At 65.5% G+C, this 56247-nt stretch carries 52 protein-coding genes and 1 tRNA gene (2 of these 53 running past the window's edge); 25 read left to right on the forward strand and 28 right to left on the reverse strand.

What is annotated here, in order from left to right; translation table 11 throughout:
- From EAE28_RS08360 to EAE28_RS08390, 7 genes are all read right to left on the reverse strand, one after another.
- Positions 1-382 carry the 5' end (the start) of a branched-chain amino acid ABC transporter permease gene (locus EAE28_RS08360; RefSeq protein ID WP_127105398.1) on the reverse strand. 623 nt of this gene lie to the left of the window's left edge, so 382 of the gene's 1005 nt are visible here — the first part of the coding sequence; the start codon lies at positions 380-382; its stop codon lies beyond the left edge, outside the window.
- A 10-nt stretch (positions 383-392) separates the two neighbouring features.
- On the reverse strand, positions 393-1253 hold the full coding sequence (locus EAE28_RS08365; protein ID WP_127105399.1) for a branched-chain amino acid ABC transporter permease: 861 nt from the start codon (positions 1251-1253) through the stop codon (positions 393-395).
- Positions 1240-1965 (reverse strand): ABC transporter ATP-binding protein, encoded by a 726-nt coding sequence (locus EAE28_RS08370; protein WP_127105400.1) that lies wholly within the window; start codon positions 1963-1965, stop codon positions 1240-1242. The genes EAE28_RS08365 and EAE28_RS08370 overlap by 14 nt, the downstream gene beginning before the upstream one ends.
- On the reverse strand, positions 1962-2699 hold the full coding sequence (locus tag EAE28_RS08375) for an ABC transporter ATP-binding protein (protein ID WP_127105401.1): 738 nt from the start codon (positions 2697-2699) through the stop codon (positions 1962-1964). Before EAE28_RS08375 ends, EAE28_RS08370 begins: the two co-directional genes overlap by 4 nt.
- 12 nt (positions 2700-2711) lie before the next feature.
- Complete coding sequence (locus tag EAE28_RS08380) at positions 2712-4001, reverse strand: ABC transporter substrate-binding protein (RefSeq protein ID WP_127105402.1); 1290 nt, start codon at positions 3999-4001, stop codon at positions 2712-2714.
- A 76-nt stretch (positions 4002-4077) separates the two neighbouring features.
- Positions 4078-4896, reverse strand: a complete 819-nt coding sequence (locus EAE28_RS08385; RefSeq protein WP_127105403.1) for an SDR family NAD(P)-dependent oxidoreductase — start codon at positions 4894-4896, stop codon at positions 4078-4080.
- 35 nt (positions 4897-4931) lie between these two features.
- Complete coding sequence (locus EAE28_RS08390) at positions 4932-5447, reverse strand: 2,4'-dihydroxyacetophenone dioxygenase family protein (protein WP_127105404.1); 516 nt, start codon at positions 5445-5447, stop codon at positions 4932-4934.
- Positions 5448-5697: 250 nt separating this feature from the next.
- Here EAE28_RS08390 and EAE28_RS08395 point away from each other — a divergent pair, with 250 nt between their 5' ends.
- On the forward strand, positions 5698-7302 hold the full coding sequence (locus EAE28_RS08395; RefSeq protein ID WP_246022313.1) for a XylR N-terminal domain-containing protein: 1605 nt from the start codon (positions 5698-5700) through the stop codon (positions 7300-7302).
- A gap of 358 nt (positions 7303-7660) precedes the next feature.
- On the opposite strand, the gene EAE28_RS08400 is transcribed toward EAE28_RS08395, so the two are convergent.
- The 8 genes from EAE28_RS08400 to EAE28_RS08435 form a co-directional block, all read right to left on the reverse strand.
- The gene (locus EAE28_RS08400) at positions 7661-8740 is read right to left on the reverse strand and encodes a PLP-dependent cysteine synthase family protein (protein WP_127105406.1); all 1080 of its coding nucleotides are present in this window, start codon (positions 8738-8740) and stop codon (positions 7661-7663) included.
- Positions 8741-8911: 171 nt separating this feature from the next.
- Complete coding sequence (locus EAE28_RS08405) at positions 8912-9583, reverse strand: aspartate/glutamate racemase family protein (RefSeq protein WP_127105407.1); 672 nt, start codon at positions 9581-9583, stop codon at positions 8912-8914.
- A gap of 1 nt (position 9584) precedes the next feature.
- The gene (locus tag EAE28_RS08410) at positions 9585-10886 is read right to left on the reverse strand and encodes a TRAP transporter large permease (protein ID WP_127105408.1); all 1302 of its coding nucleotides are present in this window, start codon (positions 10884-10886) and stop codon (positions 9585-9587) included.
- Positions 10883-11440 (reverse strand): TRAP transporter small permease subunit, encoded by a 558-nt coding sequence (locus EAE28_RS08415; RefSeq protein ID WP_127105409.1) that lies wholly within the window; start codon positions 11438-11440, stop codon positions 10883-10885. Before EAE28_RS08415 ends, EAE28_RS08410 begins: the two co-directional genes overlap by 4 nt.
- A 20-nt stretch (positions 11441-11460) precedes the next feature.
- Positions 11461-12489: a TRAP transporter substrate-binding protein gene (locus EAE28_RS08420; protein WP_127105410.1), complete on the reverse strand. Its 1029-nt coding sequence runs from the start codon at positions 12487-12489 to the stop codon at positions 11461-11463.
- Between the two features lie 186 nt (positions 12490-12675).
- Positions 12676-13509 (reverse strand): MurR/RpiR family transcriptional regulator, encoded by an 834-nt coding sequence (locus EAE28_RS08425; RefSeq protein WP_127105411.1) that lies wholly within the window; start codon positions 13507-13509, stop codon positions 12676-12678.
- A gap of 88 nt (positions 13510-13597) precedes the next feature.
- A complete protein-coding gene (locus EAE28_RS08430; protein ID WP_127105412.1) occupies positions 13598-13924 on the reverse strand; it encodes a hypothetical protein in 327 nt (108 codons plus the stop codon).
- Between the two features lie 68 nt (positions 13925-13992).
- On the reverse strand, positions 13993-14691 hold the full coding sequence (locus tag EAE28_RS08435; protein ID WP_127105413.1) for an SGNH/GDSL hydrolase family protein: 699 nt from the start codon (positions 14689-14691) through the stop codon (positions 13993-13995).
- 85 nt (positions 14692-14776) lie between these two features.
- Between EAE28_RS08435 and EAE28_RS08440 the strand changes: the two genes are divergently transcribed.
- Together EAE28_RS08440 and EAE28_RS08445 are read left to right on the forward strand one after the other, a co-directional pair.
- Positions 14777-15172, forward strand: a complete 396-nt coding sequence (locus EAE28_RS08440; RefSeq protein ID WP_127105414.1) for a rhodanese-like domain-containing protein — start codon at positions 14777-14779, stop codon at positions 15170-15172.
- Positions 15173-15424: 252 nt separating this feature from the next.
- A complete protein-coding gene (locus EAE28_RS08445) occupies positions 15425-16852 on the forward strand; it encodes an alanine/glycine:cation symporter family protein (RefSeq protein ID WP_127105415.1) in 1428 nt (475 codons plus the stop codon).
- Positions 16853-16953: 101 nt separating this feature from the next.
- Here the strand turns inward: EAE28_RS08445 and dapD are convergent, their stop codons facing one another.
- On the reverse strand, positions 16954-17781 hold the full coding sequence (gene dapD, locus EAE28_RS08450) for a 2,3,4,5-tetrahydropyridine-2,6-dicarboxylate N-succinyltransferase (RefSeq protein ID WP_127105416.1): 828 nt from the start codon (positions 17779-17781) through the stop codon (positions 16954-16956).
- A gap of 153 nt (positions 17782-17934) precedes the next feature.
- Between dapD and EAE28_RS08455 the strand changes: the two genes are divergently transcribed.
- Positions 17935-18330, forward strand: a complete 396-nt coding sequence (locus EAE28_RS08455) for a VOC family protein (protein WP_127105417.1) — start codon at positions 17935-17937, stop codon at positions 18328-18330.
- Here the strand turns inward: EAE28_RS08455 and EAE28_RS08460 are convergent.
- Entirely contained in the window at positions 18327-19238 is a 912-nt protein-coding gene (locus tag EAE28_RS08460; RefSeq protein WP_127105418.1) for a threonine/serine dehydratase, read from the reverse strand. The genes EAE28_RS08455 and EAE28_RS08460 overlap by 4 nt on opposite strands.
- Before the next feature lie 86 nt (positions 19239-19324).
- Here EAE28_RS08460 and EAE28_RS08465 point away from each other — a divergent pair, with 86 nt between their 5' ends.
- Positions 19325-20140, forward strand: a complete 816-nt coding sequence (locus tag EAE28_RS08465; RefSeq protein WP_127105419.1) for an LOG family protein — start codon at positions 19325-19327, stop codon at positions 20138-20140.
- A gap of 6 nt (positions 20141-20146) precedes the next feature.
- Here EAE28_RS08465 and EAE28_RS08470 read toward each other — a convergent pair whose 3' ends face one another.
- Positions 20147-22333: a GAF domain-containing hybrid sensor histidine kinase/response regulator gene (locus EAE28_RS08470; protein WP_127105420.1), complete on the reverse strand. Its 2187-nt coding sequence runs from the start codon at positions 22331-22333 to the stop codon at positions 20147-20149.
- A 266-nt stretch (positions 22334-22599) separates the two neighbouring features.
- Here EAE28_RS08470 and dapE point away from each other — a divergent pair, with 266 nt between their 5' ends.
- Positions 22600-23751 carry a succinyl-diaminopimelate desuccinylase gene (gene dapE, locus EAE28_RS08475; protein ID WP_127105421.1) on the forward strand — a complete coding sequence of 384 codons (1152 nt, stop codon included), beginning with the start codon at positions 22600-22602 and terminating at the stop codon, positions 23749-23751.
- 3 nt (positions 23752-23754) lie between these two features.
- Here the strand turns inward: dapE and selD are convergent, their stop codons facing one another.
- Positions 23755-25923, reverse strand: coding sequence for a selenide, water dikinase SelD (gene selD / locus EAE28_RS08480; RefSeq protein ID WP_127105422.1), 2169 nt, complete (start codon positions 25921-25923; stop codon positions 23755-23757).
- A gap of 149 nt (positions 25924-26072) precedes the next feature.
- On the opposite strand from selD, the gene EAE28_RS08485 reads away from it, so the two are divergent.
- Positions 26073-26149, forward strand: a tRNA-Met gene (locus EAE28_RS08485).
- 75 nt (positions 26150-26224) lie between these two features.
- Here EAE28_RS08485 and EAE28_RS08490 read toward each other — a convergent pair.
- Positions 26225-26521, reverse strand: a complete 297-nt coding sequence (locus EAE28_RS08490; RefSeq protein WP_127105423.1) for a glycosyltransferase family protein — start codon at positions 26519-26521, stop codon at positions 26225-26227.
- Between EAE28_RS08490 and EAE28_RS08495 the strand changes: the two genes are divergently transcribed.
- The 6 genes from EAE28_RS08495 (at position 26508) to EAE28_RS08520 (ending at position 32918) form a co-directional block, all read left to right on the forward strand.
- Positions 26508-27029, forward strand: coding sequence for a hypothetical protein (locus EAE28_RS08495; protein WP_127105424.1), 522 nt, complete (start codon positions 26508-26510; stop codon positions 27027-27029). The two genes, EAE28_RS08490 and EAE28_RS08495, sit on opposite strands and share 14 nt — an antisense overlap.
- Before the next feature lie 207 nt (positions 27030-27236).
- Positions 27237-29528, forward strand: coding sequence for a mechanosensitive ion channel family protein (locus EAE28_RS08500; protein ID WP_127105425.1), 2292 nt, complete (start codon positions 27237-27239; stop codon positions 29526-29528).
- Positions 29529-29644: 116 nt separating this feature from the next.
- The gene (locus tag EAE28_RS08505; protein WP_127105426.1) at positions 29645-29932 is read left to right on the forward strand and encodes an acyl carrier protein; all 288 of its coding nucleotides are present in this window, start codon (positions 29645-29647) and stop codon (positions 29930-29932) included.
- Between the two features lie 50 nt (positions 29933-29982).
- Positions 29983-31236, forward strand: coding sequence for a polysaccharide pyruvyl transferase family protein (locus EAE28_RS08510; RefSeq protein ID WP_164736584.1), 1254 nt, complete (start codon positions 29983-29985; stop codon positions 31234-31236).
- Positions 31237-31239: 3 nt separating this feature from the next.
- A complete protein-coding gene (locus EAE28_RS08515; protein ID WP_127105428.1) occupies positions 31240-32103 on the forward strand; it encodes a phytanoyl-CoA dioxygenase family protein in 864 nt (287 codons plus the stop codon).
- On the forward strand, positions 32100-32918 hold the full coding sequence (locus EAE28_RS08520) for a phytanoyl-CoA dioxygenase family protein (RefSeq protein WP_127105429.1): 819 nt from the start codon (positions 32100-32102) through the stop codon (positions 32916-32918). The genes EAE28_RS08515 and EAE28_RS08520 overlap by 4 nt, the downstream gene beginning before the upstream one ends.
- On the opposite strand, the gene EAE28_RS08525 is transcribed toward EAE28_RS08520, so the two are convergent.
- Entirely contained in the window at positions 32915-33775 is an 861-nt protein-coding gene (locus tag EAE28_RS08525; RefSeq protein WP_127105430.1) for a glycosyltransferase family 2 protein, read from the reverse strand. The genes EAE28_RS08520 and EAE28_RS08525 overlap by 4 nt on opposite strands.
- A gap of 69 nt (positions 33776-33844) precedes the next feature.
- Here EAE28_RS08525 and EAE28_RS08530 point away from each other — a divergent pair, with 69 nt between their 5' ends.
- A complete protein-coding gene (locus tag EAE28_RS08530; protein ID WP_164736585.1) occupies positions 33845-34987 on the forward strand; it encodes a cytochrome P450 in 1143 nt (380 codons plus the stop codon).
- A gap of 3 nt (positions 34988-34990) precedes the next feature.
- Here the strand turns inward: EAE28_RS08530 and EAE28_RS08535 are convergent, their stop codons facing one another.
- Positions 34991-38011, reverse strand: coding sequence for a glycosyltransferase (locus EAE28_RS08535; RefSeq protein ID WP_127105432.1), 3021 nt, complete (start codon positions 38009-38011; stop codon positions 34991-34993).
- Between the two features lie 192 nt (positions 38012-38203).
- Here EAE28_RS08535 and EAE28_RS08540 point away from each other — a divergent pair, with 192 nt between their 5' ends.
- The 4 genes from EAE28_RS08540 to EAE28_RS08555 all read left to right on the forward strand — a co-directional run bounded on the left by EAE28_RS08540 (position 38204) and on the right by EAE28_RS08555 (position 45482).
- Complete coding sequence (locus EAE28_RS08540) at positions 38204-39394, forward strand: polysaccharide pyruvyl transferase family protein (protein WP_127105433.1); 1191 nt, start codon at positions 38204-38206, stop codon at positions 39392-39394.
- A 67-nt stretch (positions 39395-39461) separates the two neighbouring features.
- The gene (locus tag EAE28_RS08545; RefSeq protein WP_127105434.1) at positions 39462-41123 is read left to right on the forward strand and encodes a tetratricopeptide repeat protein; all 1662 of its coding nucleotides are present in this window, start codon (positions 39462-39464) and stop codon (positions 41121-41123) included.
- A gap of 44 nt (positions 41124-41167) precedes the next feature.
- Entirely contained in the window at positions 41168-43477 is a 2310-nt protein-coding gene (locus EAE28_RS08550) for a class I SAM-dependent methyltransferase (protein WP_246022314.1), read from the forward strand.
- Between the two features lie 7 nt (positions 43478-43484).
- Complete coding sequence (locus EAE28_RS08555) at positions 43485-45482, forward strand: AMP-binding protein (RefSeq protein WP_164736586.1); 1998 nt, start codon at positions 43485-43487, stop codon at positions 45480-45482.
- Between the two features lie 65 nt (positions 45483-45547).
- Here EAE28_RS08555 and EAE28_RS08560 read toward each other — a convergent pair whose 3' ends face one another.
- Positions 45548-46135 (reverse strand): TetR/AcrR family transcriptional regulator, encoded by a 588-nt coding sequence (locus tag EAE28_RS08560; protein ID WP_127105436.1) that lies wholly within the window; start codon positions 46133-46135, stop codon positions 45548-45550.
- A 54-nt stretch (positions 46136-46189) separates the two neighbouring features.
- Between EAE28_RS08560 and EAE28_RS08565 the strand changes: the two genes are divergently transcribed.
- A complete protein-coding gene (locus EAE28_RS08565) occupies positions 46190-46630 on the forward strand; it encodes a VOC family protein (RefSeq protein ID WP_127105437.1) in 441 nt (146 codons plus the stop codon).
- A 2-nt stretch (positions 46631-46632) separates the two neighbouring features.
- Here the strand turns inward: EAE28_RS08565 and EAE28_RS08570 are convergent, their stop codons facing one another.
- Positions 46633-47430 carry a universal stress protein gene (locus EAE28_RS08570; RefSeq protein WP_127105438.1) on the reverse strand — a complete coding sequence of 266 codons (798 nt, stop codon included), beginning with the start codon at positions 47428-47430 and terminating at the stop codon, positions 46633-46635.
- A gap of 9 nt (positions 47431-47439) precedes the next feature.
- Positions 47440-48435, reverse strand: a complete 996-nt coding sequence (locus EAE28_RS08575) for a Hint domain-containing protein (RefSeq protein ID WP_127105439.1) — start codon at positions 48433-48435, stop codon at positions 47440-47442.
- A 152-nt stretch (positions 48436-48587) separates the two neighbouring features.
- Between EAE28_RS08575 and EAE28_RS08580 the strand changes: the two genes are divergently transcribed.
- The 5 genes from EAE28_RS08580 to EAE28_RS08600 all read left to right on the forward strand — a co-directional run bounded on the left by EAE28_RS08580 (position 48588) and on the right by EAE28_RS08600 (position 52209).
- On the forward strand, positions 48588-49367 hold the full coding sequence (locus tag EAE28_RS08580) for an SDR family oxidoreductase (RefSeq protein WP_127105440.1): 780 nt from the start codon (positions 48588-48590) through the stop codon (positions 49365-49367).
- Between the two features lie 176 nt (positions 49368-49543).
- On the forward strand, positions 49544-50143 hold the full coding sequence (locus tag EAE28_RS08585; protein ID WP_127105441.1) for an HAD family hydrolase: 600 nt from the start codon (positions 49544-49546) through the stop codon (positions 50141-50143).
- Between the two features lie 55 nt (positions 50144-50198).
- Positions 50199-51017 carry an alpha/beta fold hydrolase gene (locus tag EAE28_RS08590; protein ID WP_127105442.1) on the forward strand — a complete coding sequence of 273 codons (819 nt, stop codon included), beginning with the start codon at positions 50199-50201 and terminating at the stop codon, positions 51015-51017.
- Complete coding sequence (locus EAE28_RS08595) at positions 51014-51961, forward strand: threonine ammonia-lyase (RefSeq protein WP_127105443.1); 948 nt, start codon at positions 51014-51016, stop codon at positions 51959-51961. The genes EAE28_RS08590 and EAE28_RS08595 overlap by 4 nt, the downstream gene beginning before the upstream one ends.
- Positions 51958-52209: a DUF167 domain-containing protein gene (locus EAE28_RS08600; protein WP_127105444.1), complete on the forward strand. Its 252-nt coding sequence runs from the start codon at positions 51958-51960 to the stop codon at positions 52207-52209. The genes EAE28_RS08595 and EAE28_RS08600 overlap by 4 nt, the downstream gene beginning before the upstream one ends.
- On the opposite strand, the gene EAE28_RS08605 is transcribed toward EAE28_RS08600, so the two are convergent.
- The 3 genes from EAE28_RS08605 to metG all read right to left on the reverse strand — a co-directional run bounded on the left by EAE28_RS08605 (position 52197) and on the right by metG (position 55377).
- Positions 52197-52448, reverse strand: a complete 252-nt coding sequence (locus tag EAE28_RS08605; protein WP_127105445.1) for a hypothetical protein — start codon at positions 52446-52448, stop codon at positions 52197-52199. The genes EAE28_RS08600 and EAE28_RS08605 overlap by 13 nt on opposite strands.
- A gap of 150 nt (positions 52449-52598) precedes the next feature.
- The gene (locus EAE28_RS08610) at positions 52599-53549 is read right to left on the reverse strand and encodes a hypothetical protein (RefSeq protein WP_127105446.1); all 951 of its coding nucleotides are present in this window, start codon (positions 53547-53549) and stop codon (positions 52599-52601) included.
- A 97-nt stretch (positions 53550-53646) separates the two neighbouring features.
- The gene (metG, locus tag EAE28_RS08615) at positions 53647-55377 is read right to left on the reverse strand and encodes a methionine--tRNA ligase (protein ID WP_127105447.1); all 1731 of its coding nucleotides are present in this window, start codon (positions 55375-55377) and stop codon (positions 53647-53649) included.
- Between the two features lie 207 nt (positions 55378-55584).
- On the opposite strand from metG, the gene EAE28_RS08620 reads away from it, so the two are divergent.
- Positions 55585-56247: the beginning of a hypothetical protein gene (locus tag EAE28_RS08620; protein ID WP_127105448.1), read on the forward strand. Its footprint extends 1104 nt past the window's final position; 663 of the gene's 1767 nt are visible here — the first part of the coding sequence; its start codon is at positions 55585-55587; the stop codon falls past the right edge of the window.

A 56247-nucleotide genomic window follows, 5' to 3' on the forward strand; every position in this document is an offset into this window, starting at 1 on the left:
CGACCCAGGTGCCGATGGCGAAATAGGCCCCCTCGAGCCGGTGCAGCAGGCCATAGATCGGCACAGCCAGGATCGCCGGGGCGATCAGGCTGAGGAACACAGCGAGGAACGGGTTCACGCCAAAGGTCTGGGCCAGGACGAACATCGCATAGGCGGCAACGCCGACGAAGGCCTGCTGCCCGACCGAGACGACCCCGCCGTAGCCCGCCAGCATGTTCCACATCTGCGCCACCGCGATATAGCAGGCGAGCGTCACAACATCGCGGATCAGACCTTGCGAGGCCCACCACGGCATGGCGCAGATCCCCACAAGCGCGGCGGTGAACAGGACCAGCGCAAGCTGTCCCGAAAGGGTCATGCGCGCGACACGATACTTGGACATGGGGGCCCCCTCAGGATTTGCGCTGGAAGATGCCTTGCGGGCGGATCGCCAGCACGGCCAGGAAAACGAGGTGCCCGGCAAGGATGCCGAAGCCCGGAGAGATGCGAAAGCCGATGGCCTGGCTGATGCCGAGGATCATCGCCCCGGCGAATGCGCCCCAGATCGAACCCAGACCGCCGATGATCACCGCCTCGAAGGCATAGATCAGCTGGAACGGCCCGTCGGCAGGCGCCACGGTCGACCGCATTGCCTGGAACGTCGCGGCGAAACCCAGAATGCCCACGGCAATCGCGGTCGCGGCGGCATAGACGTTGCGGGGGTTCACGCCCACCATCGCTGCCGCCTCGACATCCGCAGACGCTGCGCGCAGCGACCGGCCGAAGCGGGTGCGGCGCATGGTCAGATCGAGGCCCCCGGTCAGCAGCGTGGCGCAGATCAGCACGATCAGCGGCAGCACGCCGATGAAGATCGGCCCCAGCGAGATCGAGGCTTGCTGGATCCCACCGCCCGACAGCGACCGCGTGTCAGCCGACCAGATCACCAGCATCGCGTTTTGCAGCGCGATGGACAGCCCGAACGTGGCGATCAGCGACGGTAGCGGGTCATTGCCCACCACCCGGTTCAAGAGCGCACGCTGCAGCAGCCAGCCGAGCGCCGCGCCGATGGGCACCAGCGTCGCCAGCACCGCCCACGGCCCCAGCCCGGCGAAATTGGCCAGCGAGATGCCGATCAGCGCCAGCAGCACGACCAGGTCGCCGTGTGTCACGTTGACGATCTTCATCACGCCGAACATCAGCGCCATGCCGAGGGCGTATTGCGCATAAAGGCCGCCCAAAAGGACGCCTTGGACGATACCGTCAATCCAGTGCATGGCTGGCTCCGAAATAGGCGGCCGAGATCGCGTCGCGGCTGATCTCGCCAGAGGTGCCGTGCAGGGTCACGCGCCCTTCCAGCAGACAATAAAGACGATGCGACGCGCGCTGCGCGAGGCCGACATCCTGTTCGACTAGGATCAGCGCCGTGCCGTTCGCGGTGATTTCCGGCAGGGCGGCATAGATCTCGCGCACCACCTTAGGCGCAAGGCCGAGGCTGATCTCGTCGCACAGCAGAATGCGCGGCTGGGCCAGAAGCCCGCGTCCGATGGAGACCATCTGCTGCTGTCCGCCCGACAGGTTCTCGACCGGCGTGCGGGCTTTTTCCTGCAGGATCGGGAACAGGGTAAAGACCCGCTCCAGCGTCCAGGGCTCGGCCACAGGCTTTGCGGCATGTTCGCTGGCGACGCGCAGGTTCTCCTCGACGCTCATGCCGGTGAAGAGGCGACGGCCCTCGGGAACAATGGCCAGCCCCTCGCGCACCATGTGATGCGGAGCCCGGCCGCCGACCGGCTTGCCATCGAGGCGGATCATCTCGGGCGCGACGGGCAGAAGACCCATGATCGCGCGCAGGAGGGTGGATTTTCCGGCCCCGTTCGCCCCGATCAGCGCCACGGTCTCGCCGGGGTTAACGGTCAGGTCGATGCCGTGCAGGGCGCGCATGTCGCCGTAACCGGCGATCAGGCCGTGGGTGGACAGAAGGGGGGTCATGCCTCGACTCCCATGTAGACACGCTTCACGTCCGGGTCCTCGATCACGGCGGCGGGCAGACCCTCGGCGATCTTCTCGCCGAAGTTCAGTACCATCAGCCGGTCGGCCACGGCGAAGAGCGCGTGCAGGACGTGCTCGATCCAGACAATCGTGGTGCCGCCGTCACGGATGCGGCGGATGAGGGCGACGAGCGCCTTGCCCTCGTCATCGGTGAGGCCGCCCGCGATTTCATCCAGCAGCAGCAGGTCCGGCTTCGAGGCCAGCGCCCGCGCCAGTTCCAGCCGCTTGCGATCCAGAAGCGTGAGCGAGCCTGCCTCGGTATTGGCGCGCGGCGACAGCTCGCACTCCTCGAGGATCTGCGCGCAATGGTCGTAGGCCTGCGCCTCGGTCATGCCGCCGCCGAAGGTCGCGGCGACGAGCAGGTTTTCAAAGGTGGTCATGCCAGCATAGGGAAGCGGGATCTGATAGGTACGCCCGATCCCGGCCCGCGCGCGGCGGAACGGGGGGCCGGCCAAGGGCCGGCCCCGGAAACGGATCTCTCCGGCATGATCGCGGATGTCGCCACTGACGAGGTTGAACAGCGTGGTCTTGCCTGCCCCGTTGGGGCCCAGAATGCCCAGCACCTCGCCCTGCCGGACCTCAAAATCGAGATCATGCAAAACCCGCACCGCCCCGAAGGACTTGCCCAGCCCGCGTGCCACCAGAAGGGGCGCGCTGTCTCCGTTTCGTTCCATCGTTCTATGACCTCAGACCGACCAGGGCAGCGGAACCATCGCCTGTTCCGGTTCGAACAGGGGATTGACGGTGTTGTCCACGATCTTCAGCTCGAATGGCCAGCGCTCGCCGCGCACCCACTGACCGCCGAAGATCGGCGTGGTGGACACGTTCGGATGCGGCCCGGAACCGAAATCGACCGGCCCGATGAGCGTCTGCATCGACGTTGCGCGCAGGGCGTCACGGTTGGCCTCGCGGTCCAGCGGGTTGGTCGAGCGCTTCAGCGCGTCGATGGCGACTTCCCAGATCGCGTGGCTGTAGCCCAGGGGCTGCGTCCATTGACGACCGGTCTCGGCCTCCCAGGCATCGGCGACGGCGCGGCTGGTCTGGCCGGTGATCGACGACTGGAACGGGAAGGCGGGTGTCCACCAGACTTCGGACGACATGCCGACGCCCAGATCCCCCAGCGCCTCGATCCCTGAGGGGAAGAGCAGCGCCGCGGCGACGGTGATCGCCTTGGGATGAAAGCCCTGTTGCGCACATTGGTTCACGAAGGTGGTCAGGTCGTCCACATAGGTGATGCCGCCAACGATATCCGCTTCGAAATTCTTGAAGGACGAGATGATCGCCGAGAAGTCATTGGTGCGCGGCTGGAAGAAGCCCGGCATGTTGGTCTGGAACCCGGCTGCCTGCGTGGGCGAGGGCAGGCCGTAATCGGTGTTGCCCCAAGTCTCGCCATCGGCGTTCTGCGGGAACAGCATGCCGACATTGCGGTTCGTCTCCAGGCTGTTCCAGAGGCCCACGAAGGTGTTGAGCGCCTCGTCGAGACCCCAGAAGAAGTGGTAGGTCCACTCGAAGGGCTGCTCGCCGCCGCCGCGCGGAAAGACGATGGCCTGCCATGGTGCCGCGGTCGAAAGGCAGGGCACACCATAGAGTTCCGCCTGATCCGCCGCCGGGTTGATGATGTCGGTGGTCGACGCGGGCAGCAGCATGTGCACCTCGTCGTTCAGGATCAGGTTCGCCGCGACTTCGGCGGCGCGGTTCGGGTCGGACTGGCCGTCACGCACCAGGATCTCCAGATCGTAGGTGCCCGCCGCCGTCTCGATGCGCCCGCCGAGCGCCTCGCGGATGCGGTCCACGGTGAAGCCGTCGGTCTCGCCGAACAGCGCCAGCGGTCCGGTGGCCGGGGTGATGAAACCGACCTTGATGGTGCCCGCGCTCTGGGCGCGAACGATGGATGGGGCCGACAGGGCCGCAACGCTGGCCCCCATCCCCTGCAACACGGTCCGCCGCGACGGCGTCCAGATCTTCGACTTGCTCATTCCATTTCCTCCCTGGGAAAAAGCTGATCTGTGGTTGGCGCGGCGCCTCCTCGGTCCCCGCGCGGTGCAGTCGGGATCACCCCCTGAGCGAGGATCCCCCGTCGATCGTCATCTGCGCCCCGGTCACATAGGCCGAGGCCGGCGAGGCGAGATACAGCGCAAGGCCCTTGATCTCGTCCGGATCCGCGATCCGCCCGAGCAGCGATTGCGCCTCGAACGCCGCGCGATCGGCGGGGTTCTTCAGCCGTCCGCCGCCGATGTTGGTCGCAAAGGGCCCCGGCGAAATGCAGTTCACCAAAATCCCGAAGGCGCCCAGTTCCATCGCCGCATTCCGCACCAGGTGATCGACCCCGGCCTTGGCGGGCATGTAGGGGGTGCCGACGAAGCTCTCGTTCACCCGCGCCGCGACGGACGAGGTGACGATGATCCGCCCGCCGCCCGTGGCCTTCATGTGCCGCGCCGCGTGGCGGATGGTCAGGAACACCGCCGTCAGGTTCACCGCGATCACGCGGTCCCAGTGATCCTCGGGCATGGCGTCGATCTGGCCATGCGGGTCGCGCGCGCCGTCGGGCGTCAGGAAGCCCGGACCAGCATCGACCCCCGCATTGGCAAAGACAACGTCGATGCGGCCGTGTTTGTCCGCCACCGCATCGAAAGCCTCGGCCAGCGCCTTGCGGTCGCTGACATCCAGCCTGTGTGCCCAGACGGTGCCGGGCCAGTCCTGCGCGGCGATTTCGGCCACGGTGCGGTCCAGCCCCGCCTGATCGAGATCCAGCACGCAGACCCGCGCGCCTCTCTCGACCATGATTTCGGCATAGGCCCGTCCGATCCCCGAGGCACCGCCGGTCACGATCACCGACTTGCCCGCCACGTCGAACATCGTCTCCAGGGACATGCGCGTTCTCCTCCCCGCATCCATCCGAGCCGGGCTCAGATGAACATGTCCTTGTTGATGGCGATGCCGTTGGCCTCGCAGTAGCTGACGTAATGGTCGATGAACCAGAAGACGTCGGCGGTGAAATCGTACTTGCCGTTGTCGTCGAAGAACTCGATCGCCCCGTTCAGCCAGAACAGCGCCTTCATGCCATTCGGGTCGTCGGAATAGAGCGTGTGCGCCGTGCCCGGCAGCTCGTAGACGAAATCACCGGGACGGGCGACCCAGTCGTATTCGTAATAGCCCCACGACCCCTCTAACGTGACCGCCGAGACGACGCCGCGATGCTTGTGCGTGCCGATCCGCCCGCCACCCTTCACCCACAGGATGTTTGCGGCCGTGTTGGTGCGCACGTCGAATGAGAGATGTTTGATCGCCGCCTGATCGCCGAAGGGCACCCAGGGGTTGTTCGCGTCGTCGCCGGGGATGAAGGCGCCTTCCTTGCCGAAGCGGCGAATCATCGCCTCATGCGGTTCGGGTGGCAGCGCGGTGATGAGTTCGGGTTTGGGCATCTGGTCCTCCTCTGACCTTGCCGATGGGATGCCTTTATCCGACAGGTCGCTCTCGGAATCGGTCAAACGGAAAAAACGCGCCTTCGCATGCGGTTTGAGCAACGCTGCGTGCAAAGGCTTGCCAGGAAGGCAGAAATTAATCCGGGAAGGGGACCGAGGCGTTGCCGAAGCCTGTTCCCGCCCCCGGCTTTCTGCGCTGCCGCGTTATCATTTGATGACAGGCGGTTGATGATATGATGACATGCACCTGATGAAAACCGATAGCGCCCAGAATGACCTGCTGACCCGCGGTGGCCGTCCGACGCTGCGCGACCTGCTCGACCTGCTGGAATTCAGCCCGGCGAAGGGCACGATTCTGCTCAATGGCGAGCGGATGCTGCTGACCCGTGCAAGCCTCGGCGCGGACATCCGCGACCAGCTGATCCGCCGCTATTCCGAGCATGAGGCCATGGTGTTGATGTTGCGGCTGGGCTTCCGCGCCGGGCGCGAAGACGCGGAATTCATCCGCAAGTCCTGGCCCACCCTGGACCCCGGCGATGCCTTCACCGCCGGCACGCGGCTGCACATGGTCACGGGGACGGTGAAGGTCGAAACCCTCTCCAACGATTTCGACTTCGCCAACGACCGTTTTTCCGGCGATTTCCTCTGGCACGAATCGGTCGAGGCGTCCGCCTATCACCGCTCGCACGGGCGGGCGACGAAGCCGGTCTGCTGGATGCAGACGGGCTATGCCGCAGGCTATGCCAGCGTCTTCTTCCGCAAGCTGGTGATCTACAAGGAGATCAGTTGCTCGGCCATGGGCCACAAATCCTGCCGCGTGGTCGGCAAGACCGTGGACGGCTGGGGCCGCGACGATCCCTTCGTGCGGATGTTTCTGGACGAGGTGCTGGGCAACACCAGCGAGCCCACGCTTGCCCCGACCCGGGTGCTGCGCCCTACCGTGCCCGAGGATCTGGACGCGCTGATTGTCGCCCCTGTGCGCGACCGGCTGGAGATCCTCGCCCGGTCCGGCGCGCCGGCGCTCATCACCGGGCCCTCGGGCGCCGGGCTGCGGTCCGCGGCGCGCTGGCTCCACCGGCAGCGCGCGGCTGAGACCGGCTTCACCATCACCCATGCCCAGGCAGCCGAGTTGGGCGATCGGCTGGCCAGCCTGCGCCAGACCCACGGGCTGCGGCGCAGCACCACGCCGCTGCTGGCGATTTCCGCCATCGAGACGTTGTCGGCCGACCGACAGTGGATGCTGCTTGATCTGCTGGCGGCCGAGAAGGGCCGACCACCTCAGGTGGTCGCCTTGGCCGGATGCAGCACTGAGGCGTTGTTTTCCTTGCCGGATTTTCTGCCGGAATTGGCCCATGCCCTGAACGTGCTGCCGATTCAGATGCCCACGCTCTCCGAGCGCCGCGCCGACATTCCGGCAATCGCACGCGGGTTGCTGCCGGCCATGGCCTCGGCCGAGGGCGCCGTAAGCCAGGTGTTGAGCGACGACGCGCTGGCCCGGCTGGCGCAGATCGACTTGCCGGGCAACATCCCGCAGCTGCGGACCCTGATCCGCCGTGCAGCACTGTTGGCGGCGACACCCGGGATCATCCGGGGAGAGGATCTGGCGGCGGCGGAAGCGGTTGCCCCGCCCATGGCCGAAGCCGTTGCCGGAACCGATCCGTGGAGCCGTGTTGCCGAGGAGTTCCGTGCTGGCAAGATCACCCTCGACAGCCTCAACGCGATGCTTCTTCGCGGTGCGCTGACAGACGCAGGCGGCAACATCGCGGCGGCCGCGCGTCTTCTTGGCCTTACGCGGCCGCAAATGGCCTATCGCCTCGCCCAAATCGACGACGGGGCGACGGCGACGGGCGACTGATGCGCGCCGCGATTGCTGAAGGCGCCAACGCCTGAGCGGGAATGACGGCACCCGGTCAAGCAGACAGCGCTGACGTCCGGGCGGGGCGGCAAGCGTGACGGCGCAAGAAGAGAGGCGACTGTGACCTCTCAGGGGCGTGGTAGTTTTCGACCTTTTGCGCTTTCGGATGCGGCATGAGGTGGTGGTGAGGCCAGACTGTCCGAACGCGCAGGCCGTCCATCCGGCCAGCAGCATCCTCGACATTCCCTTGCGCCTTGGCGCGGGCCTCGTCCCCAGTGACGGGGGCGAGGGTCACTTGGCCGAAAACGCTGTCTGGATGCGACACAGGCCGCACCAGTCCGCGGTTGCGTTGGGGGCGTCAGCCCATCTGATACCCCGGCGTTGACAGTGACAACGCGGATTCTTCGGCGTCCATGTCTTCGGGAATATCCGCGAACAAGGGCGTGGTGAGGTAGCGTTCGCCGGTATCGGGTAGCATCGCCAGAATGACCGTCCCCGGCTCGGCTTTCTCGGCCAGTCCCATGGCAACAGCGAGGGTGGCGCCGCCCGAGATCCCGGTCAGGATCCCCTCACGCTGCGCCAGTTTCTTCGCCCAGGCGATGCCGTCGGCACCGGAAACCGGGATCAGCTGATCGTAGCCCCCTGTGTCGAGGCACTCTTGCAGCACCTTGGGAATGAAGTCCGGTGTCCAGCCCTGAATGGGATGCGGCTCGAAGCTGGGGTGGCCCGTGGCAGGCCCGCCGTCCGCGCTGCGCTCTTGCGCCACGCCGCTGCCGACCAGCTGCGCATTGGACGGCTCGCTGAGGATAATCCGCGTTTCCGGCCGCTCTTTGCGTAGCACGCGGGCAAGCCCGGTCACCGTGCCACCAGTGCCATAGCCCGAAACGACATAGTCCAGACGGTCCCCGGCAAAATCGGCGATGACCTCGCGTGCCGTGGTCGATTCGTGGATGTCGGCATTGGCCGAGGTTTCAAACTGATGTGCCAGAAACCAGCCGTGTTGCGCGGCCAGCTCGACCGCTTTCAGATACATGCCGGTGCCTTTTTCGGCGCGCGGGGTCAGCACGACCTTAGCGCCCAGCATCCGCATCAAGCGCCGCCGCTCGACCGAGAAACTCTCGGCCATGGTCACCACCAGCGGATAGCCCTTTTGCGCGCAGACCATCGCCAGCCCGATGCCGGTGTTGCCGCTGGTCGCCTCGACCACCGTTTGTCCGGGCTTGAGCGTGCCCGCGCGTTCCGCCGCTTCGATGATGTTGAGCGCCAGACGATCCTTGACCGAGGCCGCCGGATTGAAGGATTCCACCTTCACATAGACCCGAACTCCTGCGGGCGCGATGTTGTTGATCCGCACGACGGGCGTGTCGCCGACCGTTTCAAGGATGCTGTCGTACAGGCGTCCGCGTCCTTTGGTCGAGCGTATGGTTTTGGCGTCCATGAGTGCAGTCTCCCCCTCTCGATCAGCAAGGCCCAATGCCCGCTGTTTCCCGACTTTAACCTGTGAGGGGCGAACTTGCTTGAGGGAGTTTTGAAGAATGCGTGTCCGAGACTGACGTTTGCGCCATCCTGCCTAGGGGCGGGGGGACTCTTTTCCGCAGTGACGGGGCGCTCAAGGCACCTCGGCCGGGTTGCGGGAGGCCGCCTCGGCCCTGCGGATCGCGGCTTCGATGCCGTCGATGACCGGCAGGCCGTGCCGTTGCGACAGGCGCGCGGCGTGACCGGTCAGGCCACCCGACCCAAGGATGATCGCCTGCGCCCCGTCCTGATCGCGTGCGCGCGCGATGGTGGCGTCGAGCCGCCTCAGCGCCTCGGGCTCGCCCGCCGCCGCTGCCGCGACGCCGATGCCCGCCGCGCGGATGCTGCACTGGCTGGCAGCACCCAGTTGTGCAACCAGAGCCTCGATCCCCGGCACCATCGCCTCGACCGTGGTCACGATGCTGAACCGCTGCGCAAGACTGCGCGCGGCGGCGACCGAAGCCTCGACCGCGTCAAGGATCGGGGCCTTCAGGAAGGCCCGCGCCGGGGCGATGGCGATGTCGTCGAAGCAGGCCATGACATAGGCGTCATAGCCCGGATGCTGCGCCAGCAGCGCCAGCGCCAGCGGCTCGGCCAGCGCGCGGTCGGCGGGGGTCTCGATGGCATGCGGGCTTCCCGCGGGCTGCACGGCAAAGCCGTTGCAGCCCGGGCCAAGGATGCGGTCCGCGCAGGCTTGCGTGCGGGCCGTGACCTCGGGGTTGCCGTTGGGATTGACGATCAGCAACCGTCTGGGCGTGTCGGTCATGTCAACGACCCGAAGCAAGGTCGGGCAGCAGCAGGGCGATGCCGGGAACAAGGATCAACAGAGCGGCAAACACGATCATGATCACCACAAACGGGACCGAGCCCCAGATCACATCATTGAAATCCCCACCGCCCTTGCGCACGCCCTGCACGACGAACAGGTTCATGCCGACCGGCGGCGTGATCAGGCCGATCTCGCACATCACCACGACAAAGACGCCAAACCAGATGGGATCGATCCCCAGCGCCGTCACCATCGGCACGGCGATCGGCACGGTCAGCACCAGCATCGACATCGCGTCCATGAACATCCCAAGGATGACGTAGAAGACCACGAAGAGCAAAAGCAGCATCGTCGGGCTCAGGCCCAGTCCGGTGACCCAGCGCGTCACCGCTTGCGTGCCGCCGGTCATCGACAGGGTGACGTTGAGCAAGAGCGCGCAGACGATCACAAGGATCACCATGCCCGAGGTGCGGGCGGACTGGATAAAGCAGGTCTCGAGCAGCGCCCAGTTCAGGCGCTTGTTTTTCCAGACGAAAGAGAACGCGGCCATGACGCCCAGGGCGGCGCTTTCGGTCGGCGTCGCCAGCCCGCCATAGATTGAGCCCATGACGATACCGAAGATGATCGCGGGCGGCACCAGATGGCGCAGCAGGCGCAGTTTCTCGGCGCGGGGGACGGCGATGGCCTCGCTGTCGCGTCCCGCGTTGGGATAGCTGATGGCAACGTAGAGCATGAACAGCAGGGTCAGGATCACGCCCGGCAGAACCCCGGCGATGAACAACTGCCCGACCGAGACATTGGCGAGCGAGCCATAGACCAGCAGGTTGACCGAGGGCGGGATCAGGATGCCCAGCGTGCCGCCTGCTGCCAGCGTGCCCAGCGAAGGGCGCACCGGGTAGTTACGCTCGCTGAGCGCGGGCAGGGCGATGGTGCCGACCGTGGCCGCCGTGGCCACCGACGAGCCCGAGGTCGCCGAGAACAGCGCGCAGGTGCCGATGTTCGTATGCAGCAACCCGCCAGGCAACCGCCCCAGCCAGACCGCCAGCGCGTCGAACATCTTGTCGGCGATGCCGCCGCGCAGCAGCAGCTCGCCCAGCAGCATGAACAACGGGATCGCGGTCATCACCGGGTTGTTCAGCGTGCCCCAGACCACGCCGCCCATGGTTTCAACCAGCGGCATGCCATAGGCCATATAGCCGCCGATGCCGCCCACGGTCAGGATCGCCACGGCGACGGGCATGGACAGGAACATCAGGGCGAGCATGGCCAGAAAGCCAAGGGCAATGACGGTGATGCTCATGAGCGTTGCTCCAGATCGGACAGTTCGCTGGCCAGTTCATCCTCGACCGCGTCGGGGCCGAAGTCGGAGAGCAGGGCGTTGGTGTCGCGGCGCAGGGCCAGCAGAACGGCGCGCGCGGCCAGCAGAACCGTCGCCAGCGTGAACACGCCCATCGCCACCAGCCACGCGGTTTGCGGCCAGATAAGCGGGGTCATCCACGGGGTCTGCGCGACCGAGCCGAACATCTGCGTTTCAGCCACGGTGCGATAGGTGAAGGTCACCAGATAGAGCGACAGCGCGGCCAGAGAGAGCGCCGCCAGCAGGTTCAGCGCGGCCTGCATCCCGCGCGGCATCCGCATGTGCAACAGGTTGATACGGATGTGACTTTGCTCGATGGCCGCGATGGTGAAACACAGCGGCGCACCGATGGCGATGGCGTAGCCAGAGAGTTCGTCCACCCCGGCAAGGGAATGGTTGAACAGCTTGCGCAGCACCGTCTCGACCGAGATGACGACGCAAAGCGCCGTCATCATCAGGCCGAAGGCCACCGCACACAGACGCGAATAGGTCTTCATGGCACCGCCCCTTCGTCAGATCACAGGCCGAGCTGGGTGCCGACCGTGGCCATCCAGTCCGCCTCGCAGGTCGGGTTGACCGCGTTGCACTGCGCAGTCCACGCGGGCAGTGAGCTGCCGACCAGCGCGCTGGCCACCGCCGCCAGATCAGCGTCCGAGATCGGCGCGGCGGTCAGAGTGTAGGGCGTGCCATGCACACAGGGTTGCTGCCCGGTGTTGCAGTTCAGCGCGTCCTGATACAACTCTTCGGAATAGGTCCAGATCTGGTCGATCAGCCCGTCCATCGCCGTTTGCAACTGCGTCTGTTGCTCGGGGCTCATCTCGGCCCAACTGTCGTTGTTGATGACATAGCCGTTCATCGCCAGCTGCAGCGCAATCGGCAGCACGGTCGTCGTCACCTCGGGCCAGCCCGCCGAGTTGGCCGAGGCCGGGCCGGTGATCGCGCAATCCACGACGCCGCGTGAGAGTGATTGCTGCACCTCGCCGAAGGGCATCGGCACGCCGGTTGCGCCAAATTGCGCGACAAAGGCAGCGGCGGATTGGTCGCCGACGCGGACCTTCAGCCCCTCAAGATCGGCCAGCCCGGTGATTTCGGGCACGCAGAACAACACCTGCGGACCGGCGGGCCAGACACCCAGCACGCGGGCGTTGAAGCGGCTCTCGACGGCGGTGCTGACGGTGGGCAGGAAAGCTTCGGCATGGGCGCGGCCGCTGGCGTAATCGGGGTTCAGCCCAACCAGATCGAGGCCCAGCATCGTCGGCTCGTCCCGGCTGACCTGCGGGCCCCGGAAGGACACGATGTCGAACAGGCCGGTGCGCACGACGCGCATGCCGTCATTGTCGGGGATGCCCGCGACATCGACGGGCAGGTAATCAAACGTCGCATCCATGCCGCTGGCGGCGGCGAGGCCTTCAAAGAAGGGCTGCTCGACCTGCTGCTGGATCAGGCCCGAGCCAACGGGCTGGCCCAGAACGCGGAACGAAAGCGTGTCAGCCGAGGCGGCCCCGGCAAGGCAAAGGGCGGCGGAGGTCATAAGAACGGTGCGCATGAAGAAGTCCTCTCTGTGGGGGCCGGACAGACCGGTTGAACCCGATTCCCGGTGCTGGTCATGAAAACACATTTTCATGATGGCCGTGTCGGCGTGATCCAATGAAAACATGTTTTCTCGTCCTGTCATCTGTTTTCGCACAGGACGAAAGCGATTTTTCACCGCTCTGCGCAGAAGACAGGCGCTTTACAGCTCGCCCAGACGGTCGTTGAGCGCCTCGATCGCTGCCAGACGCGCGCGCCCGGCCTCACCGGCGGTGTCGATGGTGCGATTCGCCACGAGGTTCAGCAGGGCCATGACGCCGACATGGCTGAACAGCGGCCCCGACGATTCGGTCGCGCAGCGGAAATGCCAGGTGGCAGGGGCGTGGGTGGGCATGCTCTCGTCGGTGATGAACGCCAGCTGCGCGCCGCTGGCTTCGATCTCGGCAAGCACGGGCTCCATCAGCGTCACCCGGCGGCGCAGGCCGAACAGGACGACGACGTCATCGCGGTGCACCCCCGCCAGATTTTCACCCATGGTCTGCCCTGCGCCGGGCAGGGCGACGATAGTCTCAACCACCTGAAGCAGTTGCCATTGCAGGTAATGCGCCAGCGGCGCGCCGACGCGAAAGCCGATCACCCAGACCTTGCGCGCGCTCAGCAGCGCCTCGGCCAGACGGTCGATGTCGGCTTCGTCGATTGCGTCGATGGTGCGCTGGATGTTGCGCATGTCGGTTTCGGCATAGGCTTGCGGTGCATGCGGGGCGGGAACCTTGACCGTGCCCAGATACAGCCGCGACCCGCTATCCTTTTCCAACCGCGCGTGGCGGCGCGCTTCCTCATAGGATTTATAGCCCAGACGGCGAATGAACCGGCTGACCGTGGCGTTCGACACCTCGGCCAGATCGGCAAGTTCCGAGGCCGAATAGCTGGCCAGCTCACCGGGGAAGTTGCACACCAGCTCGCCCAGCTTGCGCTCGGCGGGGTGGAGGTCGGGCAGGATCTTGCGGACACGCGAAAGGAAGGGACGGTCGGTCATGAGGCCCAGCGATGAAATTGCATTTTCATGCTAGGGTGGGGTGAAGCAAAGCTCCAGCGTTTTCCGCGCTGGCTGCGCGCCGCTCGGATCAGTCGTTGAACGGCGTCATCTGCGCGACGATCACCGCGTTCTCGTCGAGCGCGCGCTGCATCAACTCGCGCTCTTCGGGGTCGATTTCGTCGCCCTGCTCCAGCCGTTCCTCCAGCGTGCCGTAGCCGGTGACGTCAAGCGGCGACATGTCGGCCTGCTTGAGGATCGCCACGGTTTCGCGCACCGCTTCGGCCTCATCCACACCCGCCGCATAGCAGACCAGCCCCGCACCGGTGCTGCCCTTGGGCAGGCCATCGCCCGCCGAGCGGCCAACCTCGACCAACAGGGTAAAGACCTTTTGCGGGCGTTTGGGTTTGTCGGTCATGGCGGGCACCTCGGGCTGTTCGTATGGGGTGATACAGCCAACGGCGCGGCAGGGGAAGGTGGCGGTTTTCAGGCGTGCAAGCGGATCTTCTCGGCCAGTTCGCGCGCCCAGAGCGCGTAAATCTGCGGACCGGGGTGAAAGCCATCCTCGGCCAGCATCGCGGGCGTGAGGCGCGCGGGATCAAAGGGCAGATGATGCAGCGGACCGGTGGAATCCGCCGCCAGCGCCGCGTCGAACCGGCGGGCCTGCGCGCCCAGCACGTCGCGCAAGGGGCGGGGCAGCAGGGTGAACTGCCGCATCGGCGGCACGCCACAGCGCCAGACCTGCCGCGCGCCGTGGGTGACCAGGAGCTGCGACAGCGCGGCCTGTTGCCGCCGCCAGCGGCGCAAGGATACCTGACGGAGGACGTCATTGACCCCCGAGACCGTCACAGCAACGTCGAGGGGCCCCAGATCAAGGCCCTGTAAATGGTGTAAAACCTGTCCGCTCGTCGCACCGCTGCGCGCCTCAAGCCGCCACTGCACGGTGAAATCGCGCGCAAGCGCCGCGACCAACTGCCCGGCCAATGCCAGATCCTGCACGGCCACGCCAACCCCGGCGGCAGAGCTATCGCCCGCGATCAGCAGGCGCAGGGTCGGGCCGCTGCCGGTGGTGCCCCATCGCGGGCCGGCTGCCTCGGGCAGAACCAGCGCGCGACGGCGCACGGCGATGGCCTGCGGGAGCAGGACGGGCAGCAGCGCAAGGCGGACGGGCAGGAGAGCGAGCATGGTAAGGGCCTCAGGGCCGGGGCTGGGAAATGCGCACTTGCGCGGTAGAAAGCGGCATGAAAACCTGACGAAAAGGGAGAACGCCATGAAGAAAACCGCCGATATGGTCGCCGAGGCCAACCGCCTTGTAAACCACGCACCAGCCGCCGAATTGCTGGCACTGCATGGCGACGAAGGCGTTACCTTTGTCGATCTGCGCGACCCGCGTGAACTGGAGCGCGAGGGGATGATCCCCGGCGCCTTTCACTGCCCGCGCGGGATGCTGGAATTCTGGGTCGACCCCACCAGCCCCTACGCCAAGCCGCAATTCCAGACCGGCAACCGCATCGTGTTCTACTGTGCGAGCGGCTGGCGTTCTGCGCTGTCGGCGCGGCTGGTGCAGGAGATGGGGCTGGAGAATGTGATGCACATCACCGACGGGTTCACCGGCTGGAAGGCAGCGGGCGGTCCGGTGGGCGACAAGCCGCAAAAGAACGGGTAATCGCGCACGCAACACAGGGACCGCGCACGATGCGGTTTGCGCATTTGGCAGGCAGGCGCTTTGACACTGTGGTCAATTTCCCAAGTTGCGGTCAAAAAATCGGCTCTTCCTTGTCTGTCCTGACGGTTTCCGCCTAAGCTGTGACAGTTCGACGCAGCGTCGGGCAAAAAGTTCGAGATCGGAACGGGGCAGGCCGCACACCAGTGCCTGCCCGACGCCGACAAGGCGGTTAGTGCCAGAAGGGACAGACGGATGGGTTTTCTCGACACGATCTTCAACGCAATCAATGATCTGACGTGGGGCTGGGCGCTGATCCCGTTCCTTGTCGTTCTGGGCGTGTTTTTTACCATTGCCAGTGGCTTCGCGCAGTTTCGTTTCTTCAAGCGGATGTTCCGCGTGCTCAGAAGCGACGCCGATGCTGACCCCAGCCGGATCAGCGCCCGCGCGGCCCTGTTCGTTTCGGTCGGCGGGCGCGTCGGCGGCGGGAACATCGCGGGCGTCGCGGTGGCGATCACCGCAGGCGGCCCGGGGGCTGTGTTCTGGATGTGGGCCATTGCGCTGATCGGCATGTGCTCGGCGCTGATCGAGGCAACGCTGGCGCAGCTTTACAAGCGCACTGAGCCGGGCGGCGATTATCGCGGCGGTCCGGCACGGTCGATCATCCACGGGCTGGGCGAGAATTATCGCTGGCTGGCCATCATCTATTCCGTCTGCCTGATCGCGTCTTTCGCCATCGGGTTCAACGCGTTCCAGGGCAATACCGTGGCGGGCGCGGCGCTCGACAGCCTGTCGATCCCACGGATCTATACCGGGGTTGTGCTGTCCCTGGCCACGGGCGTGATCGTCTTTGGCGGGATCCACCGCATCGCCAAGGCCGCGGATATCGTGGTGCCGGTCATGGCCATCGGCTATCTGGGCATGGCGCTGCTGATCATCGTGATGAACCTGACCAGCCTTCCGGGCGTGATCATCGACATCGTCGCCAACGCCTTTGGCTTCCGCGAGGCTGTCGCGGGCGGCGTCGGGGCGGCGATTGCGCAGGGTCTGCGTCGCGGTCTGTTCTCGAACGAGGCGGGCCTCGGCTCGGCGCCCAATGTGGCGGCGACGGCCTATGTGCGCCACCCGGTCAGCCAGGGCATCACGCAAAGCTTTTCGGTGTTCATCGACACGATCCTGATCTGCTCGTGCACCGCGTTCATCATCCTGCTGGGTGACGTGTACGTACCCGGCGCGGACGGTGTGGACGGGGTGATCCTGACCCAGCAATCCATGGTCAGCCATGTCGGTGCCTGGGCGCAGTACTACCTGACGGCGGCGATCTTCCTCTTCTCGTTCTCGTCGATCATGTACAATTACTATCTGGGTGAAAACGCGCTCAGCTTCATGACCGACAGCATGATGGCGCGGAATGTCTTGCGTGTGTCGATCATGGCCATCGTGTTTCTGGGCGCAGTGGCGCCGGGGGCGACCTTTGTGTTCTCGTTCTCGGACCCGATGATGGGCATTCTGGCCGTGGTCAACCTGCTGGCGCTGATGATGCTGTTCCCGGTGGCGCTGCGGATCATCAACGATTACCGCGCACAGCTGAAGTCGGGGATCAAGCGTCCGGTGTTCGACCCGGCCAAGTTCCCCGATCTGGACACCGATCCGACCGCGTGGCCGGATGCACCCAAGGCGTAAGACAGAAAATCGCCCGGTCGCTGCTGCGACCGGGCGATGCCTCCGGCGGGAGTATTTTTCGACAAGATGATAGGGGGCGTCCGACAGGGCGCCCCTTGACGTTAGTCGCGCAGCAGCTCGTTGATCGAGGTCTTCGAGCGCGTCTGCGCGTCCACCCGCTTCACGATCACCGCGCAGTAAAGGTTCACGCCGTTCTTGGACGGCATCGAGCCCGAGACCACGACCGAGCCAGAAGGCACTTCACCATACATGATTTCGCCGGTCTCGCGGTCGACGATCTTGGTCGATTTGCCGATGAACACACCCATGCCCAGCACAGAGCCTTCGCGCACGATGCAGCCCTCGACCACTTCCGAGCGGGCACCGATGAAGCAGTTGTCCTCGATGATGGTCGGACCCGCCTGCATCGGCTCCAGCACGCCGCCGATGCCGACGCCGCCTGACAGGTGGACGTTCTTGCCGATCTGCGCGCAGCTGCCGACGGTGGCCCAGGTGTCGACCATCGTGCCGCTGTCGACATAAGCACCGAGGTTCACGAAGGACGGCATCAGCACCACGCCCGGCGCGATATAGGCCGATTTGCGCACGATGCAGTTGGGAACGGCGCGGAAGCCGGCGGCTTTCCACTGGTTGTCGTCCCAGCCCTTGAACTTGCTGTCGACCTTGTCCCACCAGCCGCTGCCCTGTGGGCCGCCGTCCTGCTGTTCCATGTCCTTGATGCGGAAGCCCAGCAACACGGCTTTCTTGGCCCATTGATTGACGTGCCAGTCGCCATTCTGCTGCCGCTCGGCCACACGCAGCTTGCCGCTATCCAGCTCGTTGAGCGTGTCTTCGATGGCCTCGCGGGTCTCACCGGTGGTCGCGGGCGTGATCTGCTCGCGCGCCTCCCAGGCGGCTTCGATGGCGGCTTCCAGATGCGCGTTCGACATGGCGTTTCTCCCGGTTCCGTCGTGCATTTCCCTGCCTATAGCGGGCAAGGGGGGGACAAACAATGCGGCGTTTGCAGGTGCCGCCCGTTGCATCCGGGCCGGGCTGCATGGCATTGCGGGGGCATCTGTCCCCCTGCGGCAAGGAGCTTTCCCATGGCCAAAGCCATTCACAGCATGATCCGGGTTCTGGACGAGGCGCGCTCGGTTGCGTTCTACGACGCAGCTTTCGGGCTCAAGATCGCCGACCGGCTGGATTTTCCGACCTTCACGCTGGTCTATCTGTCGAACCCGGAAACCGGGTTCGAACTGGAACTGACCGTCAACAAGGACCGCTCCGAGCCCTATGATCTGGGCGACGGATACGGCCATCTGGCGGTGTCGGTCGAGGATGTGTCCGCAGAACATGCGCGGTTCGAGGCCGAGGGCCTGCAGCCCCGCAAGCTGGTCGACTTCGCCCCGGCAGGTGAGGTCATCGCGCGGTTCTTCTTTGTCGCTGACCCCGATGGCTATCAGATCGAAGTCCTGCAGCGCGGCGGGCGGTATCTCTAGACCGGCTCGGGCGCGACATTCGCCCCGCAGAGCAGCACCGCCACCTGCTCGCCCGGCGCGGGTTTGTAGGCACCGCTGAGCAGCGCGGCCAACGCGGTTGCCCCGGCGGGTTCGACCAGTTGGCGCGCCTCTTGCCAGAGCACGCGCTGGGCCTCGATGATCGCGTCGTCGCTGACCAGCACGCACTCAACCCCCTGCGCCTGCGCCAGCTCAAAGCACAATGCGCCGACTTTGCGCGCGCCCAACGCGTTGGCAGCAACGCCCGAGACATCGACATCCACCGGCTTGCCCGCCGCCAGCGCCGCATGCAGCGCGCAGGAGGTTTCCGGCTCGACGGCGACGATCTTGCGCGTGCCCTGCAGCCAGCCCATCGCGCCGCCGATCAGCCCGCCGCCGCCCACGGCGATCAGCACCGTGTCGGCTTGCAGGCCCTGTTCCTCCCATTCGCGCAGGCAGGTGCCTTGCCCGGCCAGTGTGCCGGGCGCGTCATAGGCATGAACCTGCATCGCGCCGGTTTCGGCTTCATAGGCGAGGGCGGCGTTCAGCGCGTCGGCGAATTGGCCGGGCACCACGGTCAGCCCTGCGCCGGTCCGCTCGATCAGCGCGATCTTTGAGGGGCCCGCGATTTCTGGCACGAAAATCTGCGCCGGAATTCCCAGACTGGCCGCCGCGTAAGCCACCGCCGCGCCGTGGTTCCCGCCCGAGGCCGCCACCACGCCCCCCGCCGGAACCGGCCCCTTGATCAGCGAATTGAACGCGCCGCGTGCCTTGAAGACACCGGTGTGCTGTAAGTGCTCCAGCTTGATCTCGACGGTGTGGCCGCCCAGCGTGATCTCCATCACCGGCGTGCGGCGGATATGCCCTTCGATCCGTGCTGCCGCCGCGTCGATTTCTGCCCGCCAGTCCATCGTTCACCCACTTGTCATTCCTGCGGCTGGTCTTGCCGCGTGGCGGACGATACTCAGGGGCGACCGGCGAGGAAAGGGAAACCACCATGACAGACCACCGCAGCCACGCGTTTCGCGACAGCCATCAGGACATCGCCACTGCGCGCAAGATCCCCGAGACGCCGCAAACCCTGTCGCCGACCTATCGCCTTGCCTTTGCCGACAGCGATTTTCTGTGCCGCGACGAGTTGCGTCCGGTGCGGTTGCAGCTGGAATTGCTCAAGCCCGAGATGGCGATGAACGAGGCAGGCGTGACCTCGACCGTGGTGCTGTTCGGCGGCGCGCGGATCCCCGCGCCCGAGCGCAAGGAGACGGCAAAGACCCCGATGCTGGCCGATCTGAGCCGCTACTACACCGAGGCGCAGATCTTCGCGCGGATGATGACCGAAATTTCGATGCAGGGCGGCGGGACGGAGTACATCATCACCACCGGCGGCGGCCCCGGCGTGATGGAGGCGGGGAATAGGGGCGCGGCAGAGGCGGGTGGCAAGTCGATCGGTCTGAACATCGTGCTGCCGCATGAACAGGCGCCGAACCTCTATGTCACGCCCGAACTCAGCTTCAATTTCCACTACTTCGCCCTGCGCAAGATGCATTTCCTGATGCGGGCGCGGGCTGTGGTGGTGTTTCCGGGCGGATTTGGCACGCTGGATGAGATGTTCGAATCCCTGACGCTGATCCAGACACGGCGGATGAAGCGCATCCCGTTCCTGCTGTTTGGCCGCGAGTTTTGGCAAAACGTGGTGAACTGGGACATGCTGGCCGAGGCGGGCACCATTTCGCGTGAAGATCTTGCGCTGTTCCGGTTCGTGGAAACAGCGCAAGAGGCGGTTGATGCGATCCTGACCTGGGACGACGCCTGACGCGCGTTATTCGGCGGCGTTGCTGCGGCCGTCAGGCTGGGTGTGGCGGCGTCCGCGCTCTTCAACCAGCGTGTTGAGCGCCGAACGCAGCCGGTCCAGCTGAAGCGGCTTGGTCAGGCAATCGTCGAACCCGGCGGCAAGATAGCCCTCTACCTGATGCGACATGGCGTTGGCGGTGAAGGCCACGATCGGCAACGGGGTCTCGGGCGCTTTGGGTCCGAGTTCCTCGGCGCGCTTGGCTTCGCGCGCGCGGATTTCGCGCAGGACCGACACGCCGTCGAGATTCGGCATCGAGATGTCCAGAATGATCAGGTCGAACCCTTCGCGCCCATAGGCGTCCAGCGCTTCGGTGCCATCCTGAACCAGCACCGACGAAATCCCCAGTTGGCCCATCATCGCGCCCAGAATCATCCGGTTGGTGTGGTTGTCATCGGCGGCAAGCACGCGCATGCCTTGCAGGTCCGCCGACGGCCCGCCCGAGGCTGAGGTGCGCGGCGCGCGCGGCTCGGGCGTGTCCGTGCGGCGCAGGGGCAGGGTGATCATCACCGCCGTGCCCTCATCAGGCACGGATTCCAGCGAGATCGTGCCATCCATCATCTCGACCAGACGTCGGACAATCGGCATGCCCAACCCTGTGCCGCCAAAGCGCCGTGCGATCGAACTGTCAGCCTGACCGAATTCTTCGAACACTTGGGTTTTCTGTTCGTCGGTCATGCCAATGCCGGTGTCGCGCACCAGCAGGGTGATCGCGTCGGGCTCGGTGCAGTCCATCTCGACTTCGACCGAGCCTTCTTCGGTGAACTTGATCGCGTTCGAGATGACGTTGTGCATGATCTGCAAGATGCGGTTGGGATCGCCCAAACGCATGGACTTGTCCTCACCCTTGACCACCACGTCAAAGCCGATGTGCTTTTCGGTGGCCTTGAGCGTGTGCACCGACTCGATCCGTTTGGCCAGATCCGCCGGGACGAAGGGTGTCATCTCGATTTCGAGCAGATCGGCCTCGATCTTGGACATGTCGAGCAAGTCGTTGATGATGCTCAGCAACAGCTCGCCAGATTCGTGCATCACATGCACCATCCGGCGCTGATCCTCGTCGACGATTAGTGAATCGAGAACCTCGGCCACGCCCAGAACGCCGTTGAGCGGGGTGCGCATCTCATGGCTCATCTTGGCCAGGAAATTAGACTTGGCGGCGTTGGCGCGATGCGCCTCTTCCAGAGCTTCCTGCCGGGCGCGTTCGCCCGCGACCTGCTCCGTCACATCGACAAGGGCATACACCACCCGCGCTGCCGTCGCGTCACCGCGCACCGGGGCCGCGTGGACCGAGCAATACCGCAGCCCCTCAGGGCAATGCAGCGCAAAGCGTTCGGGTGGCGACGGCTCGCCGGTTCTGACCGTATGGTCGTAAGGCGTCTCGCCGGGCTGGAACGGCGTGCCATCCTCACGAGTATAGGCCCAGCCGCGCGAATCGTGGCGACGGCCGATCATCTGTTCGCGCGACGCGCCCATGATCGACTCGGCCGAGTCGTTGCAGAACTGGATGATCCCTGCGGCATCGATCACGATGATACCCATCGCCGAGGTCGCCAGAATGGAAGCAAGGAAGGCTCGCTCGCCCGCCAGCTCGGCCTGAGCGGCGCGCACGGCCTGATCTTTTTCACGGCGGGTCAATACCGAGCAAATGACATCCGCCAAAGATTGCAGCAGATAAACTTCGCCCGGCAAAAACGCGTGGGTGTTATGGACGCCGTCAAAACCGACGAAGCCGTAAGTTTTTCCTTCCGAGCGCATCGGCACCAAAAGGATCGAGCGAATCTCTTGCGATTCGAGCACTTCGCGGGACGGCGACCCTTCGGGAAGTTTCTGAACATCGGGTACGTGGAACGGCTCACCCAGATCCAGGGCCTCGGCGATCGGGCCGTACAGCTCGATCGGCAGCCCTTGCAGGTGCTCGATCATCGGTTCGATGCCGTTGGCGCACCATTCATGCGTGTTGTTGGTGGCGTCGCCTTCATGAACGAAAACATACGCGCGGTCGCGCACGCAGTACTCGCCCAGCCGGGTGATGGCCTCGTTCACGACGTGGTCGGTTTGGTCGATGGGCGCACGAAGAAGGTTGCTTAAAATGTCAACCACAAGCGCCTGAATGCGTGTCAGGCGTGTCTCGTTGCTTATAATCTCGTCGTTCATGCCTGCCCGTCATTCCCGGCTCTCAGAAACGAGCGACGCGCGTTTCCTTGCCATTCATCGGTTTGCCAAGAACTCGTTAAAAACTGCTTCGCTTGAATCTCGTGCAACATCACACGGCTTCACTATTAGTTATCCAAGACTTTGCCCCGTCGCACTCGTCACGTCAATGCGAGGTTTGTGCATAGGCAGTTTCCAGCCCCGACTTGCGACAGGGGGTGACCTGAGCTACTAAGTCGATCAAAATCCTCGAATTATGGACATGTCGGATGCCCGGACCGCTTGATGCCATCGACCTGACCGCCCGCCTGATCCGCTGCCCGTCGGTCACACCACATGACGGTGGTGCGTTGGGGTTACTCGCCGCCGAATTGACCGCCGCAGGTTTCACCTGCACCCGCGTTGACCGAAATGGAACGGTCAATCTGTTCGCCCGCTGGGGTGCCAAGGGCGCGAACCGCAGTTTCGGCTTCAACGGTCACACTGACGTGGTCCCGCCGGGCGATGCTGCGGACTGGCGTTTTGATCCGTTTTCCGGTGCTCTGGTCGAGGGCAAGCTGTGGGGGCGCGGGGCCTGTGACATGAAATCGGGCGTTGCGGCCTTTGTCGCCGCCGCCGTGGATTTCGTGCGCGAGACGCCGCCGGACGGGGCTGTGGTTCTGGCGATCACTGGTGATGAAGAGGGCGACGCGACCGATGGCACCGTGGCGCTGCTCGACTGGATGCAGGCCGAGGGCGAGCGCATGACGCATTGTCTGGTCGGCGAGCCAACCTGCCCGTCGGTCATGGGCGAGATGATCAAGAACGGGCGTCGCGGGTCGATGACTGCACGGGTCGAGGCGCGCGGCGTGCAGGGGCACGCGGCCTATCCGCACCGTGCCAAGAACCCGCTGCCCGCCTTGGTGCGGCTGCTGGACCGGCTTGCCTCGCATGAGCTGGATCAGGGCAACGCGCTGTTTGACCCCTCGACGCTGGCGCTGACCACCATCGACACGGGTAACCCGGCGACCAACGTGATCCCGGCGCTGGCCCGCGCGACGCTGAACATCCGCTTCAACGATCTGCACAGTGGCGCGAGCCTGTCGCAATGGCTGCACGACCAGGCGGCGCAAGTGCAGGCAGAGACGGGGATCGAGCTGGGCCTGACCATCAAGATCTCGGGCGAGAGCTTCGTCACCGAGCCGGGCGATTTCACCGACATGGTCGCCAATGCCGTCGAGGCCGAGTGCGGCATCCGCCCGGTGCTGTCCACGTCCGGCGGCACGTCCGATGCACGCTTTGTGAAAAACCACTGCCCGGTGGTCGAATTCGGGCTGGTCGGCCAGTCGATGCACAAGGTCGATGAGCACGTCGAAACCGCGCATATCGTGCAGCTCAAGGCCGTCTATCGCCGGATTCTGGACCAGTATTTCGCCGACTGACGCTCAGATCACCCGCAGCGCGGGCTGATCGTCCCGCGCGCGGATCGTGCCGATGCTGGCGGCGGTGAAGCCAGCCTGCTCCAGTTGCCTGAGCACCGGCACGGCGTCGGCCTCGGCCACCGCCGCCAGCAACCCGCCCGCGGACTGGGGATCGAAGAGCAGCGCGGCCGCTGCTGTCTGCGGCGCGGCGATCCGGCCCAGCAAGGCGGCGCGGTTGGCGGGTGCGATGGTCGAGGCGACGCCCGCCGCCGCCATTGCCTCGGCCCCGTCGAACAGCGGGATCGCCGCCATCGCCAGATCCGCCGCGACGTCTCCGGCCCGCATCATCTCGTCCAGATGCCCGGCCAGCCCGAACCCGGTCACATCGGTCATCGCATGGGCGACCGGCGTCAGGATCGCTGCCGCCGCGCCCTGCGGTTGGGTCAGATAGGGCCAGAGCGCAGCCATCGCGCGGCCCGGTGCCCGTTTCTGCATTTCAGCCGCCAGCAGCGTGCCCGAGCCGATCGGCTTGGTCAGGATCAACGCATCGCCCGGGCGCGCGCCGCCCTTGGTCAGGATACGGTTCCCCGCAATCCCGGTCACCGTCAGGCCAATCGTCAGCTCGGCCCCCTGCGTGGTGTGCCCGCCCGCGATGCTGGCCCCGGCAGCGCTCAGCACCTCGGACACGCCCGCCATGATCTCGGCCAGCGTTCGGCTTTGCAGCTCTTCGGACAGGCGCGGGAGGATCAGGCTGACAAGCGCTGCCTGCGGTTTCGCGCCCATTGCCCAGACATCGCCCAAGGCGTGAACCGTGGTGATCTTGGCCATCAGATAGGGGTCTTCGGTCACCGCGCGTAGGTGGTCCGTGGCAATCACCTGCCGCGTTTCGCCCATTGCCAGCACCGCCGCGTCATCGCCCGCGCCCAGCTCAACCGCGCCGCTGGCCGCCAGCCCGCTCAGCGCCCGTCGCAGCGCGTCGGGCCCGACCTTGGCCCCGCAACCACCGCACATCGGTTTGTCGCCCAAGGCCTCGACCAGACCCAGCGTGTGCTCGCGGGGCAGGGGGGGCGTGGGCATCTCAGGCAAGGCGTGGAACATGCGCATGAACTTGGCGTCGATGCGGTCCTTGAGCCACCACAGACCCCGGCCCGCCAACGGCAAGCCCCATTTATCCGCCAGCGCCTTGCGCTCGCCCAGCGAGATCAGCTTGAGGTAATCGCGCTGCGGTCTGTAGGCGCGCATCGGCCCGCCGCTCAACGCGGCGCGCAGGTTGTGGTGCAGGAACGGGGCCTGGCGGACCGCAAACACCCCGGCCTTGGGGCGCGGGCTGGCGGCCATGTGTGCACAGTCGCCAACTGCAAAGACATCGGGGTGCGAGGTCGAGCGCAGCTCAGGGTCGATGGTGATGAACCCGTCGGTCAGATGCAGGCCGGTGCCCGCCAGCCAGCCCTGCGGGCGGCTGCCCGCCGCACCCAGCGTGAAATCCGAGGGGATCTTGCGACCATCGGCCAGCACCACGCCATCCGCCTCGATTGCCGCCGCCTGCGTGCCGGTCAGCAGGACAATCCCGCGCTCGGCCAACAGCGCCTGCAGCCGACCGCGCGCCCAAACGCCCAGATGGGGCAGCGCGTTGTCCTTCTCGATCACCGTGATGCGCCGTCCGGGCACCGCGCGCAGCCGATGCGCCATCGCCAGCGCCAGTTCGACCCCGGCGACGCCCGCGCCCAGCACCACAATCTGCGGTGCCGCGCGCCCGCTCGCCAGAAACTGCGCCCAGCGCTCGGCATAATCGCCCAGCGGCTTGGCGGCGACGGCGTGTTCGGTGAACCCCGGCAACTGCGGCAGGTCCGAGGTGATCCCGACATCCACCGACGCCACGTCATAGGCTACCGGCGGACGCCCCGGCACGCTGATCGTTTTCGCCACCGGATCCAGCCCGTCCGCCCGGCCCAGAATCAGCCGCGCTCCGGCATGGCGGGCCAGCGCCACAAGGTCCATCTCCAGATCGGCACGGGCGTAGTGCCCGGCAATCAAGCCCGGCAGCATGCCGGTATAGGGCGCTGTCGGATGCGGGTCGATCACCGTCAGCCGCGCCCCGGCCAGCGGGTTCATCGCCCAGCGCAGCAGCACCAGCGCATGCGCATGGCCGCCGCCGATTAGGACAAGATCACGGGTCTGGGGCAGGGTTTGCATGGGGCCTCCGGGCTGATCCAGACCTAGACTGCACAGCCGCGCAAAGCGAGAGGGCAAAGCACCGCCAGACTGCGCCATTTCCCTCTTGACGCCCCTGCGAGGCTGCCCTAGGAAGCCGCCAGCCAGCAGGCCCAAGGGTCCGGCAGCGTGGCGGAGTAGCTCAGTTGGTTAGAGCAGCGGAATCATAATCCGCGTGTCGGGGGTTCAAGTCCCTCCTCCGCTACCACATTTCCTTTTTCAGAACATTTTGATGCGGTCCGGCCAGTCCGCCCGCTTGCGGCATCATGCGCCGGCGGGCGTTTTACTCCGCCATCGCCAGAAGGGGAGCGATCATGGCGTCGATGGAATGGTGGGTTCGGGCCCAGGCTTTGGCCGAGGCGCTGACGGTCGGGCGGTTGCGGATGACCTGATCCAGAAATTCGACAATCTCGTCCGTCTGGGAATACCGATCAAACCGTATCCCTGTCATCGTCGATCCAACCAGCTCTTCGGGCAAGGCATCTGCCTGACCGACGACAGCGGCACCGGCCAGTTGGGCCTCGACGACCTGGTTTTCGTAAAGCCCGGGATAAACGGTGCGGCCGTTGGCTGGCGGCAAAGCTCTTGGTGGCAAGGGCAAAGTCGCTGTTCATGGCCAGACCGACGATATCATAGCGGTCTGTTATGCCCTTGAAGATCCGGGCATCGCGACCGGGGTCGCCGACCAGAAGGCGCGGTGTATTCTTGGCGACGATCCGCGCAGCTTTGCGGATGGCGGGCCAGAAAGCCTCATCTTCTTTGAAATAGCTTTGCCAGATTACCAGATCGAAGCGTCCCAGATCCGTGTCCGGCTCAATGACGCGGATGTCGAAGGCTTCGGCGTCGACGCTATCGAGGTCGCTCACGCTCTTGCCGAGCTTGGCAAGCCGCGCGTGCTGCGAGCGGATCCCGACCTCAGGCAGAAGCAGCGTGACGTCATGGCCGAGGCGCGAGAACCCTTAGACGAGATTGGCGGACATCAAGGCGTTGAAGCCGGGGTGCAGGTCCGGGTGATGGCCAGAGACACCGGCTTTCATGAAGGATCGTCCTTATATTCCAATGCATTGGCCGTACAGCGCCGCCGCTGACATTGTGTGGTCCGTACCTTGGTCGGAGCCGTGCCGCAACCGCGGCCCAAAAGTTTGGGGTCTGTCTGGACTGGTTCGCGCCGCGTCTCAAGGAGGGGGGGCGCCTTGGCCCGCAAGGCCTACGTTGGGGGAGAAAGCCGCGCTGCGTGCTAGGAACTTTGCGAAGATGCGGTAAGCTGTCTCCTTGGGTTTATCCAGGAGAGTGATTTGCTCGCTGTTGTCCGTCTTGCGCTTTTGGCGTTCGGTCTGCTTGCCTGCCCCGCGCTGGGGCAGGAGGGACGCGACTGGACCGGGGTCTGGGATACGTTCTGGCGCGATGGCGAGGCGCGGATGACCCTGCAACGCGACGGGGATCGCGTGACCGGCAGCTATGTGCCCGGGGCGGGGTCGGTCGAGGGGACACTCGACGGGCGTGTGATGACCGGGATCTGGCGGCAGGACGGGCTGGAAGGGCCGATCGTATTCTCACTGGCAGAAGACGGCCAGAGCTTTACCGGCCGCTATGTCGATGGCGAATACTGGAACGGCAGCCGTGTCGCTCCGCAGGAGATGTCCCAGCCCACGACCCCAGCTGCCACCCCGAGAGAGGCGCTCGAGCGCTTCGTTGCGCTGCAAAATGCAGCCGATTATGGCAGCAACCTGTCGGCGGTGGGCGCCTTGGACGGGTTGATGCTCTATGCGGGCGAACCTCTGGGGGACCGCGATCAGCGACACCGGCGCAACCTGCTGTGGACGCTGATCGACCTGTCGACCTTTCGTCTGTACGACGCGCCGGGTGAGGTTGCCGAGGATAGTGCCGAGTTCCGACTGGGGCCGTCTGCCGCGACGGCCGATTTCACCCTGAACTTTCAGCGCCGTGATGGTGCGTGGCACCTCGTTGCCCCGTCCGAGGCCGCGTTGCGTGCAACGCTCGATCGCTTTCTGTCCACGCTGGGCTATCCGACGCTGGCCGCGCTGAATGCCGCGCGGGAAAACAGCCCCCGGCAGACGATGCGCGATTTTCTGCAAGGCATCCGTGCGTGGAATTCGGGCGGTGAGGCGCAGACGCTGAGAACGCTCGATCTGTCGGGCGTGCCGCCCCGGCTGTATACGGTCGAGGCACCGCTGCTGGCCGAATACCTCAAGCAGGTGATAGACCGCGCGGGCTATGTCACGTGGCAGGAAATCCCCGACGACCCCGAGCGCACGCTGCCCTATGTCTTCTATCGTCACCCCGCCGGGTCAATCGTCATCGACCGCGTCGCGGGGGCCGAGGGTGCGCCGGATCGCTGGCTGTTCACGGCCGAAACCCTGCGCGATGCGCCCGCGCTCTTTGCGGCAATGCAGGATCTGCCCACGGCTGACGGCATTCCGCCGTCGGCGCCCGTTACCCGTTTCTTCGAGATCCGCGAATGGTTCCGCGCGCTGTCGCCGCGGCTGTTGCACCGCATTGGCCCGCTGGATCTGTGGCAATGGATCGCGCTGCCGCTGTCCGTCGCGGTGGCGCTGGTGCTGGGCTGGATCGCGGGGCACGGGGTGACGCTGCTGGCGTTCACGACCCTGCGCCACGCCGAACGCGGGGTCAGGGTCGATGCGACGCGGCTTCTGGGGCGGCCGACCGGCACGCTGGTGGCCAGCGGTGCGGCGGTCTGGCTGTTCACCAAGGCCGGGCTGGCGCAGACGTTGCTGGGCACGCTGACCGTCGTGCTGGCGGCAATCGCCACCGTCGCCGTGGGCTGGTTGTGTTATGTCGGGGTCGAGGTTCTGGGCGGCTATTTCCAGCGTCGCGCGCAGCGCACGCGCGGATTTGTGGATGAGATCGCCACCTCGCTGACGCTGGGAATCCTCAAGGTGATCATCGTGGCGCTGACGCTCATCGCCATGGCTGACGTGACCGGGCTGCCCTATGAAGGGGTGATCGCCGGGCTGGGCGTCGGCGGTGTCGCGCTGGCTTTTGCCGCGCGCGAGACGGTCACCAACCTGATCGGTGGCGCGATCCTGATGAGCGACCGGCCGTTTCGCCGTGGCGACCTGGTCGAGACCGGAGACACCCGCGCCAGGGTCGAGCAAGTCGGCCTGCGCTCGACTCGGTTGCGGACCTTTGACGATTGCACGCTGATCATCCCGAATTCGCAGCTGACCGACAAGTCGATCATCAACTGGGGACAGCGCCGCAAGCGCAAGGTCCAGCTGGTGATTTCGCTGACCTATGACACCCCGCGAGAGCGGCTCGACGTCTTTGTCACCCGCCTGCGCGCGCTCTATCTGGCGCAGCCGGGCGCTGATGCAACGACCGGTTTTGTCGGTCTGAAGGCGCTTGGCGCCTCGTCGCTGGATGTTGAACTGTGGGGGTATTTCTTTGTCGCCGACTACCCCGCGCACGTCGCGGCCCAGCACCGGCTGATCGGGGATATTGTCGAGCTTGCCCAGTCGCTCGACATCCATTTCGCCTTTCCCACCCAGACCATCCATGTCGTGCCGGATGAAGGGCAGGCGGAAGGCGTCAAAAATAACCGATAAATAAAGCCGACAATTACCAACCTGTATTCGATTCGCGGTCTGGTTGCGCAGCGCGCGAAGGTAAGGGATACTCAAAGCGCACTTCGCAGCCTCCCTCTTTATATGAAAGGCGCTTCATGACCTCCGACGCGCACCTGTCACCCCCTGCCGATGCCGAGGCTATCCAGAACTGGATGGTGACCTATATCACCTCGGTCATCGATGTTGCCGCGGACCCCTTTCCGGTTGCCGAACGATTTGACAACTATGGCCTTGATTCCATTGAGATTACGATCATGTGCGGCATGATGGAAGAAACCTATGCAATCGAGGTGGGGCCGACCGAAGTCTTTGATCATCCCAGCGTCACCGAGCTGTCTCAGCATATCGCAGGACGGCTCAAAGACAGGTCTGCCGCGGCGTGACAACGGCGGCAGATCAGCGGGGAGACGTCCGCAACGTCATGATTTGCGGCATGTTCGACATGCGCAACTTTGGCGATCTCTTGTTCCCGCTGATTGCTGAGCATGAGCTGGGTCTGCACGGATACAACGTGCAGGCTGTGTCGCCGACCGGCGCGGCTACCGGGCTGAGCGACGCGATGCCTTCGCGCCCGATTGCGCAGCTTTTCGACCCGGATCTGCCCTGCGCCGCCGTGGTGATCGGCGGCGGGTATCTGGTCCACACGCACCGCATGGACATGCTGCACGAATACCGCGGCCTTGGTGTCGGGGCCTGTGCCGCGTCGTCGATGTGGCTGGGCGCGACGCTAGCGGCGGCGCTGCGTGATGTGCCGCTGGCGTGGAATGCGCCGGGTGTTCCGCACCCGCTGCGGCCCAGTTTTCAACCCCTCGCAGGCGCTGCCTTCGACGCGGCGGATTACCTGTCCCTGCGCGACCCGGGTTCGGTCCGTATGGCGGGTTTGGTTGCTGGTGGCCCGGTGCAGGTGGTTCCTGACCCGGTGCTCGGCCTTGCGCGGATGTGGCCCAAAGCCAGCTTGCGTGGCGATTTTGACCGGCTGGCGCAGCGCCTCGGGTTAACCACACGCGAGGGGATTCTGGCCGTCAGCGTGCGCCGCCGCTCGCTCGGCGATGTGCCCGTCGCAGCGTTTGCGCAAGACTTGGGCGCGCGGTGCAAGGCCTTGAACCTGACGCCGGTGATGATCGGTCTGGGCAGCGCGCATAGCGATGACCGGATCGCGCGCGAGGTATCGGCGGCGTTGACCGCGATGGGCTGCCCGAACGCGGCGCTCGATCAGCCTGAACAGTTGCGCGATATTGCGGCGCTGATCGCGTATGCCTCGGCCTATGCGGGATCGTCGCTGCACGGTTATGTTGCCGCGGCTGCCTATGGCACGCCGGGGCTGTTGGTCGCGCGTCCGGCCTACCGCAAGTTTGACGGTCTGGTGCAGCATCTGGACCGGGACGCGGACAAGGTGAACGACTGGTCGCAGGCGCTGGGCCGGTTGTCCGATGCCATCTGCCAGCCACGCACCACCCTGTCATCGGCTGTCCAGAACGCGCTGACGCAGCATTGGAACCAGATCGTTGCGGCGATCGAAGGCGGGGCCACGCCGCGCCGTGCTGCCCGGCTGCGGTTTGCGGCGCTGTCGATGGGCGAGGGGATGCGGCAGGAGAACGCACTCTGGGCCATGCTTCCCTATACCTCCGCCCGCGACAGGGCCGCAGCCCTGTCTGGCGAAGATGTCGCGCACAAGGAGCCGTTCTGACAGATGACCGACGCCCGCCCCATGTCCAATGCGCTTTCCGCCGATGCCGTCGCGCAGTTCGCGCGCGACGGGGTGGTGGCGCCGATCAACGCCCTGCCGCCGGCGGACGCCCGCCAGTTGCTGGCCGATTTCGAGCGGATCGAGGAGACTCGCCACGGGCGGTTGTCCGGGCTGGTGCGGATCAAGCCGCATTTGTTGCTGCCGTTCCTGTGGGACGTGGTCCACGATCCGCGCATCGTCGATGCGGTGGCCAGCGTTCTGGGGCCTGATATCTTGTGTATCGGGTGCAGTTCGATCGACAAACCTGCTGCATCGGACGGGTATGTTGCCTGGCATCAGGATGCGACCTTCTGGGGGCTCAGCGCCACCGATGGCGCGACGGCGTGGCTGGCGCTGACCCCGTCGACACATGAGTCTGGCTGCATGGAGGTCGTCCCCGGCACCCAGACCCGGCAGCTGAACCATCTCGACACGCAAGATCCGCAGAACATGCTTGGCGCGCGCGAAGAAGTGGCGGTCAAGGTCGATCCGGCACATGCGCGCCCGTTGATCCTGAACCCCGGCCAGATGTCGCTGCATCATCCGCTGGTGCTGCATGGCTCGGGTCGGAACACGACGGCGCAGCGCCGGTTGGGCTTTGTGATCCGCTACGTCGCGGCCAGTGTCCGGCAAGAAGGCGGGACGGCAACGCTGGTGCGGGGCTGCAACCTGTCGGGGATGGAGCTTGAACGCGCGCCCGAGGGCGAAATGCACCCCGACGCGCTGGCACGCCACAGCGACATCGTCCGTCGTGCCGGGCGGGTGATCAGAAACGGCAAGCTGGCGCATCTGGCAGCTTCGTCGGCAAAACCGGTGGACCAGTCATGACCGACACCTTGTCCGAGCGCTTCGCCCAGAGCGGCTATGCCGCGCCGATCCCGGTACTCGAAACGGTTGAGGTCGACGCGATCCTGTCCCAGCTGCTGGCCGCAGAAGCGCGGTTCGGCGGGCAGTTCCCGATGGCGATCAACGCCAAGGCGCATCTGCTGTTTCCCTTCCTGTGGGACGTTGTTCACGATCCCCGTATCCTGGACGCCGTTGCGCAGATCCTCGGGCCGGATCTGTTGTGCTGGGGGTCGAGCTTTTTCTCCAAGGACGCCGGGTCCGATGATGTCGTGCCGTGGCATCAGGACGGCACCTGTTGGGGACTGGATCAGCCCAAGGCGCTGACCGTGTGGCTGGCGCTGACCCCCAGCACGCCCGAGATGGGTTGCCTGCGCGTGCTGCCCGGCAGCCACAAAACCCCGGTTCGCCACGCCATCCGCAACGCGCCATCCAGCATGTTGCCGCTGGGCGAAGAGGTCGCGCTGGAGGTGGATGAGGACCAGATCGTCGATTGCCCGCTGCGTCCGGGCGAAATGTCGATGCACCACGTCATGCTGGTCCATGGGTCGCACCCGAACCGGGCGCCCAGCGGGCGCCGCATCGGCTTTGCGATCCGTTATATCGCGGGCGATGTGGCGCAACGGCATGGCAGCCGGGGGTTTGCGACGCTGGTGCGGGGGCGCGATCACGGCACGTACGATCTGGAGCAACGCCCCGACAAGGCCCTGTCGCCGGAGGCGCTGCGCCGCCACAAGGCGATCCTGCAACGATCCCGTGATATTGTCGCGGCCGAGGCGGCGCAGCTCGACGGCGCTTAGCCTTTGGCCAGCGTGCCGTTGGCCGCGTCAAAGACCCAGCCTTTCTCGCGGACCATGCGCGGCGGATGGCCACGCAGCGCGTTGTAGGCCCGCGAGGCTTGCTTGACCATTGCGACGGTCTTGTCCGCATCGCTGGTCGATGTGCCGCCGTGGATCTGGTGAAAGGTCGAGACGCCTTTCATGTATATCAACTGTGTACCCGGATGGGCCACGGCGCGCGTCAGCATGTCCGGGTTGCACATCCCGCCGCCAGCGTCGGTAAAGGCCGGATCGTAGCCGCCCAGAGCGTCCCAGGTGTGCCGCGCCATGAACAGCGCGTTGGATTCCAGAATAGCCCCCGAAGTGCTGGACATTTCGGGACAGGACACCGCGACGAGATCCGCCTCGGGGTTTGGCCAGCCCGCCGTCTCCAGAAGCGCATCCTCAACGGTCTGGTTGTATCCGTCGCGCGCGCTGACCGACTGGTGGGCGGGGCCGAACTGGCGGTTCATCGTGGCGATGACCGGGGCAGGGTGATGGGCAGCCGCCGCCCGGACACAGTCCAGCAGATTGGCCGAGGCCAAGCGCGCCCCGTCGATCCACGCGCCGATCAGCGGGGCCTTTGCCAGCGCCAATGCCTCGTTCATCGCGCCGACAGGTGAGGCGCTGGGTCGCGAGACACGACGGATCTGCGGCGCGGGCTCCATCGCGGGGGCAACGGGCAACGAGTCCGAGCCATTGTCCACGACTATGATCTCGTAGTGCAGATCATCAATGCCTTGTTGAAAGGTCCGCGACAATGACCAAAGCGTGCGTGGTAACTCGCGCGCCATGTTCCAGCAAACCACGACAACCGAGATTTCAGGAGAGTCGGCCAATTTCGCTTTCCTCAATGATGTGAAAGGCCTAGGTTGACCGGACCATAGTCATGTCAGGCCTTTGCAACAATGCCCCATGCGGACAATCAGGCACGGCGGCGGGCGTCAATCGCGGACGGTTGTCGCGATCCGATCGAGAGCAGAGCGCCGCACAGGATCGGGTTCGGCAAGTGGCGCGTGTCGCGGATGGCCGATGTTCGCGGCGTTATGTCCGACGCCGCGACCACCGTCGATCTTGTCCTGTCCAAACGACTTGCACTGGAATGTCAGCGCCAGAACCAGACCGACGCCTCGCTGTTGACGGTCTTTGGGGCTGTCCTGCGTGCTCACCGTGTACCCAATGACGCCGAACGGCGCGCGGCCAACGCGCTGACCAAGCGTCTGGCCGAACAGGTGCCGGATCTCGACGTCGCCGGATTTTTGCGCGACCGCATTACCTGCCGGACGACAATCGAAGTTACTGCCGGGCTTGTCCGACCGCTTCTCGGCCGGTTGCGGGCGACGGCGTTCGGGCTGGATGAGGCGCTGGCAAACGCGACCGAAGCCCAGTTTGCCCAGACTCTTTACGACATTGACGAGTTGGGTATAGACGATCTGTCGCGTCTGCAATCCCGCGCGGCCGAGGCCTTTGCGCTGCTTGAGCAGTTGGATGTTCAGCACTCGACCTGCGGCGACATACCTGCCCTGCATTGGCTCTCACCGGCATTTTTGGCCTTGAGACCGCTGACGCATCTCACCGTTAACATGATGTGCAACCTTGCCGAAACGCCCGATCTGCAAGAGCGCCTGCGCGCCGAGCCCGCGCTGCGCGCGCCTTATCTGCTGGAGGTAGAGCGCCTTTATGGGAGCTTGCGGTATGTGTGGCGCCAAAGCGGGGCGCAGCCGCTGGAACTGGGCGATGTCACGCTGCCGCCCGGCAGTCTGGTGCTGCTCGATCTGGTTTCGGCCAATCGCGATCCGGCGGTTTGGGACGAGCCCGACACGCTGCGTCTGGATCGCCCGCGCGCTGTGACTGCAAGTTTCGCCTTTGGGCCTTTGGGCTGTACCGGCGCCCTGGCAAGCCGTCTGTTTCTGGCGCGCGTTCTGGACGCGCTGCTCGACGGCTGGCGTGTAAGCCTGCCCGCGTCGGCTGCTGAAGCCCGGTGCGAGCTTGCGACCTGGTCGGTCATTCGGGGCTACGAGCGGTGCCCGCTGGTCGTTGAGCCGATCTGAGTACTATGGGAACCGCGCGCGCAACCGTTCATCGACGTGCGCCCAGATGGTGTCCATCTTGCTTTCCCACGATAGCGCTTTTTTCAGCGCATCGGGCATCTGCTTGCGTGGCTGAGTGCTCGCTTCGATCAGCGTGTCATTCACGGCGCGGATAAAGCCGTCGGTGTCGGTCGCTGCCCGGATCTCGCCCTGCATGTCGTCCAGATTGGCGACGCCAGACGTGACCACGGGCACCCCCAGCGAGCGATAGACGTACACCTTCAGCGGGTTCATCCGGTCGGACATATCGTTGCGGATATGCGGAACGATGGCGACATCAAAGCCCGCGATACAGGCCTGCGCCGCGTCGTGACGTCGGACCCCCAGAACATGCACATTCGGCAAGGCAAGCATCCGCGCCCGTTCAGCCTTGAGGGACAGTTTGCCGATCAACACGATCTGCACATCGGGCCGTGCGCGCGACAGCGACTCGACCAGATCGAAATCGAAGCGGTCGTTCATATTGCCGCAATAGCCAACGACCGGCCCCCCCAGCCGCGTGATCTCATCCGCCGGGCGCGGGGGTGCCTGCGGTGTGTCGACGCCATTGGGGACCATCAAAGTCTGCAACCCTTCGCCTGCCAGGGCGTCGGCAACCGGCACGCAATTGGCCAGTGCCAAATCGGTGTGTTGCGCCATGAAACGGTAGTTGTCGCGGATCATCCGATCCTTGAGTGCCGAGTTCGTCCAGAACCGTTGGTCGTCAATGTAATCGGACACGATAAAAGGAAAGTTGAGCCGCGCCTGCACATCGGCAAACCCGTCGACCACCGGGCAGACCCAGGCGATACAGTTGTCGATCATCTCCAGTCCGCGCAGCCAGGACTCGACCACATTGGGGAAGCTGTCAGGCGACAGCAGGCGCGTGCCCAGCACGGTGTCACCCGCAGTTCCCATCACAAAGCTGCGGCGAAACAGATTGCCCTCATCCGCCAGTCCCGCCAACCGCAACAGCGCGTTGGCCGAGCTCATCTGCCGTTCGTTGTCAACCGGGGGGCGCATCGGGTTGGTGTTGAATTGCAACTGCTTGGCCGCAATCGGCGCGTCGATATGCAGGACGCGCCCGATCTCGGGGCGGCGCGCCAATTCGCGCACCAGCATGTCCTGACGGCGGCCATACAGCCCGGAATCGTTTTGCTTCCAGAAGAAGGCGACGTTGATCGGCTTGTCGGAGTCGATCGTGCGGGCCAGCGACGGGGCGCAGCGCAAATGCGGTGCCGCAAGGGCCGACAGATCTGCCGGCAAGACGCCCGGCATCTCGGTGTCGATGAAACGCAGCAGGCGCCCGGCATCGGCGGTCAGGCGCTGGGTGGACTGACGGGCGGTCGTGATCGCGTCCAGCGCGCGACGCTGGTTGGGCCCGTACGCCATCTCTTGCGCAAAGAACGGATGGACGCCTTGGGGGCGCGGCTGGGCAAGAACCGCGCGCAGGCGCTCGCTCAGAACTTCGCCTTTGGCAATCGCCATGGCGGCCCCGGCCTCGATGACATCGGCAACGGGCGGGACATCGGTGATCAGCACAGGCGAGCCGACGGCCACCGCGTCCGTCAGCTTCGCCGGGGTTTGGCTTTGCGAGATCGGGCTTTCGCGATCTTGCAGCAGCACCACCAGATCCGCCATCGCATTCAGGTCCAGCACCCGCGAGAACGGCTGCTCGTACAGCCGTTTCAGGCGCAGGCCGGGCAGGGCCTTGAGCGCGTTTTCCATGTCGGTATCGACCGCGGATCCGGCAATGCACAGCACAAGATCGGGATCATTCTGAGCCACGACCGCCTGCGCCAGTTCCAGCAGGCCCTTGTGCCGACGCGGGGTGCCCAGAAACAGAACCACCCGGTCTTGCGGCGCAAACCCGTGCGTCAGGCGCGTTTGCGCGCGCGCAGCAATCGCGCGTTCGGCGTCCGCGTCCCGGCGGCCGTGCCGGACCAGAGCCGCACCGTGGCGCGCGCTCAGAACCGGGTTGCAGGCGGTCAGGCCATCGACCATCGGCACCATGCCCATCCCCAGCTCGGTCCAGATCTTGCCTTGCGGGCGTTGCCAGTCCTGCGGCTCCATGCGCTCGACAAAGCTTTGAAAGTCGCGCGGCGCTTCGCCGTTCACAAAGGCCAGCTCATCGTCATCGAGGTCGCACAGCACGGTCGCGCCGTGTACGTGTTTGTAGAGCAAACCGATCAGCATCGACGGAAAGCGCGGCTTCGAGATCCACACCGTCTTTGCCGGCCATTCCTGTACCAGCCGCAAGCTGCCTTCAACGAGGTGACGAAAATGCGGGGCGTTCCAGCCTATGATCGGCACCGTGCGGTCGGCGTCGGCCAGCGGGGGCCACAGCTCGGTGCCATACATCGGGAACATTGGTCCGGCGACGGCAGTGGGCACGGCATCGCTGATCGTTTCAGCCATGGTGATCCCCCGACCCACCACGTTGTGGGCTATGTCCCAGGAGACAACCAGCACACGTTCTTGCGGGGTCGCGGTCAGGAAATCTGCCGGCCCTTTCGCGGGCCAGATCCGCAGCGGCGCGGGCGCGGTCCGGGTGCGCTGTTTCTCGACCTCCTCGGCCAGCTTGTCGAGCCGGGTCTTGATTTTCGCGTTGTCGGGCATGCGCGCATGCGCGTCCCGCAGATGAACCAGCGCGCGATCACTGTCGGCATGGCACATCGCCAGGTCGGCTTCGATCAGCGGTGTCCATGGGAATGCAGGCGCGATTGTGCGCAAGGTCGCAAGATGCGTTTCCGCGTTCTCCAGCGCCCCGGTTTTAATGCAGATATCGGCCAGCCGGATCAAGACGACTGCGGTCGGTCCGGCCTTGTCGAGTGCTTGCGAATAAAGCTGCGCGGCCTGTTGAAACTGACCCGCGTTGAACTGGGCTTCGCCCTGTATCAGCAAGGTATTATACGAGGGGCTGTCGGTGTCCGAAGGCCGCGCTGGCGCGGTCTGCTCGGGGCCTTTCGTCAGATGCGGCGCGGTCTTGCCGTCCAGAGTTTTCATGTCGCTGTCGCAGGGTCCGGTTCTTTTGGCCAAAACGCACGAATGCGGTTGCTGAGGGTGTTGCCGGGATGATTTACTAATGCAATAGCCAAATCAATTCAGAACGGTAGAAGGCAGGGGGTCGACGGCGAGCGTTCCGTGGTCCGATGCAGGGGTAACGGGTGTCATGTCGAAAACAAGCGGCTCTTGAAGATGGCAACTGCACGCCAGACCCGTCGCGTCGCCATCCTGGGCACATTTGACGTCGAGAATTACGGCGATTTGTTGTTCCCGCTGGTCGCGCAGGCGTGTCTTGCAGAGAGCGGGATCGAGGTCGTTGCCGTGTCGCCGACCTCGGAACTGACCCGCTATCGCGATGCGATCCGGCCAATATCGTTCAAGGAAATGACCGCGACAATCGAGAGTTTCGATGCTGTTTTGATTGGTGGCGGCAATATCGTCCACCTGCATGATTTCGGTTTGCCGACCTATGCCGCCAGCGCCTACCCGTCGCTTTGGGTCGGTGCCACGGCGCATGCGGTGCTGCACGGCAAAGCGGTGCTGTGGAATGCGCCCGGCGTGCTGGCTCCGCGTGATCCGGGCGAGCCGCCAGCGTGGTTGCGGCGGGTTGTCGAGGCGGCGGACCACTTCATGGTGCGCGATGAGGCCAGCGCCCGCGCACTGGCGCGGTGGTCGGGGCGCAGGCCAGAGGTTCTGCCTGACACGGCGCTGGATCTGCCGCGCCTGTGGTCTCCTGCAACGCTTGCCGCGCGGTTCGGCACCGTCAAGAAAAGCCTCGGCGTCGCTGCGCAAACGCCGGTTGTCGCCGTGCATGTCAAGCGCCGCAGCCTTGGCGCGCTGGATGTCGCGCGCTTTGCGGCGGCGCTGGATGCGGCGCTGGGACAGGCGGGTGCGGTGGGGATCTTGCTGGCGCTGGGACGATGCCATGGCGATCACGAGCTGGTGCAGGAGCTGCACGGGCTGATCCCCGACCGCACTGCTCCCTTCGACGGGGCCGAGGCGCTGGGCGACGTGGCAGCAGTGATCGCGGGCGCGCAGGCGCATATCGGAGCCTCGCTGCACGGCCACATCACGGCGGTCGCGTATGGGACGCCCGCGCGGCTGGTGGCGGTTCCGGCGCTGCACAAGTTCATGGGGCAGGCCGAGCAAACGTCCCGTCAGGACGAGCTGGCCTCAGACTGGACGGCCGCATTGGCCGACCTGCCCGCGCTTGTGACCGCGCCGCGCCGGTCTCTCGATCCCGCAGTTGGAACACGGCTGCAAGCCCATTGGCAGGCTGTGAGCGCCCTGGCGAAAGCCGAGCAGCCGCGCCAGAAGCGGGCGGCGGTGTTCGACGATCCTGATCCCGACACCGCGCTGGAAAAGGTGCTTCGGGTATCGTAGTGATGCGTCTAACACGTTTTGGTTGTGTGTCCGCTTGTTTTGGGCGTCAGAGCGAATGAGGGGCATAATGGATCAGGCCAAAAGCGAAACCTGGGATCATGCACGGGTCAATCGGCTGATCGAACAGAAAGACTACGCAAACGCCGCATCGCAGATCGCCGCGTTTCTGGACCAGCAACCCAAGTCGGTCGCGCCACGGATCGCACGGGTGCGGTTGCATCTGGCGACGGGCGAGGGAGCCGAGGCGCGCGCCCTGGCAACGCAGCTTCTGGCCGACGCACCTGACAATCTTTGGGTCTGGGCGCTTGGCATTCAGGCCCTGACGCAGGACGGTGACATCGAGGGTGCCGTTGCATTGTTTGGCGACGGTCAGGCGCGGCTTTCGCCCGATGAAAACGCGCTCACGGCGGCGGTGAACGGGCTGTTGCCCGCGCTGGGCAGCTGGTCTGCGCAGGTCGCTTTTCTGAAAGACGCGCTTGCCCGGCAACCCGACAGCCGCACCGTGCAACTGCGTCTTGCCAGCCGTGCGATGCAAGTCGGCGAGTTCGATCTTGCCCAGCAACTGCTGCAAAAGGCCGAAGAGACAGGGCCGCTGCCAGCCTATGCCAAAAGCATTCAAAGCCGTCTTTATCCGATGACGGCCAGCATGGCCGACTCGGCCGAGCGGGTCGCGCAGGACATCAGCCAGGGCAATGAGACCTCGGAAGCGCTGTGCCGCCTGTGCCGCTTTGCGGCAGCGGCGGGCAATTTCGAGCAGGCGGAGCGTGCTCTGATGCGCGCGCTCGATCTGTTTCCGGCGGACTGGCGGGTGCTTTACCGGCTCAACCGGGTCTTCCTGCCTGCCGCGCAGGATACCGCCGTGTACGCGCGTCTGGCGACGCAGGCCGAGCGTGGCGAGGTTGACCAGAACTGGCAGCTGCAATTCGCCCTGTTCGCGCTGCGTGCGGGGCAGGTGGACACGGCGCAGCGGGTTCTGAGGCAGCTCACGCAGGATCCGCGCATCGGTGAGACGGTGCTTTCCGTGCTGGCGGCGCTTGAGGCGCTGGGCGACGCGCCGCCACGGGCAGGGGTGCTGCAGGATTCGGATCTGTGCGTGGTCAGGGCAGAGAACCCTCAAGGGACGCTGTTTGTCTTCGGCAGTTTTCTGGGCGGGGTAAACTATGTGCCCAATCGCAATCTGGATGCGCTGTTTGCCGATCTTGCGGTGAATGTCGTCTATTTGCGCGATCCCTACGGGAGGGCCTTTCTGAAGGGCCTGCCCGGTTTCGGTGACGGGGAAGCCGATTTGCATCACAGGCTGCAAGTGCTGGCAGCGGAGCTGGGCGGCTCGAAGATCGTCACGTTGGGCAGTTCGGCGGCGGGCTACGCCGCTTTGCGCGCAGGTCTGGCGATCAAGGCAAACGCGGTGATATCGCTGGCCGGGCTGGTTGCGCCGTCGCGCGACCACGACGCGCAGGCAACGCATCTCAGGCAGGGCGACGCCGAGCTGTTCCGCGAGGCCAAAGAGCCGGTGGACCTGAGGCCGGCACTGGCGGGCCAGCCGCAGACGCATCTGACGCTGGTTATCGGCGACAGCTATGCGCCGGATGTCGCGCGCAGTGACGCGGTGAAGGGGATCGCCAACGCGACGGTCATCGCCGTTCCGGGGGCGACCACCCACCATGTCGGCATGCCTGCGATGGCCAGCGGGCTGTTGCGGGATCTGGTGCGCGACGCGTTTGACCGGTGACGACGGCTGACCAGCGTGCGCAGCGGCAAGGACAAGGGAAGGGCGTGGCTTTGACGGGACGTGATTTCGACGGGCTCTGCTCGATCTGCGGCGCGGCGGGTACGTTCGTGCGCGGCGACCACCGGTCTGTGCGCGAATCCTACCCCTGTCCGAAGTGCCGGTTCACCCTGCGGTGGCGCGATCAGGCGGGTGTTATTCTGGACGAGTTCGCGCGCGGGCAGGCGGTTTCGCTGGATGCACTGATCGCAAAAGGCCTGCTGGATACCGTCGATATTTTCGAGCCCGCGCTGCGAGGCCCCTTCGTTCGCCGTTTTCGTGGTCTCCCCGGCTATGTGCAGTCTTATTTCACCCCCGAACTGCCCTTGGGCAGCACCCGGGACGACGGCGTGCGCAACGAGGATCTGACGCAGCTGACCTTTGCCGATGACAGTTTTGATCTGGTGATCACCAGCGACGTGATGGAGCATCTGCCTGATATCGAGGCCGCGTTTGCCGAGATCCTGCGCGTGCTGCGACCCGGTGGGTGTCACGTCTGCTCGATCCCGAATGACTTTCCCTTTCCCGAGACCACCAGCCCGCGGGTGGAAATCCGCGACGGGCAAGAGTTCAACCTCAAGCCGCCGGTGTATCATAACTCGGGTGATGGCTCGACGTGTCTGGTGTACACTGACTACGGCGCGGATCTGACGGATCTGATCCGCTCGCTGGGCGGGCATCTGTCCGTGGTGCGGCGCAGTGGCGTGCTCGAGACATGTAACACCAACGCGACCTTCGTAATGCGTAAACTGGGGCCGGTAACTGCAGCCCGGCAGACACCCCGCACAGGGGCCGCTGCGCCCGCATCACCGACCGTGACGACGAAAGATCAAAGCCCGATGACCGCGACCAAGCAATGCCCGATCTGCGACGGAACCACGTTTCAGGACTTTGGCGGGCGCAAGGATGCGCGCTGTTCAACCTGTCAGGGGGTCGAGCGGACGCGGTTGATGTACATGGCGATTGAGCGCTTGGGCGGCTTCGAAGCAGGCAAGCGCGTGTTGCATTTTGCCCCCGAACTGGGGCTGGGGCGGCGGTTTCTGGCGCTGTCGGGCGAAAAGTATCACCCCGTCGATCTCGCTCCCGAACGCTATAAAAGCAAGGTGTTCACGGTCGGCAAAATGGATATGTGCAGCGATCTCGCCGGGATCGCCGACGACAGCTATGATCTTATCGTGCACAGCCATGTGCTTGAGCATGTGCCCTGCGATGTGACGGGCGTGTTGCAGCAGCTTGATCGCATTCTTGCGCCGGGCGGCCTGCATTTCCTCTGCGTGCCCATCCGTGGGGACGAGACGATCGAGGATCTGTCCCGCAGCCTGACCGACGCCGAGCGCATGGAACGCTTCGGGCAGGAAGACCATGTGCGGGTGTTTGGCAGCAGAGATCTGCAAGCGCAACTGGCGCAGGTCTGGGGGCCCGAAAAGCATCTGATCGACCCCTTGGCGCTGTTTGAACCGGAGGTTTTGCGCCGCGCCGCTATCCCGGCAGAGGCGTGGAAGGGCGTTTCTGGCCACAGCATTTTTTACTACCGCAAGGGCGGGCAATCCCCCGCTGACGCCAAGCCCGTTACTGCCGCGCCTGCGCCCAAAGCGCCGCCGGCCTTTCCAAAAGAAGATGTCTTCCCCGGCTCAAAAATCACCCATGGCCTCAAGTTTCTGCGCCGGGACAACCCGTGGCCGGAATTCCCTTGGGGCGAGCACGCGCCGTTCATGCTGGCCCTCGACGCCAACGGACGGGGCGGGCGCGAGATCATCACGCGTGAGATCGTCGACAAGAATGTCACCCTGATGGCCGAGGTCGGCTGTTTTCTGGGCGGGTCCGTGCGGCATTGGCTGGATGCAAAGCCCGACCTTACCGTGATCGGAGTGGACCCGTGGGATGGCAACTGGGCGGCCTATATCGAGCGGATGGTGAACCATCCGCAAATGGCGCGTCACGTCTGGCACATGGACGACGCCGAGGTCGCGCGCATCGTCCAGATGCTGCGCCAGTATGGCAACTACGGCGTCGCGCTGAATAACCTGCGGCTTTACAAAGAGCGCTTCATCCCCGTGCGCCGCTTCTCGCCCGAGGCGCTGTTCTATCTCTCTGAACGCCAGATCCCGATCGAAATGATCTATATCGACGCGTTCAAGCACCGCGACGATCTGGATGCGGCCTATGCCTATTATCCCAATGCGATCCTGAGCGGCGACGACTGGCTCTGGCCGGACGAAACCGGCAAATTTGTCATGCAGGATCACATCAAGGCCTTCGCCCACGAGCACGGGTTCGAGATCGAGAGCAGCCGTCAGACATGGCTCTTGCACCGGTGAGCCGCACGTGAGCTTGCCAGCCCTTCTGCTGCCACAGCAGATCGCCCGGAGCGCCGTGCGGCGGCCCGAAAAACTGGCGTATGCTTTTGTCGGGCCTGCGTCCGAGCCGGAAGAACTGAGCTATGCGGCGTTGCTCGCGCGCGCCTCGGGTGTCGCCGCGATGCTGCGCGCGGCGGACTGTGGCAAGGGCGCACGGGTCGCGCTGGTTTTCGAGCCCGGTCTGAACTTTGCCGTCGCCCTGCTGGGCGCGTTCCTTGGCGGTTGCGCGGCAGTGCCGGTCGCGGTTCCGTCCAGCGCCAAGGCGCGCGGGCGCGCCGATGCCATCCTGCGCGAGAGCGGCTGCAGGGCGGTGCTGACCGACACGCAAACTCTTGTCGGTGTGCCCGACAGCTGGCCCGCCGAGATCGCGCGCGCGCGGTGTCTGCGGGTCGACACGGCGGTCGACTCGCCGGTGATCGCGCCGCAAACCAGCCCGGACGATATCGCCTTTCTTCAGTATACCTCGGGCTCGACCGGTGCGCCCAAAGGCGTTGTGGTGACACACCGGGCCTTGCTGGGTCAGATGCACGCCATCCAGCGCGCGGTGCAAGGCAGCGAGGACGAGCGCGTCGTTACCTGGCTCCCGCCCGAGCATGACATGGGGCTTGTCGGCGGTGTCTTGTTCCCCTGCTGGCTTGGCGGGTCGGTCTATATCCTGTCCCCGCAAAGCTTTGTGCGCCGTCCGGTGCTGTGGCTGGACACGATCAGCCGGTATCGCGGCACGATCACCGTCGCGCCCAACTTCGCCTTCGAGCTTTGTGTGCGTACCATATCGCCCTCCCGTCGGGCCGAACTGGACCTGTCGTCGTGCCGCGTGCTGCTCAACGGCTCGGAACCGGTGCGCCCCGAGACGATCGACGCCTTTGTCGAGACTTTCGCGGATGCAGGCCTGTCGCCCGGTGCCGTCATGCCCTGCTACGGTCTGGCCGAGGCAACGCTGCTGGTCGCCGGAGCAGTACGCGGCAGCGGCGCGCTTTCCGCGTGGTTTGACCCAACGGCATTGGACCAGCGGCAGGTAACAGAGGTGGCTGAGGGGCAGGGGCGGCGGCTGGTGTCGTCGGGCCTGGTGCGCACCTCGCACCCCGTGCGCATCGTCGACCCCGACGCGCGCCGTACCTGCCCACCGGACAGGATCGGCGAGATCTGGATCGCTGGCGACAGCCTCGGCTCGGCCTATCACAACCGCCCCGACGCCAGTGAGGCCACTTTCGGTGCCCGGCTGGACGATGGGTCGGGCCCCTATCTGCGCAGCGGCGATCTGGGGTTTTTGTGGCTGGGTGAGCTGTTCGTGACCGGCCGGATCAAGGACGTCGTGCTGTGGCACGGGCGCACGCTGCATGCCTCGGATCTGGAGACCAGCCTTGAGGGCGTCGACCCCGGTCTGCGCCGGGGACGGGTTGCGGTGCATCAGCGCCCGGACGGCGCGGTGGCGGTGTTGTGCGAGATCACGCCCGGGCGGCTGGCGGAAGGCGAGGCGCTGGCCGCGCGGATCTGGCGGCAATTGCTGGACCGGTCAGGGGTCGAGGCGGCGCATGTCCTGTTGTTGCGCACGGGCAGTCTGTTGTGGACAACCAGCGGCAAACTGCGCCGCGCCGACAGCGATGCCGCGCTTGCCGAGACACCGGAGCGGGTGTTGCTCGACTGGTCCCCGCGCGCTGCGTCTCAGACGGCGCAGGCGCGCGCGGTGGCGATCGCGCAGCTGAAACAGGCGCTGGCCGGGACGGGCGATCCCTATGCCGCCTATCTTGGCTTTTTCGCCGACTGGATCGCGGTCGCCACGCAGCAAGAGGTGGACGCGGTCGACCCGATGCTCGCCTGGGCCGATCAGGGGCTGGATTCGCTGATGATCACCGAGATGATCCTCGATCTTGAAGCCGCCACCGGGCAGACCCTGACAGCCGATATCCTGTTTGAGCTGCCTGAGCCTGCAGCCCTCGCCGCCGCCCTTGCGCGCGGAGCGCTGTAGCGTCTGCCAGACCCAGCGGTCGGCGCGTCGGGTGAGCGTTTGAACCGCGACACCTGGCTTCGCGCTCACGCGGCTTTCAGCAGCGCCATCGCCTGCGCGACCAGCCCCAGCGCAAAGGCCTTGTCCAGCGGCAGATGCCCGACCAGCAGGCGGTAAAAGATCGGTGCGTAGATCATGTCGAGGCACACGTCCCCGTCGCGGGGCGCGGCGATTTCACCCGATGCTACGGCCTCGGCGATCAGCGCCCGCCCGGCCTCGCGCCCGGACAGGATGACGCGGTTGCGGAACGCGCGGGTCATCTCGCTGTCGCGATCCGCTGCCGCCAGTGCCAGCCCGATCTGCCGCCCCCGCGTGGTGGCAAAGGCGGTCACAATGCCGAGGATCTGTTGTTCGAGCCTTTCATGCAGGCTTCCTGTCGGGTGTGCGGCGGCGGCGGGGTGCCCCTCCATCAAGGCGGCCATCGCCAGTTCGCTGGCATTCGCCCAGTGGCGGTAAAGTGTCGGCTTGCCAACGCCTGACCGCGCCGCGACGCCTTCGATGGTCAGGCGGCCAAAGCCATCCTGCATGAGGATCTCGAAGGCAGCGGCCAAGGCCTTGCGCTTTGCGGCCTGACTGGGCGGACGGCCACGGGGTTTGGGGATGTCTTGACTCATTATATTACGGATCGTAACGTAAATATAAATATGAAGCAAGCCAAGGATCAAACAATGCCGCTGTCTGTCACGCCCTATCTGGTCGCGAAGGGGGCTGAAAAGGCCCTCGCTTTCTATGTCCAAGCCTTCGGCGCGGTTGAGGAATTCCGCATGACCGACCCCGGCGACGGGCGCATCGGTCATGCCGAACTGACCATCGGCACCTCGCGGATCATGCTGAGCGATGAGTATCCCGATTTCGGCGCGGTCAGCCCCGATACCCTGGGTGGCACAGCGGTGACGCTGCATCTGGCGACCGAGGCTGTCGATGCTGACGTGGCCCGTGCAGCTGACGCCGGGGCCACCGTGCTGCGCGCGCCGGCAGATCAGTCGTTTGGCGAGCGCACGGCGACGGTAATGGACCCGTTCGGCCACCGCTGGATTCTGTCGCAGACCGTCGAGACGGTCACGCCCGCGCAAATGCAGAAACGTTGGGAAGACGAGACGTCGGCCTGACGTCAGGGGGCCTTGGCAACCAGCACATCGGTGGGCGGCGCGCGCATCAGGTCGCGGGCGTAATTGCCCAGGGTCTGAGGGTCTTTGCCCGACTGCGCGCCCAGACAGATCAGATCGGCACCCAGTTCCTCGCGCCGGAAAGCCAGCACCTGATGGACCCCACCGGGGACGATCTCGGGCGGTTCGGCAAGCGCGGGCAGGCCGGGGGTCTGCAGGAAGGCGTCGCGCGCGGCTTCGGCTTTCTCCAGTGCAGCCTCGCTGTCACGGCTTCCCCGGCTGAACGCCGAGCCGGGCTCGAGCGCGTGAATGGCGTGGAATTCGGCCTGCGGGGCCAGCTGCGCGGCAGCGATCAGCGCCGCCGCCGAGCCGGGCGAGAAATCCGTGGCCAGCAGCACCTGACGATAGGGCCGCTCGGGCGGTAGCTGCGCGATCAGCACAGGGCAGGGCGCGGCCAGCACGATGCGCTCCATGGTGGTCAGGCGCAACAGGTCCAGCACCCGCCGCTCGCGGTGCAGGCCTAGCACGATCAGTCCGGCGTGTTCGGTTGTTGCCAGTTCAGACAGCGCCGCGCCGGATTCGCCGCTCAGCACCCGGATGCCGTTCGACCCTGCGTCGCTGGCAACGCGGGTCAGCGCGGCCTCGATTTCATCGCGGTTGCGGCGCTTCTTGCCCTCGTCGGGCAGCACATGCGCCAGCAAGACCTGCGCGCCGGGCTGCCGGGCCAGAAGGCGGGCGCGGCCGGGCACCTGCGCCGAGCGGTCGGTAAGGTCAGTGGCGGCGATGACAGAGGCAAAGGGCATGGCGGGCTTTCAGGCGCGGAGGGCGCTGGGACGGTCGCGCAGGCGCGAGACCAGCTCGGGGCGCAGATCGGCGCCGGTGTGCAGGCGTTGACTGAGACCGGGGAAGGCATCGCGCAGCGGCGCGGCCAGATCCTCGGGCAGGCGGGTCAGGACCGAGGGGCAGACCATCAGGCTCTCACACGGCACACCCTCGGCATAGATGACTTCATGCGCGTCGAAGACCAGCGAGAAATATTCAACGAAGCCGCCCTCGCGGCGCAGGATTGTGGCATCGTCGACCAGATGACGGGCCTGCACCAGCAGCTCTGCCGCGCCCGCCAGCGCCCGGGCGTCGCGGCGATAGAGGAACAGGCGGTGATAGGGGCTGACCGACAGCGGGCCGGGATTGCCCATCACGCCGGGCAGTACCACGACCGGGGCAAAGCCCCCCTCGGCCCTCAGCGTCACAGCGCCTTTCCAGCGCAGGGGCTGGGCGGCATGGTCGCGGGTGATCACCACGTCGCCGGGTTGTAGATCCTCGACCGGCAGCTGCCGCCCGTCGGCCAGCGCGATGCGGGTGCCGCGCGCGAAGGCCCCGGCGACGACATCGGCCAGCCGGATCGGGCCGGGCGCGTCATCGGTGGCGATGAGCGTATAGGTCAGCTTGGCGCGCAACGGCGACAGCGGCAGCGCAACCCGTGCGCCGGTGATGGCCAGCACAAGGACTTCGACCAGATCGCCATCGGGGGCCATCAGGGACAGCCGGCCCTGCAGCTGCACGGTGTCCCCGGCCCCGCCAAAGGCGCAGCCGTCGGCCAGTCGCCCGGCCTCGAGGTCCAGCATCAGGGTGATCGGTGCGGCGTCCTCGGCCAGCCGGTAGTAATCGCCATGGATGCTGTCCACCGGCGCAGGCAACGGATCGCCCGCGTTCGCGCCAGAAAGCACGCGCAAGCCGTCGGCGGCGTAGACCGTGACCGCATGCGCAGCCGGGGCCGAAGAGCGCGCGGTCAGGGGCTGGGCGGGCATAGGTGATTTCCGGCTGCGGGTGAACAAGCGGCGATACTACGGGTAGGGGGTGTTGAACGTCAATCGGCGGTTGCAGGCGGTCGCGCAAGCCTGCGCGTTGCCGCCGAAGGGGACGGGTGCTAGGTCTTGGGAAAACAGCAGGAGACATCGGTATGGATCTGGGGATCAAGGGAAAACGCGCGCTGGTGTGCGCTTCGTCCAAGGGCTTGGGCCGGGGCTGCGCCGAGGCGCTGGCCGAGGCGGGCTGCACAGTCGTGATGAACGCGCGCGGGGCCGAGGCGCTTGAGGCGACAGCGGCCGAGATCCGGGCGAAATACGGCGTCGAGGTGATCGCCGTCGCGGCGGATATCACCAGCGAGGAGGGCCGTCGCAAGGTGCTCGACGCGGCCGGGCAGATCGACATTCTGGTCACCAACGCGGGCGGCCCCCCTCCGGGGATGTGGAGCGACTGGACCCGCGACGATTTCATCAAGGCGCTGGATGGCAACATGCTGACCCCGATCGCGCTGATGCAGGCCAGCCTGCCCGGGATGATGGAGCGCGGCTGGGGCCGGGTGGTCAACATCACCAGTCAGGCGGTCAAAGCCCCGCTGGGTGTGCTGGGCCTGTCCAATTCGGCGCGCACCGGACTGACGGGCTTTGTTGCAGGCACCGCGCGGCAGGTCGCCGGGTCCGGCGTAACGATCAACAACCTGCTGCCGGGCACGCATGACACCGACCGTGCCGTATCGCTGGATACGGGCGCAGCCAAGGCGCAGGGTGTGAGCATGGACGAAGCGCGCAAGGCGCGGCAGGCGTCGATCCCCGCCGGGCGTTACGGCACGGCCGCCGAGTTCGGCGCTGCCTGCGCCTTCCTGTGCAGCCAGCACGCCGGCTTCATCGTCGGGCAGAACCTGCTGCTGGACGGTGGGGCGGTGAACACCACGATGTAAAGGGGGGGGGGGAGCGGCGCTCGGGGGCATCTTGCGTCACGGGCAATCGTCCACTGGACGATTGCCTTTTCGCTCCTCACCCCTCGCGCCGCCGGGGGGCGCTGCCCCCCACCGGGCCGTTCCGGCCCGCCCCCCGGGATATTTTCAGAGCAAAGAAACAGGGACAGGGGGTTGCGGTGCACGTGGTTTTCGATGTCGGGAATGTCTTGATCCGCTGGCGGCCTGAGCGGGCGGTGGCGCATGTCTATCCTGATCGGGATGAGGCTTTGGCCTATCTTGAGGCCGTCGGGTTTGCTGAATGGAACTATACTCAGGACGGCGGGCGGTCTTTTGCCGAAGGGATTGCGGCATTGGAAGCGGCCCATCCGGGGCAGAGTGGTCCGCTGAGCAGCTATGTCGCGCGGTTTGGCGAGACGATTGCCGAGCCGATCAGCGGGACCTGGGAGCTGCTCGACCGGCTCAAGGCGCGCGGGCACCGGTTGTTCGCGATCACCAATTTCGCCGCCGAGACATGGCCGGTGGCCCTGCAGGTTCACCCGCGGCTGGGCGAAGTGTTCGAGGATGTCGTGGTGTCGGGGTTCGAGAAACTGCTCAAGCCGGAACCCGCGATTTTTGATTGCCTGCTCAAGCGCAACGGCTTGCAGGCGCAGGACTGCCTGTTCATCGACGACAGCCCCGCCAATGTGACCGGCGCGCAAGCCGTCGGCATGGCCGCGCACCTCTTCACCACGCCTGAGGCGCTGGAAGCCGACTTGATCGCCAGCGCGCTGCTCTGAACCTTGCCCGCCCCCGTGCCGCGTGGTCTAGTGCATCAAAACGAGAGTTCGGCCCATGCCCCATTTCACCGCCGCCGATGGTGCGCGTCTCTATTTCACCGACGAAGGGCACGGTATCCCGCTGCTCTGCCTTGCCGGGCTGACGCGCAATTCCTCGGACTTTGATTACCTTGCCCCGCATCTGCCGCCCCTGCGCCTGATCCGCATAGATTATCGCGGGCGCGGGCAGTCGGACTGGACCGGGGCCGAGAGCTATACCATCGTGCAGGAGGGCGCCGATGCGCTGGCGCTGCTCGACCATCTGGGGCTCGAGAGCGCGGCGATTCTGGGCACCTCGCGCGGCGGGCTGATCGGCATGTATCTGAGCGCAATCGCCCCTGACCGGGTGCGCGGGCTGATCCTGAACGATGTCGGCCCGGTGATCGACCCGCTGGGGCTGGCACGGATTGGCGACTACATCGGTCGCGCCCCCTCGGCGCGCAGCTATGCCGCAATGGCGGTGGCGCTGGAGCACATGATGGACGGGTTCGAGGTGCCTCCCAGTCGCTGGATGGAAGAGGCGAAGAAGCACTATATCCTGACCGATCAGGGGCTTGATCTGACCTATGATCCTGCCCTGCGCACCGCCTTCCTTGAGGCGATGAAAGCCCCCGCCGCCGATGCCTGGCCGCTGTTTGACGCCTGCAAGACCAAGCCGCTGGCGCTGATCCGGGGGGCCAATTCGGACCTGCTGACGCAGGCGACGGCGGATGAGATGGCCGAGCGCGCGCCTGACATGATCTACGAGGAAGTGCCCGACCGCGCGCATATCCCGTTCCTTGACGAACCCGAGGCGCTGCGCGCCATCCACCGCTTTCTGGGACTGCTGATATGAGTGACATCACGATGATCGAGGCCGCCGCCGGGCGGCTGGCCGGCCACGCGCGGCGCACGCCCCTGCTGACCTCACCCTTTCTGGACGAGATCGCCGGGCGGCCGGTCTTTGTGAAGGCCGAATGCCTGCAACACACCGGCTCGTTCAAGTTTCGCGGCGCGTGGAATGCGGTCTCGGCGCTGAAACCGGCGGGGGTGCTGGCCTATTCCTCGGGCAACCACGCGCAGGGCGTGGCGCTGGCGGCAAGGCTGCACGGGATCCCGGCGGTGATCGTGATGCCCGCCGACTCGCCCGCGATCAAGCTGGCCAATACCCGCGCGCTGGGGGCCGAGGTGATCACCTATGACCGCGCCACGGTGGACCGTGACGCTCTGGGCGCGAAGATCGCGGCCGAGCGGGGGCTGACGCTGATCAAGCCGTTCGACATGGCCGAGGTCATCGCGGGGCAGGGCACCACGGGGCTGGAGATCGCCGAGCAAGCGGCCGAGGCCGGGGTGACGGCGGCCGAGGTGCTGGTCCCCTGCGGCGGCGGTGGGCTGACCTCGGGCATCGCGCTGGCGCTGGCGGCACGCGCGCCGGGCATGGTGGTGCGGCCTTGCGAGCCGGAGGGCTTCGACGACGTGGCGCGCTCGCAGGCGGCAGGCCAGCGGCTGCGCAACGACCGGCTCTCGGGCTCGATCTGCGACGCGATCATCACGCCCGAGACGGGCGATCTCACCTGGCCCCTGCTGCGCGATCTGTGCGGTCCGGGGCTGGTGGTGAGCGAGGATGAGGCGCTCAAAGCGATGGCGCTGGCCCATGACCGGCTCAAGATCGTGCTGGAACCGGGCGGGGCCGTGGCGCTGGCCGCTGCCCTCTTCCGCCCCGGCACCGGGCCGGTGATCGCGGTCGCTTCGGGCGGCAACGTCGACCGGGCGATGATGGCGCGCGCGCTGGCGACATGAGCCTGCCGGACCTCTCGGCCCGCGCGCTTCCCGGCGCGCGGCTCACCGTTCGCGCGACGCCCAAGGCCCGCCGCAATGCGATCGAGGACGCTGATCCGCTCAGGATCTGGGTGACCGCCGCGCCTGAGGACGGCAAAGCCAACGACGCAATTCGTAAAATTTTAGCGAAATCGCTGGGCGTCGCGCCCACAAGGCTCACCTTGCTGCGCGGCCAGACGGCACGCGATAAGCTGTTTCAGCTGGACTGAGGATTGCCTGTAGGCCGCAGCCGGTACACGCCCTCGGGCAGATCCAGCGCCGCGCTCAATTCCTTGAGTTGGTGCATCGACAGATGCACCGCGCTGACCTCATCGGTGTCGGGATCGACCTGCAACAGCGATACGCCCGCGTCGTGGCTTTCGATGATCACATCCTCATGCAAGGGGGTTTCCCCCTCGTCGATAAGGGTGATCACGGTGGCGTCGAATTCGTGCTCGATGGTGAACATGCGCCAAGCCTAGCGCAGCCATCCCCACGCGCAATCGAAATCGCCTGCCATTTTCTGTCCGTAAATATCCACGGGGGGATCCCCAAGGGGGGAGCGTGCTCCCCCCTTGGGCGAGGGGGTTCGGGGGGCGAGCAGCCCCCCGACGCTCGCTCAATCCGTCTCGGTGATCGCCGCAGACCCCAGCGCAACCCGCGCCACCTCGGTCTCGCCAAACAGCAGCCGTGCCTCGGTCAGCCCCTCGGGCACCACCCAGATCACCGTGCGCTCGGCTGAGTCGCCGATATCGGTGCCGTTGAACTGCGAATCGAGGATGCGGCGCATGAAGCGTTCGCCGATCATCCCCATCGTCGCACCCGAGGCGTCGACCAGCCGGAAGTTATGCGTGTTCCAAGTAAAGCGTTCGCCGTCGTCGACCTGGTTCGACGTGACGCCCGTCACCTCGATCTCGACCTCGGCCAGCACCATTCCCGCGGGGGCGGTGATCGTCGAACTCATCATCTCATCCCCACGCCCGTCCTCCAGCGCGACCGTGCGAAAGCGGCGCACGGCAGTGGGGCGGAAGCTGGCGAACGCGGCCGCGTCCTCTTCCATCACCGGGCCGGGGATACTGACCTGCCCCTCGAAGCGCACATCGTCGCCACCAATGCGCAGGGTTGCGGTGTTCACGCCCTTGGGCACGCGGAACATGCCGTTCCAATAGACATCCTGATCCTCGTCAGGAAAATTGCGCGGGCGGCGAGCGGACATCGTTCGCGATTGCAGGCTCAACTGTCCCCAGGTTGCATAACTGCCCTGTGCTTCCAATTCGGTCCCGTCGGGCAGCACCAGCAGGATGTCGCGGGTATTGGCCTGCACGCGCTCGATGCTGTCGGACCACGGCCCGTCAAACACCGCGCGCACGTCGACCAGCACATGCCCCGGTATGCGCACGGTTTCGACCAGACCCGCAGGACGGTAGGGCCGTTCCTGCCAGTTGCTGGCCGATTCATACGAACGGGCGGTGACGCTTAACGGTGTGAGGGTGACCTGCGCCAGACCCGGAAGGGCAAGCAATGCCAGCGCAGAGGAAAGGGCAAAAGCCCTGAATGGTTTAGATTTCATAGCAAAAATGACCCATGCAAAACCCCGCCCAAAATCAGCGGGCGGGGTCAGGGTCGTGTACAGGGTGATTCGCGTCAACCCAGCGGGGGTCAGCGCATCAGCTCCGCACCCCGGCAAAGCGGCTTTGCCAGTCTTCGCGCTGCTCGTCGGTGATCTTGGTGAACAGCACCTCGGGCGTGGTAAACGCGTGGCCGGCGGGCAGCAGTTGCAGGGCAGCGGCCACGTCATCCGGCCAGCTCCAGTCGTCGGACGCCATCGCCGACATGGTCGATTGCGCCGCCTCGGGGATGAAGGGCTGCGAGATCACGGCGTAGAGCCGGATCAGGTTCAGCGCCAGACGGATCTGCGCCGCGGCCAGCGCCGGGTCGGTCTTGAAGGTCGACCACGGCGCTGCCTCTTGCAGGTATTCGTTGCCCAAGACCCAGATCGCGCGCAGCTCGTTGGCCGATTTGCGCACTTCCATCGCTTCCATCAGCTGCTCATAGCTGCGGATCTTCGCGGTCAGGTCGGCCACCAGCTGCGCTTCACGCGGGCCGGTTTCGCCGCCCTCGGGCACCACTTCGCCGAATTTCGAGCGGCAGAACTTGGTCACCCGGCTGACAAGGTTGCCCAGCACATCGGCCAGATCCTTGTTGGCCGAGGTCTGAAAATTCTCCCACGTAAACTCGCTGTCCGAGGATTCCGGCGCGTGGCTGAGCAGCCACCAGCGCCAGTAATCGGCGGGCAGCAGGCTGAGCGCCTGATCCATGAACACGCCGCGTCCCTGCGAGGTGCTGAACTGGCCGCCGTCATAGTTCAGGTAGTTGAACGACTTGATGTAATCGACCAGTTTCCACGGCTCGGCCCCGTCGAAATTGGCACCCATCAGCGTGGCGGGGAAGCTGAGCGTGTGGAAGGGGACGTTGTCCTTGCCCATGAACTCGACATAGCGCACGTCCGCCGCGCCCTTGTCCTCGCGCCACCAGCGTTCCCATGCGTCATCGCCCAGACCCTGCGCATGGGCCCATTCGGCGGTCGCGGCGATATATTCGATGGGCGCGTCGAACCAGACGTAAAAGACCTTGCCCTCCATGCCGGGCCACGGCGCGTCGCCGTCCCTGACAGCAACCCCCCAGTCCAGATCGCGGGTAATGCCGCGGTCCTGCAGTCCGTCGCCGTCATCAAGCCATTTCAGCGCGATCGAGGTGGTCAGGATTGGCCAGTCGTGCTTGGACTTGATCCAGTCGCGCAGGCTGTCGCGCATCGACTTCTGACGCAGGAACAGGTGTTTGGTCTCGCGCACCTCCAGATCGGTCGAACCCGAGATCGCTGAGCGCGGGTTGATCAGGTCGGTGGGGTCCAGCTGCTTGGTGCAATTTTCGCACTGATCGCCGCGCGCCCGGTCATACCCGCAGTTGGGGCAGGTGCCCTCGATATAGCGATCAGGCAGAAAGCGGCCATCGGCATTGGAATAGACCTGCTTTTCGCTGACTTCGGAAATCAGGCCCGCCGCTTTCAAACGCCCGGCCATATGCTGCGTCAGCTGGTGGTTTTCGGGGCTGGACGAGCGGCCGTAATGGTCGAACGACAGTTTAAAACCATTTGCCAGCTCGGCCTGAACATCGTGCATTTCGGCGCAATACTCGGCCACCGGCTTGCCTGCCTTGGCAGCGGCCAGTTCGGCGGGGGTGCCGTGTTCGTCGGTTGCACAGATGAACATGACCTCGTGGCCACGGGCCCGCATGTAGCGGGCATAGAGATCTGCGGGCAACTGGCTGCCAACCAGATTGCCCAAGTGCTTGATCCCATTGATATAAGGTAACGCAGAGGTGATAAGGATGCGCGCCATGTGGGGATGTCCCTGTCTTGCCGTATGCCGGATTTGCCTGTCCTTACAGCAAGGTGACGCTTGCTTCCATCCCCAGTGCACCTTGCCGTGAGAAGGCGGCAAGGTGATTGACGCCCACCAAGCGCACAAGGCAAGCTTTCGTTGTGGGCATTTGCCGAAGCTAAAAAGGAATTGTGAATGACGCGTATTCAACGGAACCGATTGTCAATGAGTACTGCCGCAGTGGCCTTGTTCCTGCCGATGACGGCGGGCGTGGCATTGGCGCAAAGCTCGGGATTCGCCATCGAAATCGGGCCGGGCACCGATCCCTATTCCAGCACCCGGATCGGCGCGCGTGTGTTCGGGACGGCCACCGACCCGGCCGCAAGCTTCGTGCGTGGCTGTCAGGGGGCGATGATCCCTGAAGCGTCAGGGGCGGCGTTCGAGGTTACGGACCGGATGGAAACGCTGGCCTTCACCGCTGCGGGCGAGGGGCTGCGCAGTCTGGTGGTGGGCTCGCCGAACGGTCTGTATCAATGCGCATTGGCCGATGACGAGGGCTTTGTGAGCACGCAGCTGGCCGGTGTCGCGCCGGGGCGTTACACCGTCTGGCTGGGCGGCGAGGAAGGCAGCACGATTGACGCACGCCTCTTTGCCTCCGAGCGTGCGGTGTCGGCCATGGAGCTCTTCGGGCTGAATGTCGCCCGTCTGGGCGAACCGCGCGCCGGTCGCTTTGTCTTCGCCGCCAGCGCCGAAACCGGCCGTCAGGATCTGGTGCAGGACGGCGTTCTGTATGCCAACACCGAAATGCGCCCACTCGCGCCCGAAAGCTGCTGGGGCTACAGTCAGTTCGATGCCGCCGATGCGGTGCTGACGCTGGACGAAGACGGC

The organism is Pararhodobacter zhoushanensis, from assembly GCF_003990445.1.
Taxonomy (GTDB): domain Bacteria; phylum Pseudomonadota; class Alphaproteobacteria; order Rhodobacterales; family Rhodobacteraceae; genus Pararhodobacter; species Pararhodobacter zhoushanensis.

Excerpts from the sequence above, each read along its gene's own strand:
- EAE28_RS08365 (WP_127105399.1), bottom strand. The coding sequence starts at position 1,253 with ATGCACTGGATTGACGGTATCGTCCAAGGCGTCCTTTTGGGCGGCCTT.
- EAE28_RS08370 (WP_127105400.1), bottom strand. The coding sequence starts at position 1,965 with ATGACCCCCCTTCTGTCCACCCACGGCCTGATCGCCGGTTACGGCGAC.
- EAE28_RS08375 (WP_127105401.1), bottom strand. The coding sequence starts at position 2,699 with ATGGAACGAAACGGAGACAGCGCGCCCCTTCTGGTGGCACGCGGGCTG.
- EAE28_RS08380 (WP_127105402.1), bottom strand. The coding sequence starts at position 4,001 with ATGAGCAAGTCGAAGATCTGGACGCCGTCGCGGCGGACCGTGTTGCAG.
- EAE28_RS08385 (WP_127105403.1), bottom strand. The coding sequence starts at position 4,896 with ATGTCCCTGGAGACGATGTTCGACGTGGCGGGCAAGTCGGTGATCGTG.
- EAE28_RS08390 (WP_127105404.1), bottom strand. The coding sequence starts at position 5,447 with ATGCCCAAACCCGAACTCATCACCGCGCTGCCACCCGAACCGCATGAG.
- EAE28_RS08395 (WP_246022313.1), top strand. The coding sequence starts at position 5,698 with ATGAAAACCGATAGCGCCCAGAATGACCTGCTGACCCGCGGTGGCCGT.
- EAE28_RS08400 (WP_127105406.1), bottom strand. The coding sequence starts at position 8,740 with ATGGACGCCAAAACCATACGCTCGACCAAAGGACGCGGACGCCTGTAC.
- EAE28_RS08405 (WP_127105407.1), bottom strand. The coding sequence starts at position 9,583 with ATGACCGACACGCCCAGACGGTTGCTGATCGTCAATCCCAACGGCAAC.
- EAE28_RS08410 (WP_127105408.1), bottom strand. The coding sequence starts at position 10,886 with ATGAGCATCACCGTCATTGCCCTTGGCTTTCTGGCCATGCTCGCCCTG.
- EAE28_RS08415 (WP_127105409.1), bottom strand. The coding sequence starts at position 11,440 with ATGAAGACCTATTCGCGTCTGTGTGCGGTGGCCTTCGGCCTGATGATG.
- EAE28_RS08420 (WP_127105410.1), bottom strand. The coding sequence starts at position 12,489 with ATGCGCACCGTTCTTATGACCTCCGCCGCCCTTTGCCTTGCCGGGGCC.
- EAE28_RS08425 (WP_127105411.1), bottom strand. The coding sequence starts at position 13,509 with ATGACCGACCGTCCCTTCCTTTCGCGTGTCCGCAAGATCCTGCCCGAC.
- EAE28_RS08430 (WP_127105412.1), bottom strand. The coding sequence starts at position 13,924 with ATGACCGACAAACCCAAACGCCCGCAAAAGGTCTTTACCCTGTTGGTC.
- EAE28_RS08435 (WP_127105413.1), bottom strand. The coding sequence starts at position 14,691 with ATGCTCGCTCTCCTGCCCGTCCGCCTTGCGCTGCTGCCCGTCCTGCTC.
- EAE28_RS08440 (WP_127105414.1), top strand. The coding sequence starts at position 14,777 with ATGAAGAAAACCGCCGATATGGTCGCCGAGGCCAACCGCCTTGTAAAC.
- EAE28_RS08445 (WP_127105415.1), top strand. The coding sequence starts at position 15,425 with ATGGGTTTTCTCGACACGATCTTCAACGCAATCAATGATCTGACGTGG.
- dapD (WP_127105416.1), bottom strand. The coding sequence starts at position 17,781 with ATGTCGAACGCGCATCTGGAAGCCGCCATCGAAGCCGCCTGGGAGGCG.
- EAE28_RS08455 (WP_127105417.1), top strand. The coding sequence starts at position 17,935 with ATGGCCAAAGCCATTCACAGCATGATCCGGGTTCTGGACGAGGCGCGC.
- EAE28_RS08460 (WP_127105418.1), bottom strand. The coding sequence starts at position 19,238 with ATGGACTGGCGGGCAGAAATCGACGCGGCGGCAGCACGGATCGAAGGG.
- EAE28_RS08465 (WP_127105419.1), top strand. The coding sequence starts at position 19,325 with ATGACAGACCACCGCAGCCACGCGTTTCGCGACAGCCATCAGGACATC.
- EAE28_RS08470 (WP_127105420.1), bottom strand. The coding sequence starts at position 22,333 with ATGAACGACGAGATTATAAGCAACGAGACACGCCTGACACGCATTCAG.
- dapE (WP_127105421.1), top strand. The coding sequence starts at position 22,600 with ATGCCCGGACCGCTTGATGCCATCGACCTGACCGCCCGCCTGATCCGC.
- selD (WP_127105422.1), bottom strand. The coding sequence starts at position 25,923 with ATGCAAACCCTGCCCCAGACCCGTGATCTTGTCCTAATCGGCGGCGGC.
- EAE28_RS08505 (WP_127105426.1), top strand. The coding sequence starts at position 29,645 with ATGACCTCCGACGCGCACCTGTCACCCCCTGCCGATGCCGAGGCTATC.
- EAE28_RS08510 (WP_164736584.1), top strand. The coding sequence starts at position 29,983 with ATGTTCGACATGCGCAACTTTGGCGATCTCTTGTTCCCGCTGATTGCT.
- EAE28_RS08515 (WP_127105428.1), top strand. The coding sequence starts at position 31,240 with ATGACCGACGCCCGCCCCATGTCCAATGCGCTTTCCGCCGATGCCGTC.
- EAE28_RS08520 (WP_127105429.1), top strand. The coding sequence starts at position 32,100 with ATGACCGACACCTTGTCCGAGCGCTTCGCCCAGAGCGGCTATGCCGCG.
- EAE28_RS08530 (WP_164736585.1), top strand. The coding sequence starts at position 33,845 with ATGCCCCATGCGGACAATCAGGCACGGCGGCGGGCGTCAATCGCGGAC.
- EAE28_RS08535 (WP_127105432.1), bottom strand. The coding sequence starts at position 38,011 with ATGAAAACTCTGGACGGCAAGACCGCGCCGCATCTGACGAAAGGCCCC.
- EAE28_RS08540 (WP_127105433.1), top strand. The coding sequence starts at position 38,204 with ATGGCAACTGCACGCCAGACCCGTCGCGTCGCCATCCTGGGCACATTT.
- EAE28_RS08545 (WP_127105434.1), top strand. The coding sequence starts at position 39,462 with ATGGATCAGGCCAAAAGCGAAACCTGGGATCATGCACGGGTCAATCGG.
- EAE28_RS08560 (WP_127105436.1), bottom strand. The coding sequence starts at position 46,135 with ATGAGTCAAGACATCCCCAAACCCCGTGGCCGTCCGCCCAGTCAGGCC.
- EAE28_RS08565 (WP_127105437.1), top strand. The coding sequence starts at position 46,190 with ATGCCGCTGTCTGTCACGCCCTATCTGGTCGCGAAGGGGGCTGAAAAG.
- EAE28_RS08570 (WP_127105438.1), bottom strand. The coding sequence starts at position 47,430 with ATGCCCTTTGCCTCTGTCATCGCCGCCACTGACCTTACCGACCGCTCG.
- EAE28_RS08575 (WP_127105439.1), bottom strand. The coding sequence starts at position 48,435 with ATGCCCGCCCAGCCCCTGACCGCGCGCTCTTCGGCCCCGGCTGCGCAT.
- EAE28_RS08580 (WP_127105440.1), top strand. The coding sequence starts at position 48,588 with ATGGATCTGGGGATCAAGGGAAAACGCGCGCTGGTGTGCGCTTCGTCC.
- EAE28_RS08590 (WP_127105442.1), top strand. The coding sequence starts at position 50,199 with ATGCCCCATTTCACCGCCGCCGATGGTGCGCGTCTCTATTTCACCGAC.
- EAE28_RS08595 (WP_127105443.1), top strand. The coding sequence starts at position 51,014 with ATGAGTGACATCACGATGATCGAGGCCGCCGCCGGGCGGCTGGCCGGC.
- EAE28_RS08600 (WP_127105444.1), top strand. The coding sequence starts at position 51,958 with ATGAGCCTGCCGGACCTCTCGGCCCGCGCGCTTCCCGGCGCGCGGCTC.
- EAE28_RS08605 (WP_127105445.1), bottom strand. The coding sequence starts at position 52,448 with ATGTTCACCATCGAGCACGAATTCGACGCCACCGTGATCACCCTTATC.
- EAE28_RS08610 (WP_127105446.1), bottom strand. The coding sequence starts at position 53,549 with ATGAAATCTAAACCATTCAGGGCTTTTGCCCTTTCCTCTGCGCTGGCA.
- metG (WP_127105447.1), bottom strand. The coding sequence starts at position 55,377 with ATGGCGCGCATCCTTATCACCTCTGCGTTACCTTATATCAATGGGATC.